The sequence below is a fragment of the Pelomicrobium sp. G1 genome, assembly GCF_051905455.1.
Taxonomy (GTDB): Bacteria; Pseudomonadota; Gammaproteobacteria; order Burkholderiales; family UBA6910; genus Pelomicrobium.
In genome coordinates this window covers 114,315-169,015 of the sequence record NZ_JBQACR010000007.1, presented here as the reverse complement: position 1 = coordinate 169,015, position 54,701 = coordinate 114,315, and the positions used below count along the sequence as shown (strand labels likewise).

Genomic DNA, 54,701 nt, shown 5'->3' with positions numbered 1-54,701 from the left:
CCCAGCAACGCCCCTCGGGTCAAAAAGGAGGCAGTGGCGGCCTACGGGGGCCGGATCGTGTTTTGCGAACCCACCCTGGCCGCCCGGGAGAAGACCTGTGCCCAGGTCGTGGCAGAAACGGGAGCCCGGCTCGTGCACCCTTACAACGATTACCGGGTGGTGGCCGGGCAGGGTACGGCAGCGCTGGAATTTCTCGAGGAAGTGAAGGATCTAGAACTCCTGATCACCCCGGTGGGGGGCGGCGGGCTGCTGTCGGGCAGCGCCATCGCCGCCAAGGCTCGGGAGCCCCGTATCCGGGTGATCGGGGCGGAGCCAGCGGGGGCGGACGACGCTTACCGCTCGTTCGTGACCGGGGAGCTGCAGCCCATGCCCGACCCGGTCACGGTGGCCGACGGGCTGCGCACGAGCCTCGGCACCCTTACCTTTCCCCTCATCCGGGCCCACGTGGACGAGATCGTCACCACGTCGGAAGCGGCCATCGTGGAGGCCATGCGCAAGACCTGGGAGCTCATGAAGATCGTGATCGAGCCTTCCAGCGCTGTGCCCCTGGCGGCGATCCTGGAAGGGCGGCTGCAGGCGGCCGGCCGCCGAGTGGGCATCGTCGTCTCCGGCGGCAACGTGGACCTGGACCGGCTGCCCTGGCAGCGGTGAAATACCGACCAAGACGGGCCCCTAGAGGTAGAGGATGGCGGGAATGACGGTGGCGGCGATCACCCACACCAGCCATTCCAGGTTATGGCGGGCGAGAAACCCGGTGTAATGGGCGACGATCACGGCGATCGCTAGGATGTAGTACAAGATGAACAGCATGGACGCCTCCCCTTCCCGCTCCCCACGAGGGCGCGCTCTGCTTAGTTATCGGCAAGTGCGTTTTTACTGCAGCCCCATTCTAACCAACGCAGTGCAAATTTTGTGCCGCCCGCAGGGTGCGGGGGTCATGCGAACAGGTGCAGGATGCCGTCCAGCCCCACGTGGTTGATCACGTAGGTGGCTTCCTTGCGCACCACAGGCTTGGCCCGGTAGGCGACGCTTACTCCCGCCTCTCGCAACATCTTGAGGTCGTTCGCCCCGTCCCCCACCGCGATCGCCTGGGTACGGGAGAGCCCCAGGGCGTCCCGGGTGCGGCGGAGCTGGCTTGCCTTGCCCTCCGCGTCCACAATCTCCCCCAGGACCCGGCCGGTCAAGCGCCCGCCGGCGATCTCCAGCGCGTTGGCCGCCGCGTAGTCGAAGCCGAGCCGGGCCTTCAGCCGCTCGGTGAAAAAAGTGAAGCCACCCGAAACCAGCATGGTCTTGAGCCCCGCCCGCTTGACTTCCCGCAGCAGCCGCTCAGCGCCCGGGTTGAGCTTGAGCCGCTCGGCGTAGACCCGTTCCAGGGCGCTGGCGGGAAGCCCCGCGAGGAGCGCCACCCGGCGGCGCAGGCTCTCCGCGTAGTCCAGCTCCCCGCCCATGGCGGCGGCGGTGATCCGGGCCACCTCGCCCTTCACCCCGGCGATGTCCGCCAGCTCGTCGATGCACTCGATGGCGATCAGGGTGGAGTCCATGTCCACCGCGAGAAGGCCGAAGCCGGCGAGCCGCTGCCCCTCGGGCACGTAGCCCCAGTCGAGCCGGGCCGCGTCGCAATAGGCGCCCACCTCCTCCACCCGCCGGGCACGGCGCAACCGGAATACCTGGGGCGCCACCTGCTCGATGGCGGCGGCGCCGGTCATCTTCGCCAGCGCCTTGAGGGCGCGGGTTTCCACGTCCTCGCCCTGGACGATCAGGTGTTCCGTCACGCCAGCTCCTTGAGCAGGGCCTCCACCCGGCCCGCCCGGGCGGCCAGGTCGGGGAGCTTCGCCTCCACCTTGAGGGTCTGGGGGCCGCTCAGGCGGTACTCGCGCCGCGCCTGAACGAGCCGGATGATGCGCGCCCCGTCCACGGGGGGATTGGGCACGAAGTGGAGCTTCACGCCGTCGGCCGCGGCGTCGATACGCGCCACGCCCAAGGGGCGGGCGAGGACGCGCAGCCGGTGGGTGAGGAGCAGCGCCCGCGCCGCCTCCGGCAAGGGGCCGAAGCGGTCCACCAGCTCGGCCTGCATGTCCGCGATCTCCTCCAGCGTCTCGCAGTGGGCGAGCCGCTTGTAGAGCACCAGCCGCTCGTGCACGTCATTGCAATAGATCTCGGGCAGCAGGGCCGGCGCGTGCAAATTGATCTCGGTGGCGACGGAGAGGGGTTCCTCCAGGTCGGGCTCGCGCCCCGCCTTGAGGGAGCGCACCGCCTGCTCCAGCATCCGAGTGTAGAGGGAAAAGCCCACCTCCTGCATCTCGCCGCTCTGGGCTTCGCCCAGCACCTCCCCGGCGCCGCGGATCTCCAGGTCGTGCATGGCCAGATAGAAGCCGGCGCCCAGGTGCTCCATCATCTGGATCGCTTCCAGACGCTTGCGGGCATTGCCCTTGAGGGCGGCCTCGTCCGGCACCAGCAGGTAGGCGTAGGCCTGGTGATGGGAGCGGCCCACCCGGCCCCGCAACTGGTGCAACTGGGCGAGGCCGAAGCGCTCCGCGTGGTTGATGAGGATGGTATTGGCCGAGGGCACGTCGATGCCGCTCTCGATGATGGTGGTGCACAGGAGCAGGTTGAAGCGCTGCTGGTAGAAGTCCCGCATCACCCGCTCCAGCTCCCGCTCCCGCATCTGGCCGTGGGCCACGCGGATGCGCGCCTCCGGCAGGAGTCGGGCCAGGCGCTCGTGCATGGCCTCGATGGTCTCGATCTGGTTGTGCAGGAAATACACCTGGCCGCCGCGCTTCATTTCTCGCAGCACCGCCTCCCGCACGATCCCGTCTTCGATCCGGGCGACGAAGGTCTTGATGGCGAGCCGCCGCTCCGGGGCGGTGGCGATCACCGAGAAGTCCCGCAGGCCCTCTAGGGCCATGGCCAGGGTGCGGGGGATCGGGGTGGCGGTGAGGGTCAGCACGTCCACCTCGGCCCGCAACTGCTTGAGCCGCTCCTTCTGGCGCACGCCGAAACGGTGTTCCTCGTCGATGATGACGAGGCCCAGGTTCTTGAACTTCACGTCCTTCTGCAGCAGCCGGTGGGTGCCGATCACGATATCCACGCGGCCCTCGGCGATTCCCTGCAGTACCTCGGCTTGCTCCTTTTCCGAGCGGAAGCGGGTGAGCTCCGCCACCTTCACCGGCCATTCCCCGAAGCGGTCGGAGAAGTTGTGGTAGTGCTGCTCGGCCAGCAGGGTGGTGGGGACCAGAACGGCCACCTGTCTTCCGTCCATGACCGCCACGAACGCCGCCCGCAGGGCCACTTCCGTCTTGCCGAAGCCCACGTCGCCGCATACCAGGCGGTCCATGGGCCGTCCGCGGGTGAGGTCGTCGATAACCTCGCGGATGGCCCGAGCCTGGTCGGGGGTTTCCTCGAAGCCGAAGGCGTCGGCGAAGGCCTCGTAGTCGTGGGGCCGCAGCCCAAAGGCGTGGCCGACCCGCGCGGCCCGCCGGGCGTACAAGTCGAGCAGCTCCGCCGCGGTGTCGCGCACTTTCTGCATCGCCTTGCGCTTGGCCTTGTCCCACTGGCCGCTGCCCAGCTTGTGCAGGGGCGCCGCCTCGGGCGGGCCGCCGGTATAGCGGGCGATGAGATGGAGGTGGGCCACCGGCACGTAGAGCTTGTCGCCGCCTTCGTATTCGAGGAGCAGGAACTCCGCGGCGCCTTCTCCCAGGTCCAGGGTTACCAGTCCCTGGAAGCGGCCGACGCCGTGGTTCTCGTGCACCACCGGGTCGCCCGCCTTGACCTCCGACAGGTCCCGCAGGACCGCGTCCACCGCCACCTGGTGCCGGGTCTCCCGCTCCCGCGCCCGCACATGGTCGGCGTAGAGATCCGCTTCGGTGAGGAGGGCGAGCCCCGCTTCGGTCAGCACGAACCCCTGGACCAGGGGGCCGACCGCAAGGAGGCAGCGCTCGTCCCGCCGCAGGAAATCGCCGTAGCCGTCGCAGTGAGGAAGCCGCAGCCCGTGCTCCGCGAAGTAGCCGGCGAGCACCTCGCGGCGGCCGGAGGTCTCCGCCAGTACCAGCATGCGGCCCGGGAATTCAGCGAGGAAGCGCTTCAGGCGGTGCAGCGGATCCTGGGCCCGTCGGTCCACCGCCACGTCCGGCAGCGAGGCGGTGGCGCAGGCGGCGAGCCGCTTCTCCGAGACGCCCGTGGCTTCGGCTTCGGAGAAAAGCTCCAGGCGCGGGAAAGGGGCCAAGCCGGTGAAGAACGCCTCCCCGGTGAGGAACAGGGTCTGCGGCGGGAGCAGGGGCCGATCCCGGTCGCCGCGCAATAATCGGTAGCGGGCTTCGGTATCGCGCCAGAAGGCCTCGATCGCCCCGCCCACGTCTCCCCGCAGCACCACCGTGGTGTCCGGGGGGAGGTAGTCGAACAGGGTGGCGACCCGGTCGAAGAATAAGGGCAGGTAATACTCTATCCCGGGCGGCGCGATGCCCTGGCCCACGTCCTTGTAGAGCCGGCTGCGGGAGGGATCGCCCTCGAAGGTCTCCCGGAACCTGGCGCGGAAGCGCAGTTGCGCCTCTTCGGTGAGGGGAAACTCCCGCGCCGGCAACAGCCGCACCTGCCTGACCGGGTAGATGCTGCGCTGGGTGTCCACGTCGAAGGTACGGATCGACTCCAGCTCGTCGTCCAGCAGGTCCAGACGGTAAGGTACGGGGCTGCCCATGGGGAAAAGATCGATCAGCCCCCCGCGGACGCAGTACTCGCCGGGGGAGAGCACCTTGGTCACGTGGGTATAGCCGGCCAGGGTGAGCTGGGCCCGCAGCCGCTCCAGATCCAGACGCTGGCCCTGCTGGAGGAAGAAGGTGTGGGCCGCCACGTACTCCACCGGCGCCAGCCGGTAGAGGGCGGTGGTGACCGGTGCCACCACCACCTCGCACTCCCGCTGGCTCATGTGGTAGAGGGTGGCGAGCCGCTCCGACACCAGGTCCTGGTGGGGGGAGAAGCTGTCGTAGGGCAGGGTTTCCCAGTCGGGCAGCAGGTGAGTGCGCAGCTCGGGACGGAAGAAGGGGATTTCCTCCGTGAGGCGCTGGGCGTCCCGGGCGTCGGCGGTCACCACCAGCAGCAGCCTTCCCGGGGCGGCGAGCTGGGCCAAGGCGAGGGCATCGGCGGAGCCGGCAAGCCCGGTGTAGGCCGGCCGCTGGCCCGGCGCCGGCGCCTTCACCAGGGGCCCGAAAGAAAGCACGGGTTCGGAAGCGAAAGAGACGGCCAAGGGGGTGTCAAGAGCACCTAAGAGGCATGGGAAGCGCGTTATTATACGTCGAGGCGAAGGCCCATTCGTCCCGCTGAAGAGAAGGTTCACGTGTTCAAGGATCGGGCGGAAGCCGCGTGCCTGCTGGCGCGCAAGCTCGCCGCCTACCAGGGCAGGAACCCCCTGGTGCTGGCGGTGCCCCGGGGCGCGGTCCCCATGGGGCGCATGATCGCCGACGCCTTGGGGGGCGAGCTGGACGTGGTGCTGGTGCGCAAGCTCCCTGCGCCGGGCAATCCGGAGTTCGCCATCGGCGCCGTGGACGAGACGGGCTCGGCCTTCGTCGCCGACCAGGCCGCCCGCGTGGGCGCTACCCCCGAGTACATCGAGCGGGAGAAGGCCCGCCAGCTCGCCCTCATCCGGGAGCGCCGGGCCCGGTACACGCCGGTGCGCCCCCCCATCGATCCCCAAGGACGGGTGGTGATCGTGGTGGACGACGGCCTGGCCACCGGCGCTACTATGATCGCCGCCCTCACCGCCTTGCGCCGGCGGGGTCCGGAGCGGCTGGTGTGCGCGGTGCCGGTGGCGCCGCCGGAGACGGTGGAGCGAGTGCGCCCCTATTGCGACGAGCTGGTGTGCCTCGAGCAGCCGTGGAACTTCTACGCGGTGGGCCAGTTCTACGAGCACTTCCCCCAGGTGGACGACCAGGAGGTGATCGAGGCGCTGGCCGGGACGGGGCAGGGTTTTTCTTAGCCGTTACGCCCTCCGGCGTGCCCCAGCGCCCGTGTCGCGAGGCCGCAGCGCCTGGGCGAGGGCGGTGCCCAGCCGTACCATGTGCTCGATGGCGGGCAGGCTGGCGACGGGCACGGAAGCCTCCAGGCGCAAGCCCGTTCCGTCCATCCACACTTCCAGGTGGCGTTCCGGGAGGAAATGCCCGTCCGGGTCAGGGGGCCATTCCAGGAAAAGCCGCTCTAGGGCGTCGTCCAACGGCGAGGGACCGGCGGCCGGGGAAACCACGGCAAAGCGGCGGCTAAAGCGGGGGCTTCCCGCGGCGAGCTCGGCATGGCGGGCGAGAAAGTCCCGTCGGACCCTTAGGGCTGGATTGTCGTCTCCGCTCCCCAACCACCCCAGCATGCGCCCGAAGGCGGCGCAGGAGGTGGAAGCCCGCAGGCGGTAGAGCCGGCGTCCCGCGATGCATAAGGCGGGCGCCTCGGCGCGCACGGCGGTGGTGGACCACCAGGCCCGAGCGCCGGGGCACAGGCCGGCGCCGCCGGCCGTCTCTCCGAGACAGACGAATTCCCACTCGATGCCGTCCCGCTCGCCCCGGATCTTGAAGTCCCCCGGATGGGGGACGTCTTCCTGGTAGAACCATCCGCGGCTGCGCGCCCCCAGCCAGCGGCTGCGGCGCTCCTGTTCGAACCGGGCCTCGGTGTGCCGCGACGCCCACCACAAGGCCAGCACCAGCCCGCCCGCGGCCGCGAGCAGCATGGGGACGGCGTAGCTCATCTCCTACGCCTCGCGGAAGGGGCGGACGGGATGGGGGGGCGTTGTCGGCCCTGTCGGCGAAACGGCACCGGTCCCGCCCCACGGAAGCAGGGCGCGGGGCACCCTAGGCGGAGATGGGCGAGTTTGCAACACAGTTCCATGGCTATTCGTTCCTATGGGGCCTTCCCACGGAACGGATAGCAGGATCGGTGCCAGCGGATGTTTGTTGCGCAGCGGCTACCCGGAACGGGTGGCGGCCCCGTCAGGCGTAGTGGGTCGGGCGAATCGTCACCGGGATGCGCCGCCGGCCGAACTGACCCGCGAACGCTTCGAACCGCCCGGGGATGGCGGTGCCGCACTTGGGACAGGACCCGTTGGGCTTGAGCCTGTAGGCGAGGATGCGGTGCCAGTCCCGCACGATGAGGGCCGAGCCGCAGCCCGGACAGTAGGTGGTGCCGCCTTCCACATCGAATACGTTGCCGGTGTAGACGTAATGCAGCCCCTCGTCCATGGCGATCCGGCGGGCGCGGGCGAGCGTCTCGGGCGGCGTGGGCGGCACGTCCATCATCTTGAAGTCGGGATGGAAGGCGGTGAAGTGCAGCGGCACGTCCGGTCCCAGCTCTTTCATTACCCAAGCCGAGAGCGCCCGCACCTCTTCGTCGGAGTCGTTCTTGCCCGGGATAAGGAGGGTGGTGATCTCGAACCAGACGCTGGTTTCGTGCCTGAGATAAACCAGCGTGTCCAGCACCGGCTGCAGGTGCCCCCCGCACAGGGTGAAGTAGAAGTTCTCCGTGAATCCCTTCAGGTCCACGTTGGCGGCGTCCATCTTGGCGTAGAACTCTCGCCGTGGCGCGTCGTGCATGTAGCCCGCGGTCACCGCCACCGTCTTGATACCCCGGGCGTGGCAGGCGTCCGCTACGTCCATAGCGTACTCGGCGAAGATCACCGGGTCGTTGTAGGTGAAGGCCACGCTCTTCGCCCCCACCCGCTCGGCGGCCCGGGCGATGTCCTCCGGGGAAGCCTGGTCCATCAGCCGGTCCATGTCCCGGGACTTGCTGATGTCCCAGTTCTGGCAAAACTTGCACGCCAGATTGCAGCCCGCGGTGCCGAAGGAGAGCACCGAGGAGCCGGGGTAGAAATGGTTGAGGGGCTTCTTCTCAATGGGGTCGATGCAGAAGCCGGAGGAGCGGCCGTAGGTGGTGAGGACCATGCGGCCGCCCACGTTCTGCCGCACGAAGCACGCCCCCCGTTGCCCTTCGTGGAGCTTGCAGTCCCGCGGGCACAGGTCGCACTGGATGCGGCCGTCGGGCAAGGCATGCCAGTAACGTCCCGGGTACGAGGTGTCGCTCATAACGCTTGCTCTTCCCTTTCTTTCCATTTGGATACCGTGTAGCGCCAGACGTTCACCCCTTGTGCCCAGAAGCCGAAGGGAAGTCCGGCCTTGCGCTTCAGGTGCTCGAAGAAATCCAGGGGCTCGGGCAGACTCTCCCACACCTGGGGCAGGAAGGTGCTGCGGTGGCGCCCGTACTGGAACACTAGCCCGTCCACGCCGGGGCGCAACAAGGCAAGCAGCTCGTCCTGGGAGGCGGCGGCGAGGGGTTCCAGGGGCGAGAGCAGGGAGACCTCCATCCGGGTGTTGTGGAATTCCTCCCGCGCCAGAGGAGGGAAGCGGGGATCGCGGAACGCCGCCCCCAGGGCGTTTTCTCGCACGTCCTCGAACAGGGGCCGCAGCGGCTCCAGGCTGCCCACGCAGCCCCGCAGGCTGCCCTCCCGTAGGAGGGTCACGAAGGTGGCACCCGGCTCGGCCAAGGCATCCACCCTTCCCGGAAGCTCGACGGGAAACCCCAGGCGCTCGGCGATGGCGCCCCGGGCGAGCTTGAGGAGCAGCGCTCCCAGCTCACTGGGCATGTTGGGGTTCGGTGAAAGCGAAAGCGCCATACCCCACCACCCGTGCCCGGTCTCCCGCCGTGTCCCCCGAGTTGCGCAAGTCCAGGAGCCGGGCTTTGAGGCCCCGCCGCCTGGCGGCCAGGAGCAGGCCGTCCACCGGGGTCGCTCCGCAGGCCTGTTCGTGGTCGATGTCGTGCCGCAAGGCCAGGATGGCCCGGGCGGTGGCCGAATCCACCTGGCGGGCTACCTCGTAGGGCAAGTAGTGGGAAAGGTCCGAACTTACCACGATCAGGGTCTCCGGTCCGCCCCAGATCGCCTCCAACACTTCCGCCACCTCCTCGGCGGAAGCCGCACCCACCGCCAGGGGCACCAGGGTGAAGGCGCCGAACACGGTCTGGAGGAACGGGAGCTGCACCTCCAGGGAATGTTCCGAGGCGTGGGCTTCGGGGCTCTCCACCACCTGAGGAAAGCGCTGCAAAAGCGTTCGGGCCGCCGCGTCCACTTCCACCGTCCCCAACGGGGTGGCGAAACGTTCCGCCCCGGGGAGGGCAAGTCCCCGCACCGGCACCCGGTGGCAGGGACCCAGCAGGACGACCCGTTTCACCCGGTCGCGGCCTTCCCGCAGCCGGGCGTAAGCGGAAGCGGCCACCGGCCCGGAATAGATGTAACCCGCATGGGGAACGATCAGCGCCTTGGGGAACGGGCCCGATTCCTCCCGCGGGACACGCCGGTCCGCATCCGCCAGCAAGGTGTCCACCGCGCGGGAAAGCGTCGGCGCATCGCTGGGATAGAAGGTGCCCGCCACGGCCGCCGGGCGTACTGGCATCATGAATTTCTCCTTAACGAGCGAGTTAATAGGGTCAAGAGCATCGCCGATCAAGCGGCGGGAATGCGGGGTCAACGGGCGCTCACCCGCTTGGCTTGCCAGCCCTCCTTCGCCGGCTCGGCCAGGAAGCGCACCGGCGCGCCCACCTTCAGCCGGTCGAAGTCCACGTTCACCACGTTCTCCCGATGGAAGTAAAGCTCCCGCCCGTCGTCCGCTTCGATGAACCCGTAGCCGTCGGGAAACAGCCGCGCCACGTGGCCCGAGCCTTCGGGCTCGTGGGCTTTGACCTCGCCCCGGATGCGGCGGGCGTGGGATTCCAGTTGCCGCCGGGCGGCATCGAAAGCGTCCCGCAGCGCCACATAAACGTCCTCGGCCGCATGGCGGGTGACCACCAGCAGGTCCCCCGGCACCTTGAGCTCCAGGCGCACGCTGAACAAGCGCCCCTGGTGGCGGTGCTTGGCGTCCAGCTCCACGTACACCTGGCAGCCCACCAGGTGAGGATGGAACTGCTCCAGCTTCTCGGCCTTGCTCCGAATATGCTCTTCCAGGGCGGTCGACGGGGGCACATCCAGGAACGTGATCTTCAAGGGTCTTTCCATGAAAACCTCCTTGTTCTGAAACGCGTAAGCGTGTCGGGCGGCGGCTTCTCTGCCCAGCTGAGGAAGACGGATCTGGACGGGGATGTTTGGACGCAAGGGGCTTCTCTGGTTCCCTCCCTTCCATCTTAGTCGATGGGTTGAACGGTGGGGGGCGGCGGATGGAGGCGGCCCGCTGCCGTTGGAGGCGGTTCCGGTAGAATGGGGCGATGCCGAAGTTCTTGGCCTTGGTGCCCGCCGCCGGCTCAGGCCTGCGCATGGGGCGGTCAATACCCAAGCAGTATCTCCCCGTCGCGGGCGAGCCCCTGGTCCGCCATGCCCTGCGGGCCCTCAGCGAAGTGAGCTTCCTCGCCGCGATCCACGTGCTGCTGGCGCCCGACGACGCCTTCTGGGACGGCTTCGACTGGAGTGGGTTCGGAGAGCGGCTCCGGGTCCTGCGCTGCGGCGGCGCGACCCGCGCCGAGACGGTGGCCCGAGGGCTCCAGGCGCTCCGAAACGAGCTGGAGGAGACGGACTGGGTGCTGGTCCACGACGCGGCGCGCCCCTGCCTGAAGCCGATGTGGGTGGAACGGCTTGCGCGGGAACTCGAGGAGGATGAGGTGGGGGGACTGCTGGCCATCCCGGTGTCCGATACCCTCAAGCGGGCCGATCCCCAGGGGCGGGTGCTCGCCACCGAGCCCCGGGAAGGGTTATGGCAGGCCCAAACACCCCAGATGTTCCGCTACGGCATTCTTTCCCGGGCCCTCGCGGTGAGCGCGGCATCGGAAGTGACCGACGAGTCCCGGGCGGTGGAAATGCTGGGCCTGAGACCGCGCCTGGTGCCGGGGGATGCGGCCAACCTGAAAGTCACCTTTCCCCAAGACCTGCTGCTGGCGGAGCGGATCATGAACGAAGGGAAAACCCCATGAGGATCGGACACGGTTTCGACGTGCATCCCCTGGTGGCCGGCCGTCCCCTCATCGTCGGCGGCGTGACCATCCCCTTCGAACGGGGCCTGGACGGCCATTCCGACGCCGACGTGCTGCTCCACGCGGTGGCTGACGCCCTCCTCGGGGCCGCGGGCCTGGGGGACATCGGGCGGCTCTATCCGGACAGCGATCCGGCCTACCGGGGCGCCGACAGCCGGGTGTTGTTGCGGGACGTGGCCCGGCGGCTCGCTGCCGCGGGCTTCCGGGTGGTCAACGTGGATGCCACCGTCATCGCCCAGGCCCCTAGGATGGCGCCCTATACGGCGCAGATGGTGGCCAACATCGCCCACGACCTGGGGATCCCGGCGGATTGGGTCAATGTGAAGGCCAAGACCACCGAGGGGCTGGGTTTCACCGGGCGGGGAGAGGGCATCGCCGCCGAGGCGGTGGTCTTGATCGCGCCGGAGCCGTGAGCGGTCCCCCTGAACCGATCCTCCGGGATCGGGTGTTCTTCGCCCTGTGGCCGGACGAGGGACTCCAGCGCCGGCTGGCGCGGCTGGTGGACCAGGTGGTCCTCGCCTGCGGCGGCAGGGGCGTTCAGGCCGGGAAATTGCACCTGACCCTGGTCTTTCTCGGCGACGTGGAGCGGGAGCGGCTGGAGCCCCTACGCGCCCTGGCCGCTTCGGTCAGCGCCCCCCGGGTCGAGCTCACCCTAGACCGGTTGGGCTACTGGCGCCACCACCTCATCGCCTGGGCGGGGGCGAGTACGGTGCCCGAGGCCCTGGCCGGGCTGGTGGCAGGGCTGGAAGAGCGGCTCAGCGCCGCGGGCTACGCCTTCGACCGCCGGCCGTACGTGCCCCACGTGACCCTGGCGCGCAAAGCCCGTTGCCGGGAAAGCTTAACCCTCGAGGAGCCGCTCCTGTGGCGTGCCGATGAATTCGTCCTCGTACGCACGATGCGGGGTAACGGGAGCACCCACTACGAAACCATCGGCCGCTGGCCCCTCGGCGGATGAACCCTTCTGCCGGACTAGAGATAAATGCACTGCTCCAGGTGGCTCGAAAGCTCCCGTTCGGGCACCTTGGTGTAATCCTTCTCGAAGCTATCGGTCACCCGGTCGAGCACGTGGGGATCGAGTTGCCCTTTCAGGAGCCCCAAGAAGGCGGGGGGCGCCACCAGGATCAGCCGCTGGTACTCGTTGCGGCTGCGGCCCAGGTCCAGGAAGCGGGAGAGCTCGAGGGCGAAATGCTGGGCTTCGTGTTGCTTGGGGTCGGTCTGGGGCACGTAGGCGCCGTGTCCGTTGCCGTGGCTTTTGTTGTGTCCGGGGCGGTCGGTCACCAGCCGGGAGGCTTTTTCTCGGCTTGCCGCGTGATCGAACTCTTTGAGTTTCTTCAAGCCTTTTTTCGGTCCGGCGTTTAAGTAGAGCTGGGCTTTGCTGGAATTCGCCACCAGGATCCAGGTATTGGGCATAACGACCTCTTTTCGGCATGGGGGCTGCCATGCCAGTCTAGCGAGATGGCCTTCCCGGGGATAGCTCTCGCCGGGCTGGCGGGCAAGGCTAAAATGAAAGTTTGCTGCCCGCTCCCCACGGGTCCCCGTAGCCAGGGCACTCCGGGAGCGGGATTCGGCGCGAACCTCGGACCAGCGCCCCCTTCAGCCGGCCTGCTGCATGAGGGGCAGGGCTGGCTTGACCCACCGGTACACCCGCATGGGGGGCACGTTCAGCAGCTCCACCTGCACCTGGGGCCGACCGAACAACTCCCGCCCCAGCTCCCCGACCCGATCCCGCACCTGGTAGGCGACAAAGCGGCCGCCCGGGGCCAAGGCGTGGAACACCGCCTGGAGGATTTCCCGGCCGATGCGCCGAGGGATGGTGGAGAAGGGGATGCCGGAGACCACCACTTCCGGTGCCGGAAACCCGTGGGCCCGCAAGTGACGTTCCAAGCCCCGGGCGTCCCCGTGGTGGACGACCAGCCGCGGGTCGCGCATCGCAGAAAGAATGCGCACGAAATCCTGATCCAGCTCGATGCCCAGCAAGCGGGCGTCGGGGGCCATGGCGCGCAACAACGCCCGGGTCGTGCCCCCCGTGCCCGGGCCCAGCTCCACCACCGCCCTGGCTCGGCCCACATCGGCCAGCTCCACCACCCGCCGCTCCAGGAACCGGGAGCTGGGGATGACGGAACCGACCCGGGCGGGGTTCTTGAGGAAACCCTGGAAGAAGGCGAACCGCTCGTCGGGCTGCAGGCGTAAACGATCGAGTCTCAGCACATTTTCCTCCCATGTTATCGAGCCGGGACGGCCGCCTGGGCCTGGGGAAACCTTCCCAGCAGCCCGGAACGCGCCGCCCCGGAGGTGCAAACCCGTTCGTCTGACGAAACAACCCGCGGGCGGGCTGCTTTCGCCGCTTCACATTTTTTTGAATTTACCACAATCCCGCCCATCCCCGCCTCAGGGCCTGGAAAAGGGGATGCGATCGGGGGCGCTCGTGCCGCCGGTCAAGGTAAAGCGCATGGCGTCCTCGAGGGTCCAGTCCGTGGGGGTGAGCCGGTCCACGGGGACGATCTCCACATAACCCGAGGTGGGGTTCGGGGCGGTGGGCACGTACACTACCGCCAGGTCCTGTCCGGTGGCGGTGTCCTTGAGGGTGCGGGTGACGAGCCCCAACGCTTTCAGGGGCGGGTGGGGAAAATCGATCATCACGACCCGCTCCGCACCCGCCGGTTTCTGCTGGATGACCTGGAGGAAGTTCTTGGTGGCGCTGTAGACGGCTTTCACCAGGGGGATGCGGCCCATGAGGGCCTCGAGCCAGGCGAGGATGCGCCGCCCGACCACCCGGCTCGCCGCCCACCCCAGGGCGTAGAGGGCCACCAGGGTGAAGAGGATGGCCACGGCCGACTCGAACCACGGGGCGAACAATTGCTCGGCCACCGCCGGCGAATAGCGGGCGACGAAGGCGGCGAGCCCCTGCACCCAGGGGCGCCCGGCCCGGGAGAGGACGCCGAGCAGGAAGTCGAACACCAGCCACGTGACCCACAGGGGCGCCAGCACCAGAATTCCGGCGACGATATGACGGCCCGCGTGGGCCAGGAAATGGCTATCGGAACTGCGCATCGAGGAGTCCTCCATGGATTGGTTCGCGGGCGAGCCTGGATGGATTTCATGACCGACACGGGGCCGGCCATGGGTCCGTGGGATAATAACCGCTCTCCGTCTCCCGCGAGACCGCCGTGATGCGCGCCTTGAGCACCGCTCCGATGATGGACTGGTCGGACCGGCATTGCCGGTATTTCTTCCGCCAGCTCACCCGGCGCGCCCCCGTGTACACCGAGATGGTGGCGACCGGCGCCCTCCTCCACGGGGACGCGGCGCGGCACCTGGCGTTGCATGGGCTGGAGCATCCGGTGGCGCTGCAGTTGGGCGGCTCCGATCCGCAGGAGCTCGCCCGCTGCGCCCGGCTGGGGGAGCGGTGGGGCTACGACGAAATCAACCTCAACTGCGGCTGTCCCTCGGGGCGGGTGCAGCGGGGCGCCTTCGGCGCCTGCCTCATGGCGGAGCCGGCGCGGGTGGCCGACTGCGTGAAAGCCATGCAGGACGCGGTGGGCGTGCCGGTGACGGTCAAGCACCGCTTGGGCATCGACGCCATCGAGGCCTACGACTTCGTGCGCCGCTTCGTGGAAACCCTCGCTCAAGCGGGCTGCCGCGTCTTCGTCGTCCACGCCCGCAACGCGATCCTCAAGGGCCTGAGCCCCAAGGAGAACCGGGAGGTTCCGCCCCTCAAGTACGACTACGTCTACCGGCTGAAGGGGGAATTTCCCGAGCTCACCATCGTGCTTAACGGGGGCGTGGGCTCATGGGAGGAGATCGAGGCCCATCTCCGGCACGTGGACGGCGTCATGCTGGGGCGCGCCGCCTACCACGACCCCTACCTCCTGGCCGAGGCCGATTGCCGGCTCTATGGCGACCCGCGCCCTCCCAAGACCCGGGAGGAGGTGGTGCGGGCCATGCACGCCTATTGCGTGGAGGAAGTCGAACGGGGCACGCCCTTGCGCGCCATCGTGCGGCACATGCTGGGGTTGTACCACGGCGAGCCCTACGCCCGCGCCTGGCGCCGGCGGCTGTCCGACCCCCGGCGGCTCGCCGCCAACGACCCGGACTTGCTGCTGGAGGCGATGGGCCAAGAGGTATCCTCAGGGCAGCACGTAGCGTTCGCGTAAGTTCTTCTCGGATGCCGTGATCGCGCCGGCCTGGGCGAGAGGCGGGAAGACGCGATTGCGCCCCTGCCCTTTAGCCTGATAGAGCTGCTGATCTGCGGCGCGGATGAGCTCTTGTGCTTCGTTCATCCCCTTGTCCAGGGCGGCTGCGCCGATGCTTGCCGTGACGCGGATCTCCTGAAGCGCACCCTCCATGTCCACGACGGTGAAGCAGCGGGCGGCGATGACGCTGCGCAGCCGTTCGGCGAGGGTCACGACGTCCGAGAGGGGCGTATCGGGCGCGATGATCAGGAATTCTTCCCCGCCATAGCGTCCGACCACGTCCGCCGCTCGCGCGGCGCAGGAAATCTCGCGCGCTAACTGGTCCAGTACCTGATCGCCGGCCGGATGGCCGTAGCGGTCGTTGAGAGCCTTGAAGTGGTCGATGTCCAGCAACAGGATCGAGAGGGGAGTATGGTAGCGGCGCGCCTTTGCGATTTCCACGCCCAGGCGGTGGTCCAGGTAACGGCGGTTGTGGACTTGGGTTAAGGGGTCGGTGATGTTTTCCTTCTCTAGGAGGTTGACCCGCCCGAGGGCTTGGCTCATTTGCCAGATGAGCCGGGTGACCAGCCAGACGAAGCAGGCGCCACCAAAGAACACCCCGGGCGCAATGAGGTCGGCGGTCCGGGCGTTTTCGATGCCGAAGACCAAGGCGTAGCCGAGATAGCCCGCTATGAAGGAGATCACCATGCCAGCCAATAGGTGCCAACGGTGCCGCAGCGCCGCGGTGGGGGAGGTGGCCATCAGGCGCTGTAGCGTCGGCAGGCAGGTGGCGAGAATCAGCGCTCCTGCCAGCACTAACCCGTTCGCCAAGAAAGTTGACATATCCGCTATCCTTGTGCCGTGGGGAGCCCTCTAGACCTACGCGAACCGGGCTTCAGCCAAGTTTTCAAGTCATTGATTTATCGTTCGATTCAATGACGCATCCGCGACACCTGCGCTTTTGGGGGTCCCAGGTCCGTGGGGCTCCCGGGAGATCTAGCGAGACCCGTGCCAGAGTCCCTGGTCCGGCGCATGCCACGGGGGGTTCGGCACTGGGCAGCGAGGCTTGAACCATGGTGCAGCAACGGATCGAAATCGTCCAAGGCGACATCACCCAACAGCCGGTGGACGCCATCGTGAACGCGGCCAACACCACGCTGCTCGGCGGAGGGGGCGTGGACGGCGCCATCCATCGCGCCGCCGGACCGGAGCTTCTGGAGGAATGCCGCGCCCTGGGGGGATGTCCCACCGGGCAGGCCAAGATCACCCAGGGATACCGGCTGCCGGCGAAGTACGTGATCCACGCCGTGGGGCCGGTATGGCACGGGGGCGACCGGGGAGAGGACGAGCTGCTCGCCGGCTGCTACCGCAACGCCCTGCTGCTGGCCGCCCAGCATGGGGTGCGCTCCATCGCCTTTCCCTCCATCAGCACCGGCGCCTACCGCTTTCCCCTGGACCGGGCCGCTCGCATCGCCCTCACCGAGATCAGCCGCTTTCTCGCGTCCCATGCCTTGCCCGAACGGGTGATCTGCGTCTGTTTCGACGAGCGGGTCCTGCAGGCGTACCGGGCGACCTGGGCGGCGTTGCAACAGGGGCGCTGAACGCCCTGCCGGAGGGGCTTCCCCCGCTATAATCCCGGTGCATTGCGGACTCGCCCACGCGCTTTGAACATCCTCGCCCTCGACACTTCCAGCGAGCATTGCTCGGTCGCCCTCTGGCTCGATGGCGAGGTGCGGGATCTGGAGCGCTTCGCCGGCCAGCGTCACACGGAAATGGTGCTGCCCATGGTGGACGAGCTTCTCGCCCAAGCAGGGCTCGAGCTTTCTCGACTTTCGGGTATCGCCTACGGCGCCGGGCCGGGCTCCTTCACCGGGCTGCGCATCGCCTGCGGTCTCGCCCAGGGACTCGCCCTAGGGGCGGGGCTGCCGGTGATCGGGGTGAGCACCCTGGAGGCTCTGGCGGAAGCGTGCGCCGCGCCGCGGGTGATCGCCTGCTTGGACGCCCGCATCGGCGAGATTTATCACGCCGCCTACGAGCGGGACGCCGCCCGCGGGCGGGAGAAGGGCGCCTGGCGGGTGGTGAGCGCCCCCCGGCTGTGCCGGCCCGAGGACGCGCCCGAGGTGCCGGGCGTGGGCTGGTGGGGCTGCGGCAGCGGCTTCGACGTGTATCCGCAGGCCCTGGGAAAGCGTTACGGCGCCCGCCTAGCCCAAGTGTTGCGAGGACGCCACCCCCGGGCCCGGGAGATGGCGATGCTGGCGGCGCTGCGCTTCGCCGCCGGAGAAGGGCGGGATCCGGCCGAGGCCGCGCCCCTTTACCTGCGCGACAAGGTGGCCCTCCCGGAGGGGGAGCGATGAGCGCCGTGGTTAGGGATGAGCCCGTGCTGCGCCCCATGCGCGCGGAGGACGTGGAGCGGGTGGTCCGCATCGAGCAGGAGATCTACGCCTTTCCCTGGACCCGGGGCAACTTCCTCGACTCGATCCGGGCCCGCTACCACTGCTACCTGTACGAGGCGCCGGGCGCCCTGGTGGGCTACGGGGTGATGATAGTGGCGGTGCAGGAGGCGCACCTGCTCAACTTGAGCATCGCCTCGAGCTGGCAGCGGCGCGGCCACGGGCGGGAGCTCCTCGGCCATTTCATGCGCATCGCCCGGGAGCAGGGAGCCCGCACCATGGTGCTGGAAGTGCGGCCGTCCAACGACGCGGCGTCCCACCTATACCGCCGCGCCGGATTCCGCATCGTGGGGGTGCGCCCCAACTACTACCCGGCCGAGGGCGGGCGGGAGGACGCCATCCTGATGGAGCGGCCCCTGTGAGCACGCGGCGGCGGGAGGCGGCGCTCAAGGTGCTGGGCCTGTGGCCGCGCTGGCGGCTCAGGCATCAGAAGTCAGAAGTCAAAGGACGGCCGTCCGGAGAGGAAGCTGCTTCTTTGTCAGTTCAGGTTCCTGTCGCGGAGGCGACGGCGCGGCGCGAGCGGGATTCAAGCCCGCTCCCGCCGCGCCAGCCTGGGGCGTCCGCGGCGCTGGAGGTGGTGTCCCCGGCGGTTTCCCCGCAAGGCGCCGACCGGCGCAGCCGCATCCTGGGCCTGGACTGGGCGGCCCTCAAGGCCTGCGTGGCCCAGTGCACCGACTGCAAGTTGGCCCAGGGACGCACCCGGACCGTGTTCGGCGTGGGGGACGAGAACGCCGACTGGCTGTTCGTGGGTGAAGGCCCTGGCGCCGAGGAAGACGCCCGGGGCGAGCCCTTCGTGGGCCAGGCGGGAAAACTTCTCGACAGCATGCTGGCTGCCATCGGGCTCAAGCGGGGCGAGAACGTCTACATCGCCAACGTGGTGAAATGCCGACCGCCGGGCAACCGCACGCCGGCGCCGGAGGAGATGGAGCGCTGCGAGCCCTACCTGGAGCGGCAGATCGAGCTGATCCGCCCGCGGCTGATCGTGGCCCTGGGGCGCGTGGCGGCCCAGAGCCTGCTCAAGACCGACGCCTCCATCGCCAGCCTGCGCCGCAAGGTGCACCGCTATCGGGGAACGCCCCTCATCGTGACCTATCATCCGGCCTACCTGCTGCGCAACCTCCCCGACAAGGCCAAGGCTTGGGAAGACCTGCTGTTCGCGGTGGAAACGATGAAGAAGTTAAAGGCGGGCTCCCTTGACCCTTGAAGCGCCGCCCCGGCCGCCCCATTTACCGTTTGCCTTGTTTCGACGCGAGGAGGACTCGATGCTCAAGCGCCTGGCCGCGATCGTGGCCGTGTTCGGTTCCCTGGCCCTCGGCGGCTGCGGCTACAACACCCTCCAGGCCCAGGACGAGCAGATCAAGGCTGCCTGGGCGGAGGTCCTGAACCAGTATCAGCGCCGCGCCGACCTGATCCCTAACCTGGTGGAAACGGTCAAGGCTTTCGCCGCCCAGGAGCGGGAAGTCCTGCAAAGCGTAACGGAGGCCCGGGCGCGGGCCACGGCGATCCAGGCGAGCCCGGCGCTGGTCGACGACCCCGAGGCGTTCAACCGCTTCCTCGAGGCCCAGGGGGAGCTTTCCTCCGCCCTGGCCCGGCTGCTGGTGGTGGTGGAAAACTATCCCCAGCTCAAGTCCGACGCCAACTTCCGCGATCTCCAGGCCCAGCTCGAGGGCACCGAGAACCGCATTGCGGTAGCGCGCCAGCGCTACATCCGCGCCGTGCAGGAATACAACACCACGGTGCGCCAGTTCCCGACCAACCTCACCGCCATGCTATTCGGCCACCAGGTCAAGCCCACCTTCACGGTGGAAGAAGAGCGGGCCCTGGCGGCCCCGCCCCGGGTGGACTTCGGCACGCCCGCGCCGGCCGCCCGATGAAGCGGGCGCCGGGTCTCGCTGCCGCGCTGTTCCTCCTCGCCGCGCTGGCGGCGCTCCCGGTCCAGGCGCAAGCGCCGGTTCCCGAGCTCCGGGCTCGGGTGACCGATCTCACCGGCACCCTCTCCGCCGGCGAGCGCCAGGCGCTGGAGCAGCGGCTGGAAGCCTTCGAGAAGAAGAAGGGCAGCCAGATCGCCGTCCTTGTGGTTCCCACCGTGCGCCCGGAAACCATCGAGCAGTACGCCATCCGGGTGGCGGAGCGATGGAAGCTGGGGCGCGAAGGGATCGATGACGGCGTCCTGGTGTTGGTGGCGAAGGAAGACCGGGAGCTGCGCATCGAAGTAGGCTATGGGCTGGAGGGCGTACTGCCCGACGCCATCGCCAAGCGGATCATCGACGAAGTCATCGTGCCGCGGTTTCGCCAGGGGGATTTCTACGGCGGCTTGAGCGCCGGAGTGGAGCGCGTGATCGGGGTGATCGAAGGCGAGCCCCTGCCGCCGCCCCGGGAAGGGAAACCCCGTCGCGCTCCCTCGGCCGCGGCGCTGGAGTTTCTGTTTGTCGCCGGCTTCTTTCTCGTCACCTTCGGCGGCGCGGTGCTGCGGGCCTTGCTCGGCCGGCTGCCGGCGGCGCTGGCGGTGGGCGCCGGCCTCGGCCTGCTCGCGTGGTTCCTCCTCGCCTCCGCCGTGCTCGCCCTCCTGGTGGGGCTGGCGGCTTTCGCCTTGACCCTGGCGGGCGGCGCTCCCCGGCGGGCGGCCCGGGGCACGAGGGGCTGGCCGACGACCGGGGGATTCGGCGGGTGGGGAGGCGGCTTCAGCGGCGGCGGGGGCGGTTTCGGCGGCGGAGGCGCTTCGGGGCGATGGTGATGGACTTCAAACGCCTCCTGCGGCACCTCTCGACCGGGGGCTTCCATCTGCGCAGGCGCTTTCCGCCGACGGCGTTCCAGCGCATCGAGGCGGCGATCCGGGAAGAGGAGGCGACCCATCGGGGCGAGATCTGCTTCGCGCTGGAGGCGGCCTTGCCCCTGGGGGCGCTGCTCGCCGGGGTAAGCGCCCGGGCGCGGGCGATCCAGGTCTTTTCCGAGCTGCGGGTGTGGGACACGGAGGAAAACAACGGCGTGCTGATCTACCTTCTGCTCGCCGACCAGGATGTGGAGATCGTCGCCGACCGGGGGGTCTACCGGGTGGCCGGCGCCGAGGCCTGGGAAGCCATCTGCCACGAAATGGAAGCGGCGTTCCGTGAAGGCCGCTTCGAGGAAGGCGTGATCGCCGGCATCCGCCGCGTCTCCGAGTTGCTGCGCCGGCACTTTCCCGCCGAGGGCGGTCCCCGCAACGAGCTGCCGGACCGGCCGGTGGTGCTGGGCCCGAGGTGAACCCCCGGTCAGTTGCCGAAGAGCCGCTTGAAAAAGTCGGTGGGTCCGCCCGTGGACGAGCCCTCCTTGGGCTTTTCCTGGGTGTCCGCTTTGGATGCGCCGCCGGTGAGGGCCACCTGGCACGGATTGGGAGGCACCGATTCGAGGAGGAGAGCCTGCCCGATGAGGGAGAGTCCGCCGGTCAAGATGGCCGCGCCCACCGTGGCCGCTGCGGTGGCAACGCCCCGGGCGTCGGCTTCCACCCGCGGATCGGCCAGCGTTCCCCCCAGGCGCACCAGGCTTGCCAGTTGCCCCGCGCCGATGCGAAGTCCCGTGACGGCCTTGGGCCGGAAGCCCAGGTCCAGGGTCTCGTCCCGCAGGTTAATGGCGCCGCCGCCGATCACGTGGACCTTGTCGGTCTCCAGGGCGATGCCGTTGTCGATGCGGGCGATGCCCTGCTGGATGGGAAAGCGCACCACGGCGCACTTGAGTTCGGTGTAGGGTTCCCCCTGGCGCGCGGGGTTCAGGGCGTCGAACAGCTCGGTGATGTCGGCCCCCAGGTCCAGGGCCCGGGTCTTGACCCATCCCGGCCCCAGGACCACACGCACCTGCCCGTGCGCGCCGGCCATCAGGCTGCGCAGTGACTCGCCGCTTCCCCGCAGGCTGATCGCCACGTCCGCCTTGGAGCCGGAGACCGCGCCGGGATTTCCCGCCAGGGCCAGCAGGGTACCCATGTCCAGGCCCGAGCCTTCTAGCCGGCCGTTGACCGCGAGGGTTTTCCCAGAGGCGGCGTCCGCGTTGAGATGGAGCCGGAGATCTGACGCCCCCAAGCGGACGCTCACCGGATCGGCGACCATGCGCCCGTTCTGGAAGCGCACCCTTGCCTGGAGCCCTTCCACCGTCTTGCCTTCCCCCAGGGCGAGCCTGGCCACCTCCAGGGTCGCGTCCCCATGGAGCGCCTGGAGGGCCGCCACGGGAAAGGGCGTGGCCGGAAATACGCGCCCGTCCCTCGCCCGGGGTTCCCTGTCGGTCTTGGCGGCGATGGCGCGCCGCGCCCCATGGATCTCGGCGAGATCCAGGAGGGGAGAGCTGAGCTTCACGGAAATCTCCCGCCGCTCGCCGGTGAGGGCGAGCCGCGCCGTCCCCGACAGGGTGCTCTTGCCGATGGCGGCCTGGAAAGGATCCACCGCCACCCGGCCTCCGTTTCCCGTGATGCGGCCTTCGAGGCGCAGGGGTGGAAGCCGTGGCAGCCCGGTGCCGGCGATCCGGGCGATGGGGGTGAGATCCGGTACCTCGGCCTGCACCTTGAGGTCCATGCCGTCCAATTGGGACGAGAGGGGCGCCGTCCCCCAGGCGGTGAGCCTGGCGCTCTCCACGGTGAGAGCCAACTCCAGGGGCGCCAGGGCGCCTTGCTCGCCGAAGGCGAGGGGATTGCCGATCTCGCCCCGCAGGGCGACCGGCACCCCGTTGTAGGTTCCCCGGGCCGAGAGCTGGACCCGCTGGTAGCCGCTCGTGGACTCGAAATCCAGCGCCTCCAGGGCCAGCCGGAGAGTGCGCCGGGTGCGTCCGTCCCGGTAGGCGAGGGTGCCCCGGTCGATGCGCACTTCCCGGATCTCCACAGGCGGGACTTTGGCCTCCTCTCCCGCCGGCGGCCCGGGCGTCTTGACGTCCAGGACCCAGTTGCCCGTCCCTTTGCCGTTGGTTTCCAGGAGGATGTCGGGTTCGATCAGCACCAGGCGGTGGAGCACCACGTCCCCGGTGAGGAGGGGCAGCAACGCGAGGCGCACCTCCAGGCGTTTGACCCGCGCCAGGTCCGGGCGCGACCCCCAGCGGGCGTTCTGGAAGCGCACGCCTTCCACCACCAGGGTAGGGAACAAGGACAGCTTGAATTGGGGCCGGCCTTCGATGGAAAGCTCGCGCCCGGTGGCTTCCTTCACCTTCGCGGTGGCGAGGGCCGCGTAGCGGTCCAGGTCGATGGAGCGCACCGCCACTGCCGCCGCCAGCAGCAGGAGGGCGAGCGCCGCGCCAGCGCCGATCAAGAGCTTTTTCGCGCGCATAGAGCGAGGGCGAGAGGAGGGCCCGGTGCCCGGAGAAGGGAGGCTATCACGGGCGAGCCGGCGGATGAGAAGCGGGCCGATGATCGTCCCGGGTCAGGGGATGAGCGTGGCCAGCCCGGACTTCACGAGGGACTCGGGAGGATAGCGCGGGCCGGATGAGAAATATCCGGGCTAGCCCACCCAGGCGTGCTCCAGCACGTCCAGCCGCAGGTCCTGGCTGAAGCGCTGGCCGTCCCCCTCGCAGGTCAAGGTGACGATGTGCACGCCGGGCTCGGAATAGACGATCTCGTGAGTGAAGGTGCCGGGGAGCGCCACCTCGGCCTCGGCCAGGGTGGCGCCGCCCTCGTCCGTCAGCCGGCAGCGGGCGCGGCCGCGGCCGTCCAGCAGGGCCTGGACATGGAAGGACTGCCCGGGGCAGCGGCGGTAGACCTGGGGATCCCGGTTGGGGTTGTAGGGAAGGCGGTTGAGCTTCACCAGTTTCACGAGGGGCTTCATACGGATTTCCCAAGGCAAGGCAAGATGCGTAAAATGAACATATTAGAGAATGCTAATCCTATCCCATTTTCCGCCGAGCGTGCGTTCCATGTCCGATCCTAGCTCCCTGATTCAGGTGTTCGAGGAAACGGGTGAGGCCCTGGCCGTCCTGGAGGCCCAGGCCCGGGAAGGGCGCCTGCCTCCCGTGGGGGAGACCGTGGAGCGCTGCATTGCCCTCGTCAGGGGGCTCATCGTGGCCTATCTCCGGGACGAGGGGTGCAAGCCCGTGCCTCCCGACGGGGCCGACTTGCTGGAGGTGTGGAAAGTCCTGGTGAAGGGGGAACCCTTCTGGAACACCATCCGGGACAACCTGCGGGAGCTGGTCTACTACCGCAACTGCCTGGCCCTCGGACGGGAGGACGCGCTGCCGGCTGTGCCGGAGAAGATGGCGGTGCGCACCGCCCGCCACCTCTACCTCTTCATCAAGACCCGTTGCATTCGCGAGGGCCGCATAGCAGCATAGCGAGAAGGAGCGGTTCGCTCCCAGGACAAGGGCGGTCAAGCCCGACGGAAGCCATGAAACAATTCGTCAACCGCCTGCGCGGCGTGGAGCGCGACATCCTCCAGGCGCCCGAACGGGGCGCCCCTCCCTACTACGAGCCCCAGGGCAACGAGATCCAGGTGTTCGAAGCGGCCTGGCGCAAGCGCTTGCCAGTGATGCTGAAGGGACCCACCGGCTGCGGCAAGACCCGCTTCCTGGAGTACATGGCGTGGCGCCTGAACCGGCCCCTGGTGACGGTGGCCTGCCACGAAGACCTGACCAGCGCTGACCTGGTGGGCCGCTTCCTGCTGGAGGGGGATGAGACCGTGTGGCAGGACGGGCCCCTCACCCGGGCGGTCAAGGCCGGGGCCATCTGCTACTTGGACGAGATCGTGGAGGCGCGCACCGACACCACGGTGGTGATCCATCCCCTCACCGACCACCGGCGGCGCCTGCCCCTGGAGAAGAAGGGGCAGGAGATCGAGGCCCACGAGGACTTCATGCTGGTGATCTCCTATAACCCGGGCTACCAGACGGTACTCAAGGACCTGAAGCCTTCCACCAAGCAGCGCTTCATCGGCATCCAGTTCGATTTTCCGGACGAGGCCTTGGAGCTGCGCATCCTCGGCAACGAAGTCCCGGAGCTAGACCCCCAGCTCGCCCGCAAGCTGGTGGCGGCGGGCCAGCGGGCGCGCGCGCTCAAGGACCACGGGCTGGAGGAAGCGACCTCCACCCGCGCCCTCGTCTATGCCGCCAGCATGATGGCGGCGGGGCTGGCGCCGGTGGAAGCGTGCCGCGTGGCTATGGTCAATCCGGTCACCGACGACATGGAGCTGGCCGAGGCCCTGATGGAAATCGTGCGGGCCCATTTCGAATAGGGCCGCCGCGGGTCGCAAGCGTTGACGCTCGAATCGTTCATCCGCGACTACGGCTACCTGGCCGTCTTCGTCGGAACCTTTCTCGAAGGCGAGACCATCCTGCTGATGGCCGGCTTCGCCGCCCAGCGGGGTTATCTCTCCCTTCCCGAGGTCATAGCGGTCGCCTTCCTCGGGGGCTTCGCCGGCGACCAGCTTTACTTTCACCTGGGCCGGCGGCACGGAAGCGCCCTGCTCGAGCGGTTTCCCTCCCTGCGGGAGCGCACCGAGGCGGTGCGCCGGCTGCTCTTCCGCTTCCACGCGCTCATCATCCCGGCGTTGCGCTTCGTGTACGGGATGCGGGTGATCGGCCCGATGGCGCTGGGGATGAGCGCGGTGCCGCCGCGTCGCTTCTTGGCGCTCAACCTGGCGGGCGCAGCCCTCTGGGCTGCCCTGATAGCGGGCGCCGGCTACTTTTTCGGCCGGGCGCTGGAGCTCCTGGTGCGGGATCTGGCGCGTTTCGAAGCAGCGGTATTCGGGCTCATGGCGGCCGTGGGCGTGGCGGCGTGGCTCGTACTCCACCGCCGGGGGAAGCACCGGCCGCAATGAGGCGTCGTTTTCCATGTCGGACGACATCGACGGTCTGCTGCACGAGCTGGCCCAGGTGAGCTTCGTCGCCCATCGGGACGCGGTGGACGCCTTGCCCGCGATCCGCCGCCACGGCGAGGCGACGGCCTCGGCCTGGCTCGCGGCTTGCCGGGTGCTCTTCCTCCACGACCGGGAGGCGGGCAAGGCGTTCATCCGTCTGAGCGGAGAGGCCGAGCGCATGTCGGAGTTGGTGCTCCCCTGGACCTCCCAGGCCCTGGCGTTTCTCGACTTCCGGGCCCCGGCCCGGGCGGTGGAGGGCTTCATGGAAAACCTGCCCCAGGCCTTCGCCACCCTGGGGCACGCGGGGGAGGCGCGCTGGGCCGAGATCGGCTTCCTCTGGTGTCGCCGGCACCTGGAAAGCGGCACCCTCTATTTCCGCACGCCGGTGGCGGACCTGGCGGGCCGCCAGGGGATCACGGGGGTGGAGCACATCACCCAGCCGGCGGAGGAGCTCTACGAGACCCGGCGCCTGATGCTGGCCGCTTATCTCCCCGGAGCCATCAAGGTGCGAAACCTCCTGGGGCCCCAAGCCCTGCTGCCCTGGGCCCAACGGGGCGCGGACATCCTGCAGGCGGGCCGGCTGCGGGGCGAGGCCTATTTCCGGCTGGAATCCGAGGAAAGCCTGCAGATCCTGCTGGAGCAGGTGCCGGGCTACCGGGTCGCCGAGCATCAGCGGCTGCTGGAATGCCTGCTCGCCGCCTGGTTCGAGACGCCCCCGCCGGTGCGGGAGAGCGCCTGGTCGCCGGATCAGGGGCGCGCTTTCGTGGAAACCGACGGGCGGGCCGTGTACGTGCCGGTGGCCCTGCCCGAGCGGGAAGAGGCCGTCGTGGGCTTGCTGCACAACGCCGGCCACGTGGCCTGCGGCTCTTTCGAGCGGGCCCAATTGCAGGCCCTGTTCGCCGCCGCCGGCGTGGATCCCGGCCCCCTTTCGCTCCAGCAGCGGGCGAGCCTCGATCCGGTCTTTGCCGCCTTCGGCGAGGATGCGCCCCGCTTCCGGCTCCTCTTCGACCTGTGCGAGGACCTACGGGTGGACGCTCGCCTGCGCCGTCGCATTCCCAACCACCTGCGGCGACTCATGCGACTGGCGGAGCGGCGACCCATGCCTGCAGGCCCGGCCGCGCCCTATTACCGGGCGGCCCTGGACACCTTGCGCCTCGTCCTGGATGAGACCACGGTCGGCCCCGAGCGGCAGGCCGAGCTCCAGTGGGATGAGTACCTTCGCCCCTTGACCGGGGAAGGGGCCACCCTGGTGGACGCGTTCCAGGCGGCGAAGAAGCTGCTCGCGGGCAGCACCTTTCCCCCGCTCCCGACGATGGAGGATTTCCAGCAGGCGTATCTTCCCGGGCGTTCCCCCCACGGAGGGCGGGGGGTTTACCCCCAGGAAACGGAGGACCGATCCCGGGCGGCCCAAGGGGAAGGGGAAAGGGACGCGCCCGCCCGGGAAGGGGCCGTGGGGAAGGGACGGGAGCAGTCCGAGGAGGTCGCGGCCGGCGCCCAGGTGGCCCCCGTAGAGGCGGCGACGGGACAGGCCGCGGCGGGGCTGGGTCGCGACCTAGGCCGGCGGGCCCAGGACGCTTCCGCCGGCGCCGGGCCTCACCGGGCCCAGGAGCGGGGCGTGCCTTACCCGGAGTGGGATTACCGGGAGGGGCGCTATAAGACCCGATGGGCCTGGGTCCAGGAGCGGCGCCTTTCCGAGACCAACCTGGCAGAGGCCGAGCGGCTGATCGCCGCCTATGGGGAAGCGGCCGCCCGCTTGAAGCGAGCGATCCAAGCCCAGAAGCCCACCCGGCTCGCCCCCCGCCGGCGCCAGTGGGAAGGGGAGGAGGTGGACGTGGACGCCGCCGTGACTTTCATCACGGAAAAGCACGCCGGCCGCCTTCCCTTGCCCCGGGTCTACCGGCAGCGGCAGCGGCAGGAGCGGGACATCTCGGTGACGTTGCTGGCCGATCTGTCCACCTCCGTCATGCAGCAGCTCCCGGGGGAGCAGGGGCGCCTCGTGGACCGCATCCGGGCCGGCATCCTGCTCTTCGCCCAGGCGATGGAGGAGGTGGGCGATCCCTACGCCATCGCCGGCTTTTCCTCCAAGTATCGGGACAACGTGAGCTACTACACTATCAAGGACTTCGACGAGCCTTTCACCACCGAGGTGCGGGCGGTGGTGGGCGGGCTTTCGGGACGCCTCGCCACCCGCATGGGGGCGGCCATCCGCCACGCCATCGCCCGTTTCGCCGCGAGCCCTACGCCCCGACGGCTGCTCCTGATCCTCTCCGATGGCCGCCCCGAGGACTACGACGACGGCGGCGACATCCGTTACCTGCACGAGGACACCCGGGTGGCGGTCAAGGAGGCGGTGAACCAGGGGGTGCACCCGTTCTGCATCACGGTGGATCCGGCGGGCAGCGACTACCTGCCCAGGATCTTCGGCCACGGGCACTTCCTGGTGCTGGACCACATCAACTCGCTGCCGTTGCGGCTTCCGGAGATCTACCTGCGGTTGAGGCGATGATGAAATGAGCGCCTTCGATCCCTATCCAATTCCCCGCCACGCCACCCTCATCGCCGCCGACCGGCAGGGCCTGGGCGCCTACGGAAAGAATCATCCCCTCGCCATCCCCCGGGTCTCCCTCACGGTGGCCCTGATCCGGGCCTACGGAGCTCTCGCCGAGGGGGAGCTTCTCGCGCCCCGTAAGGCGGCCGACGTCGAGCTCACCGGGTTCCATACCCCCGATTACGTGGCGGCCTTGAAGCGCAGCGAAGCCCTGGGGCGAGTGACGAGCGCCCACCGGGCGCGCCATCGTCTGGGCACCCTGGAGAACCCCTACTTCGAGCGTTTCTTCTCCATCGCGGCCGCCGCAGCCGGCGGGAGCCTCCAGGCGGCGGAGGCGGTGCTCGCCGGACGGGTCGCCTTCAATCCCGCAGGAGGCATGCACCACGCTCGGCCCGACCATGCCCGGGGCTTCTGCTACTTCAACGATCCGGTGTTGGCGATCTTGCGGCTTAAGGCGGAAGGATGGCGGGTGCTGTATTTGGACCTGGACGCCCACCATGGCGACGGGGTGGAGGAGGCCTTCGCCGACGATCCTGACGTGCTCACCCTGTCCCTGCACATGGACACGGCCTACGCCTATCCCCACCGGGGCGGGCGGCTGGAGGACGTGGGCACCGCCCTAGGGGGTCATACCACTATCAACGTGCCGCTCCCCCCTCGCACCCATGACGGGGAGTATCGGCTCCTCTTCGACGCCGTGTGGGGGCCCGTCCTGGAGCGCTTCGCTCCCGAGGTCATCGTGCTCCAGGCGGGCACGGACCTGCTGGCTGCCGACCCCCTGGGGAAGCTGGCTGTCTCCACCCAATGCTTCCTGGACATCTGCGGCGAGGTGCTGCGCACCGCCCCCCGACACCCAGACGGCACGCCCCGGCTCCTCGCCACCGGTGGAGGCGGCTACCACCCGGCGCTCCTAGCCCGGGCCTGGGCGGGGCTGTGGGGCCTCCTCTCCGGGCGGACGCTGCCCGACGAGATCCCGCTCGAGGGAGCGGAAAGGCTGCGCGCCGCGGCATGCAACCAGGACGAAGATGCGCCCGGCGACCCGCGCCTGTACTGGTCCCGGCTGGACGAGCCGACCGAGGGACCCATACGCCCGGAAGTGGTCGAGCTCGCCCGGCGGCTCGCTGCCCATCCCTTTTTCCGCGGGTGACGATGGGGGTGGAGACGCCCGTTCCCGGTTACGCCACCCGCCGGGGCACCGAAGAATACGCCCTCCGGTTCGGCGCCTGCTGCGGCGCTGGGCACTACAGCGAGTTCCTCAATCTACACCTCAAGCTCTCCTCCCTGGGCCTGGGCACTTTTCCCGGGGCGGCGAGGGACGAGGTGGACGAGGGCTACGCTGCCATCGTGGAGCGGGCGCTGCTTGAGGGTATCAACGTCATCGACACCGCAGCCCATTACCGCTACGGTCGGTCCCTGCGGGCGGTGGGTGAGGGCCTGCGCCGAGCGTTCGCCGCGGGCGTCACTCGGGAACAGGTGTTTCTGATCTCCAAAGGTGGGTTTCTCGCTTTCGAAGGCGGGCCGCCAGAGGATTTTGACGCCTGGTTCGAGTCGGCCATCGCGGGCCGCGGCCTAGGAGATCGGCGCGATCTGTGCGGCGTACACCTCCTAGCCCCCGAGCACATCGCCTGGCAGCTCGATCGCTCCCTGGAGCTGCTCGGCGTGGCGACCCTGGACGCCTTCCTCGTGGACCAGCCCGAGGTTCACCTCCCCGCGATCGGCAAGGCCGAGCTGAACCGCAAGCTGGAGCGGGCCTTCGTCGCGCTGGAGCGGGCGGTGGCAAAGGGCTTGATCCGCTGCTACGGAGTTTCCACCTTCAACGCCTTCCGAGTGGAGACCGATCATCCCCTGTTCCAGTCGCTACCGTCTCTGCTGGGATTGGCGGAGAAAGCCGCCCGCGCAGCCACGGGGGATCCCCAGGCGCGGCACCACTTCCGCGTGATCGAGGTGCCTTTCAATCAGATGATGACGGAGGCATTCACCCGGTTCTCCCATGCCACCGGCCAGGGCAACATCGCCTCCACCCTGCAGGCGGCCCACCAGTTGCGCGTGTACGTGCTGGCGAGCCACACCCTAGGCAAGGGGCGACTCGCGCAGTGTTGCGCCGAGGGCGTGCTTGCCGCCTTGCGCGAGCTTCCCAACCACCCCCAGCGGGCCATGCAGTTCAACCGATCCACCCCCGGCATCGGCACCAGCCTGGTGGGCGTGAGCACCTTGGCGCACCTGGAGGACCTGCTGGCGGTGGCCCGCATGCCGCCCATGTCCAGGGAGGCCTATCTGCGGCTGTACCGGCGGGCGGAGTGAGACCCGGCCGTGGGGCGTCACTCTTCCTCATGGAAGGCCTCCTCTCGCCGCTTGCGCAGGGTGGGCGAAAGCACCACGAACATGGCTGCCACTGCCAGGGCCAGCATCACGGCGCTCAAGGGGCGAGTGACGAAGACGGTGGGATCGCCCCGGGACAGGAGCAGGGCCCGCCGCAGGTATTCCTCCATCATGGGGCCGAGAATAAAGCCGAGCAGCATCGGCGCGGGCTCACAGTCCAGCTTGGCGAACACGTAGCCCAGCAGGGCGAACAGCGCCATCAGGTACACGTCGTACTGGCTGTTGTTGACGCTGAACACGCCGATGGCGCAAAAGACCAGAATCGCGGGATAGAGCAGGTGATACGGCACGCTGATCAACCGCACCCACAAGCCGATCAAGGGAAGGTTGAGGATGACCAGCATGAGGTTGCCGATCCACATGGAGACGATGATTCCCCAGAACAGCACCGGTTGCTCGTTTACCACCGAGGGGCCCGGCTGGATGCCCTGAATGATCATCGCCCCGATCATGAGCGCCATCACCGGGTTGGACGGGATGCCCAGGGTTAGCATGGGGATAAACGAAGTCTGGGCGCCGGCGTTGTTGGCCGACTCGGGCCCGGCGACCCCTTCGATGGCACCCTTGCCGAACTGCTCCGGATTTTTCGAGATCTTCTTTTCCAGGGAGTAGGAGGCGAAAGAAGCGAGCATCGCCCCGCCACCGGGCAGGATTCCCAAGGCGGAACCCAGGGCCGTGCCCCGCAGCACCGGGGCGGCGATGCGCTTCAAGTCCTCCAAGGTCGGCATAAGACCGGTCACGTGCTTGATGGTCACTTCCCGGGTCGCCTCGTGCTCAAGGTTTCGGATGATTTCGCCCAGACCGAACATGCCCATGGCCACCACTACGAAACCGATGCCGTCGGCGAGCCAGGGCTGGTCGAAGGTGTAGCGCTGCAAGCCAGAGTTCACGTCGGTGCCGATGAGACCCAGCAGAAGCCCCAATACGATCATGCCGATGGCATGTAGCAGGGAGCCGTGGGCCAGCACCACTGAGGCCACCAGCCCCAGCACCATGAGGGAGAAGTACTCCGCGGGTCCGAATTTCAACGCCAGCTCCGCCAGCGGCGGCCCGAACAGGGCGAGGACGAAGGTGGCCAGCGTCCCGGCGACGAAGGAGCCGATGGCGGCGGTGGCGAGGGCCTTGCCCGCTCTTCCCTGGCGCGCCATTTGGTAGCCGTCCAGGGCGGTGACCACGGAGGCTGATTCTCCCGGAAGGTTCACCAGGATGGCGGTGGTGGAACCGCCGTACTGGGCGCCGTAATAGATGCCCGCCAGCATGATCAGGGCCGACACCGGTGGCAGTGTAAAAGTGAGGGGCAGCAGCATGGCGATTGTGGCCACCGGCCCCAACCCCGGCAGCACCCCGATCACGGTTCCGAGCAGCACCCCGATGAAGCAGTAGAGCAGGTTTTCCGGCGAGAGGGCGGCGGCAAAGCCGATGCCAAGGCTGGAGAAGAGTTCCATGGCGGCGCTCCGTCAGCCGCCGAGCCAGGGACCGAAGAGCGGCAGGGGGAGGCCCAGTGCCTGCACGAACACCAGGGCGCAGAAGAGGGTCAACCCCGCCGCCAGGGCGATGGAAGGGAACCAGCGGAAGTGGGCGCTGGCGTAGGCGCTTGCCAGCACCAGTACCGCGGTGGCGGGAACCAGGCCCGCGCCCCGCACCAGCACACCGAAGAGCAACGTGGGGACCAGCACGAGGACCACTTTACGCCAGGCCAACGGGGCGATTTTTTCCCCGTGCCGAACCAGGGAACGGATGAGGGCGGCGAGGCCGATGAGGGTGAGCAGCCCTCCCAGAACGGTGGGGAAGTAGGCGGGGCCCATCTTGAGCGCTGTGCCCATGGGATAGTCCCGCGCGATGACGATGGCCGCGAGGCCGATGGTCACGTAAAGGACCCCGGTCCAGAAATCTTTTGGATGCTTGATGAGCGAAGGCACGGTTTGGCCTCCTTCTCCGCCTCAGGCGAAGAACACAAAAGGCGGGCTGCGCCTCACGTGCTGTCCGCCTACAAGATTGTCAATCAGCGTACACTCCTGCCTTCTTAAGGATGGGTCCCCACTTGTCGATCTCCCGCTTCAAATGTTCCCGCAGGGCTTCGGGGGTGGCTCGCTCCAAAGCCACCGGCTCGGTGCCCAGGTCAGCAAAGCGCTGCTTGACGGTGGCGTCCTGGAGCGCCGCTTTGAGCGCGGCGGAAAGCTTGTCCACGACGGGCTTGGGCGTACCCTTGGGCGCATACAGACCATGCCAGACGGTGACCTCAAAGTTGGGCAGGCCTGCTTCGTGCAGCGTAGGCACATCGGGCAGGGAAGGCACCCGGGTCTTGGTGGTGACGCCGTAAACCTTGATCTTCCCGGCCCTTATCTGGCTCGTGGTGTTGGTGGTTTGGTCGCACATGAAGTCCACTTGGCCGCCCAGCAGGTCGTTCATGGCCGGTCCCGTGCCCTTGTAGGGGACCGTGGTAAGGGGGGTTTCGATGGCGCTCATGAACAGGGTGCCGCAGAGGTGGGACGCCGAGCCCAGGCCCGCGTTGGCGTACGTCACCTTGTCCTTGTTGGCCTTGACGTAAGCGAGCAGCTCCTTGAAGTCCTTGGGCGGGAAATCCTTGCGCGCCACTAAGGTCATGGGCACCTCGGTGACCATTCCGATGGGCTCGAAGTCCTTGATGGGGTCATAGGGCAGCTTGCGGTACAGGGCGGGGGCGGTGGACTGCCCGATGTGGTGCAGCAGGATGGTGTAGCCGTCGGGAGCGGCTCGCGCCACGCGGCCGGCACCCAAGGTGCCGCCCGCGCCACCGACGTTCTCGATGATGATCTGCTGCTTGAGCGCGCCGCCCATGGCTTGGGCGAGCAATCGGGCCACCGTGTCGGTGGGCCCGCCCGCGGCAAAGGGGACCACCATGGTGATCACCTTGGACGGGTAGTCCTGGGCGTGGACTAGGGCCGCGGCTCCCAGGGTCAGCAGAAGCGTCAAAAGGCGGGCAATGGCACTGGGCATCGTTTTCCTCCTCGCGGTCGTTGGTGGTTTGGGCTCTACTCCGGGCGGCGCCCGTTCCAGGCCTTCTGGCGGCACATTCGCCTTGCGCCTCGGGACCGGAACGGGCAGCCATTGTAGCCTAAGTCGAATAGGGCAATAGGGTATTGAACGAAACGGGCCCGGACCAGGTGGCCGGCAAGGGGCGGACGGTCTGCGGAGGCGCTCGGACTGGCTATATCCGGCCCTGGTCCTGGTCGTGGCCGTGCTTGCGCCACAGGTAGCTCATGGCCAGGGCCACGAAGGTGCCGAAGATGAGGATCACGGTATAGATCGAGAGCTCGGCTCGGATCATCACGGCGTAGGCCCCCAGCATCACCAGGATGGACAGGTTCTCGTTGAAGTTCTGCACCGCGATGGAGTGGCCGGCCCCCATGAGCAGGTGCCCCCGGTGCTGCAGCAGGGCGTTCATGGGCACGACGAAATACCCGGCCATGGCGCCGATCGCCAGGAGCAGGCCGAAGGCGATGCGCCAGTCGTCGGTCAGGGTCATGGCCATTACCACCGCCCCCATGGCGATGCCCACCGGCAGCACCTTGACCGATCGCTCCAAGTGCACGTACCGGGCCGCCAGCATGGAGCCCACCGCGATGCCCACCGCCACCAGGGCGGTCAACTGGGTGGCCTGCTCCCGGTTGAACCCCAGGGCCACGGCGGCCCAGGTGAGCACGATGAGGCGCAAAGTGGCCCCCGCGCCCCAGAACAGGGTGGTCACGGCCAGCGACACCTGCCCCAGGGGATCCCGCCAAAGGAGCCGGAAGCAGTGCCAGAAATCGTGCAGGATGTAGCCCAGGGTGCGCTTGGGCAGCTTGTGGTCGATGTCCACCCGGGGGATGTAGAGGTTGAAGACGGCGGCGACCAGGTAGATCACCACGATCACCGCCAGCGCGAACTGGGCCGGCGTCTCGATCCCGGGCAGCGCCAGGCGGTTCGTCACCAGCGCCTCCACGCCGGGCCCGATCAGGATTCCCCCCAGGATGGCCCCCAGGATGATGGAGGCCACGGTCAAGCCCTCCATCCAGCCGTTGGCCCAGACGAGCTTGGCCGGAGGCAGGTACTCGGTGAGGATGCCGTACTTGGCAGGGGAGTACATGGCGGCGCCGATGCCCACCAGGCCGTAGGCGTAGAGGGGATTCAATCCCGCCAGCATGGTGAGGCACCCGCCGAACTTGACCGCGTTGCTCAAGAACATGACCCGCCCCTTGGGGAAGGCGTCGGCGAAGGGTCCCACGAACGGTGCCAGCGCGATGTAAGAGAAGACGAAGAACTGCTGCAAGACCGGCGTCTGCCAGGCCGGGGCGGCACGATCCTCCAGGAGGGCGATGGCGGCGAAGAGCAGGGCGTTGTCGGCGAGGGAAGAAAAGAACTGCGCCGCCAGGATCGTGAAAAACCCGAAATTCATCGCATGCGACCGGCCCGGAGAAAGAAGGGGATGGCCCGTTGTACGGCTCGGTGTTTGTTCTTGGGTCTCGGCTTTGTCGTTCTTGTCGCCGGCGTCTTCGAGCGGGCCGCAATCCGGCCGCGGGGAGCCGCCCGAGGGCTGGCCGCCCTTTATACCATAGAACCCCGTTCCCCAGCGGAGGCCGCGGGCGGGGTTCGTCGTTTTTCACTTTTCCCGCTCGCCGGCGGACGGGGAGGGAGGAGGTTCCCGGGATGGGGGCGAGGAAGCTTCCTGGTGGCGGGAGCGCCGGGCGAGGGCCCGAAGGAGCGCCTCCTGTTCGGCGAAGGAACGCGCGCGGCCGTCGGGGGCGAGGGTGAGCTCCGTTTCCCCGAGGGGCGATCCGGCTGCGTCCTCGTCCGGGAAACGGCCGCGGAAGCCCGCCGGCGCCCCGGGCGTCTGCCCCAGGTAGACCTTCATCCGCAAGGCCTTGTTGAGCCTCGCCACTCGGCCTTCGATCCACACGATGTCGTGGGCGGCGAAGCCCGCGAGGAGGGATAGGGCGGCCCAGTCGAAGTAGGGAATCCCGGCCGCGAAGCCGACGGCAGCGGCCAGGCCGAGCCCGCGGAACACCCATGCCCCCCACGGCTCCTCCAGGTAAGTCCGGTGCAGGCCCAGAGGGGCGAGCAGCAGGAGGGCGTAGGCCCGTTGCCTTCGCTTGAGAAGACGCGAAAGCTTAAGGTTGGCCGCCTGCAGCCCGCCGCCTTCCAGATCGAGCCGCTTCCACCCTTCGCTCATGCACTACCCGCAAAAAACGAATTGTGATTCAATCATATCTGGCTGTCCGGCCCACGGCCGGCGGCCGCATGTGCTTCTCGCAAACGATGAGACCCTGAAACCGACGCTCCACGCCCGCACCCATGGCCGACCGCAGACTCCAGGTCTTCTACACCGTCGCCAAGCAGCTCTCCTTCACCAAGGCGGCGGAGCTCCTCTTCATGACCCAGCCGGCGGTCACTTTCCAAGTGAAGCAACTGGAGGAGCACTTCAACACCCGGCTGTTCGAGCGCAGCCACGGCAAGATCAGCCTAACCCCCGCCGGGCAGCTCGTGTTCAACTACGCCGAGCGCATCCTCACCCTCTCTTCCGAGATGGAGACGCGGATGCACGAGATGACCGGCGGCATCGCCGGCCCCCTCTCCATCGGCGCCAGCACCACCATCGCAGAGTTCATGATCCCCCGGATCCTGGGGGAGTTCAAATCCGCCCACCCCCAGGTGCAGCCTCGCCTGGTGGTGGGCAACTCGGAGATGATCGAGAACCTGGTGGCGGACCACATGCTGGACCTGGGCCTCATCGAGTCGCCCCCCCATCTGCCCCAGCTCAAGAACGAACTCCTGTGCGAGGACGAGCTGGTGATGATCTGCGCCCCCCAGCACCCCCTAGCCCAGTCGGCGAGCGTCACGCCGAAGCAACTGGCGGAGCTGCCTTATGTGAGCCGCGAGCCCGGCTCCGGGACCCGGGAGTTCGCCGACCAGTTTTTCGCCAAGCACGGGCTCGCGCCCGAGGAGATGAACATCGTCATGGAGCTGGGGAGCCCCGAGGCGGTCAAAGGGGTGGTGGAAACGGGGCTCGGCTTCGGCGTCCTCTCCCGGGCGACGGTGGAAAAGGAGCTCAAGTTGAAGACCCTGGTGGCGGTGCCCTTCCGGCCCAGGCTCACCCGTATCATGTCCATGGTCCTGCCGAAGGAGAAATTCCGCTCCCGGCTCCTCACCACCTTCGTCGATTTCGCGACGGCGCGGTTCAATGCCCAGGCGAAGGTGAAAGCATGAAACATTTCCTGGTGGTTCAGCATACCTACTCGGAGTTCCTGGGTCTCATCGAAACCCGGCTGGAGCAGCGGGACATCGGTTTTACCTACGTGCGCCCGTTCACTGGCCAAAGCCTGCCGGGCACGGCGCTCCAGCACGACGCCCTGTGGCTGCTGGGCGGGGCGTACCCCGTGACGGACATCGAGCGGCAGCCCTGGATCGACGACGAGCTGAGGCTCATCGCCCTGTTTCAGCGGGCCCACCGCCCGGTGGTGGGGCTGGGCTTCGGCGGCCTCCTGCTCGCCCGGGCGGCGGGCGGCGCGGCCCGCAGCGAGCCCACCCATACCGCCTGCTGGACTCGGGCTCGAGCTACCGAAGGGGGACGCGGCGATCCCCTGGCCCAGGCGGTGGACGGGCGCCGGGTGCTGGTCATGTACAACGGCGCGGTGGATCTGCCCGAGGGCGTCCTTCCCCTGGTGGTGGACGAGCAGGGCCGCTGGATCGCCGCCCGCATGGGCGAGACCGCCTACGCGCTCCTCTTCCGCCCAGAGCTCAAGCCCGGGATGCTGGAGGACATGATCATGGAGGAAGGGCGCCCAACCCCGGAGAATATAGGCGACCTCCTGGCTGAGGCGAGGAGGGAGTGGCCCGAGACGCAGGAAACCGCCGACCGGGTCCTGGTGGCCTTGGTGTCCGCCCTGGACCTCATGCAGGAGCGGCGCAAGGCGCCGGTGTTCAGCCTCAACGTGGTGGCGAAATGAGTCCCCGGGAAAAGGCCTTGCTCGAGCGCTACCGGGCCCTTTCCCTGGAGGACCGGCGCATGCTGGAGGCGTTCGCCGAGTTTCTCGCCGCCCGCTCCCCGGAGACCCCGCGCCGGGAAGCGGAAACCGAGCCCCTCCCCATTCCCAGGCCGGAGAAGGAAACCGTGGTGCGGGCCATCCAGCGGCTGCGGGCCACCTACCCGATGCTGGATCCGCGGGTCCTGTTCCAGGAGACCTCCGTCTGTCTCTCCCGGCACGTGCTCCACGGCCAACCGGCCGAGGCGGTCATCGACGAGCTGGAAGAGGTGTTCTTCCGCCACTATCAGCGCATGAAGGCGGGAGGCTGAGCCGTGCTGGGCGCTGGACTCCTCCTACCGCCGGACCGCTCTTCGCCTTCCTGATCGCAGCTCACCCATGCGCCCGCTGCGCGCCGTCTTCGATTGGAGCGCCCTTGCTGCCAATTATGCCCTGGCCCGGCGCGTCGCCCGGGGCGCCCGGGCCCTGGCCGTCATCAAGGCGGATGCCTACGGCCACGGGTATCTCAAGGCGGCGCAAGCCCTTCGGGACGCGGATGGTTTCGCCCTCCTGGAGATCGACCGGGCGGCGGAGCTGCGGGACCGGGGGTTTCGCCAGCCGATCCTCCTGCTGGAGGGGTTCTTTTCCCCGGACGAGCTGGCGATGGCCGAGGCGTACCGGCTCTCGGTGGTGGTGCACAGCCTCGAGCAGCTCCGGATGCTCGCCGCGGCGCGCCGCTCCCGCCCGCTGGAAGTGTTCCTGAAGCTCAACACCGGCATGAATCGGCTGGGCCTGCAGGCTAGCGAGCTCGCTGCCGCTAGGGCGCTGCTCAAGGCCGCCCGGGGGGTCGAGGGCGTGGTCCTCATGACCCACTTCGCCACCGCGGACGAGCCGGCGGAAGGGGTGGAGGCCCAGCTCGAGCGGTTCAACGCCATGACGGCGGGTTTGTCGCTCGCCCGGTCCCTGGCCAACTCGGCGGCCCTGCTGCGCTACCCGCAAACCCATGGGGACTGGGTCCGCCCGGGCATCATGCTCTACGGGTCTTCGCCTTTCGCCGACCAGGATGCGGAGGCGTTGGGATTGAGGCCGGTGATGACGTTGGAGAGCCGGGTGATCGCGGTCCAGTCCCTCCAGGCCGGCGACCGGGTGGGTTACGGAGGGACCTTCACCGCCCCCCATCCCATGCGCATCGGCATCGTGGCCTGCGGCTACGCCGACGGCTATCCGCGCCACGCGGGCACCGGCACCCCCGTCCTGGTGAACGGGGTGCGCACCCGGACGGTGGGGCGCGTCTCCATGGACATGTTGAGCGTGGACCTGACCCCGGTGCCCGAAGCGGGTCTAGGAGCCCAGGTGACCCTGTGGGGAGAAGGGTTGTCGGTGGACGAGGTGGCCCGCGCGGCGGGCACCATCGGCTACGAGCTGCTGTGCCGCCTCACTTCCCGGGTGCCGCGGGAGGATCGCTGAAGCCTGTCAGTCGGTATTTTTGGGCGGCGACCACTCCCGCGGTTCGACCCCCAGGGGCCGCTCGAAAGTGTAGCGGAGCTGTTTGCCCACCAGGGCTTCCCCCGCCTCGTCGGTGCTTCGGCTGGGCAGGGTGAAGGGCAGACTCACCACCCACAGGGCGGCGCCGAGCACCGTCCCCACCACCCCGATGGGCCGGGCGAACAAGACGTCGGCGGCCATGGCAGCGCCCGGGTCGCCCGTTTCCGGATCGTAGCCGGCTGCCGACAGGGAGGCGGAGGCGCCCGTGAGGGCCAGGGCAAGGCCTGCGGCGGTCAACCGCTTGACGAGCGGGGTTTTCATGGACTCGGCTCCTTAGGTTGCAAGGCTTGAGCCCCCAGTATAGGGAACACCTCCTCAGAGATCAAGAAAGCCGTTTAAGAATATCTCATAACACATTGCCTTACATGAAGGAGTTTGTCGAGCTTTGCGGATTTAAGCAGCCGCGGCCTGGCTTGCCCATCCGCCCGGGGTGCTTCCCTGCCCCGCCAAGACGTGGCCTGTCGGCGGGAAGGGCCGTCCCTTGATTCCCTGGACGATGTCGGTTAGCGTGTCTAGCTCCTCTGGTCTCCTCTACACCTAAGCCCCGACGGGACCCTGAACCCCCGCGACCCGCCCCCATGGCGAAACCCAAGACCGTCTTTGCGTGTACCGAATGCGGCGGCCAGGTGCTCCAGTGGCAGGGACAGTGCCCCCACTGCCAGGCCTGGAACACCCTGGTGGAGACGGTGGCGGAAAAGGCGGCGCCCCGCTTCGCCCCCCTCTCCGAGGCGGGGGAGCTGCAGCTGCTCGCCGAGGTGGAAGCGGCGGAGCAGCCGCGGATCTCCACCGGCATTTCGGAGTTCGACCGGGTGCTCGGCGGGGGACTGGTGCCGGGGGGCGTGGCCCTCCTCGGAGGCGATCCCGGCATCGGCAAGTCCACCCTGCTCCTGCAGGCGCTCGCGCATCTCGCGCGAGAGCACCCGGTGTTGTACGTGAGCGGGGAGGAGTCGCCCCAGCAGGTGGCCCTGCGGGCGCGGCGGCTCGGCCTGCATGGGGAGCGCCTTCCCCTGCTGGCCGAGATCCGGCTCGAGCGCATCCAGGAAGCCCTCGCCCGCAGCCGCCCCAAGGTGGCGGTGATCGACTCCATTCAGACCCTCTATTCCGGCGCCCTCCAGTCCGCCCCTGGCTCCGTAGCCCAGGTTCGCGAGTGCGCCGCCCAGCTTACGCGGCTCGCCAAGGCGAACGCCGCCGCCTTGGTGCTGGTGGGCCACGTGACCAAGGAGGGGGCCCTGGCCGGCCCGCGGGTGCTGGAGCACATGGTGGACACGGTGCTTTATTTCGAAGGGGACACCCATTCCAGCTTCCGCCTGATCCGGGCCTTCAAGAACCGCTTCGGGGCGGTGAACGAGCTGGGGGTGTTCGCCATGACCGAGCGGGGTCTGCGCCCGGTATCCAACCCTTCGGCGCTGTTTCTCTCCCACCATGAGCGGGAAGTGGCCGGCTCCTGCATCATGGTGACCCAGGAAGGCACCCGCCCCCTGCTGGTGGAAATCCAGGCGCTTGTCGACACCGCCCACGCCCCCAACCCCCGGCGACTCACCGTGGGGCTGGAACAGAACCGCCTGGCCATGCTGCTGGCGGTGCTGCACCGGCACGTGGGCGTCGCCTGCTACGACCAGGACGTGTTCGTGAACGCCGTGGGGGGCGTCAAGATCGACGAGCCGGGGGCGGATCTGCCGGTGTGCCTGGCGATCGCCTCCTCCTTAAGCGGCCGTCCGCTGCCGTCCAAGCTGGTGGCTTTCGGAGAGGTGGGGCTCGCCGGGGAAGTGCGGCCGGTGCAGCGGGGCCAGGAGCGGCTCAAGGAGGCGGCCAAGCTCGGCTTCCATCGGGCGGTGGTGCCCAAGGCGAACGCGCCCAAGCATTCCCCCGCGGGAATCGAGGTGATGGCCGTGGAGCGCATCGAGCAGGCGATCGTCCTGCTGCGCGAAAGCGGCAACGGGCGCCCCTAGCACGCTGGACGATCCGTGGCCGCCGACGTTTCCTTGCCCGACGCCGCCGCCGCGATCCACGAGCAGGCGGTGCGCTCCCTGTTCCAGATGTTCGAGAGCATCTGCGAGGGGGCGGTGATCGTGGACCGGGAGGCCCGCATCGTCTGGATCAGCGACAAGTACCTGGCCCTGCTCGGGCTGGCAGGCGCCCATCAAGCCTTGGGCAAGCCGGTGGAGCAAGTAATCCCCGCGAGCCTCATGCGCCGGGTGGTGGAGACGGGGGAGCCGATTCTGCTGGACATCATGGAGTTCGGCCAGCAGTCCTTCGTGGTGACCCGCCTGCCCCTGCGCGGAGAAGACGGGCAGGTCACGGGGGCGGTGGGTTTCGTGCTCTACGACCGGCCCCAGTATTTGAAACCCCTGGTGTCCAAGTTCACCCGCCTACAGCGCGACCTGGCGCGGGCCCAGCGGGAACTGGCCCAGCGCCGGCGCCCCAAGTACAGCTTTTCCAGTTTCGTCGGCACGAGCGCCGCGTCCCTGGAAGTGAAGCGCCAGGCGCGACGCGCGGCGCAGCTCGACACCACGGTGCTGATCCAGGGGGAGACCGGCACCGGCAAGGAACTCCTGGCCCACGCCATCCATGCCGCCTCGGCGCGTTCGGACGGCCCCTTCGTGAGCCTCAACCCGGCGGGGGTTCCCGAACAGGTCTTGGAACAGGAGCTGTTCGGCGTGGCGCCCGGCGGCGACGGCGCGGCGCGGCGCGTCCGGGAAGGCAAGCTCAAGCTGGCCCATGGGGGCACCCTGTTTCTGGACGAGGTGGGGGACATTCCGCCGGCGCTGCAACCCAAGCTCCTGCGGATGCTGCAGGAGCAGGAGTTCGAGCTTCCCGGCTCCCACAAGATCGTCCAGGTGGACGTGCGGGTGATCGCCGCCACGAGCCGGGATCTCAGGCGCCTGGTCCAGGAAGGGCGGCTGCGCGCCGACCTCTACTACCGGTTGAACGTGTTGCGCATCGACGTGCCCCCCTTGCGGGAGCGGCTGGAGGACCTGGAAGCCCTGTGCGAAGTGTTGCTCGAGCGCATCGCCGAGCGCACCGGGCTTCCCCAGCGGGAGCTGGCCCGGGACGCCTTGGCCCTGCTACGGGCCTATTCCTGGCCGGGCAACGTGCGGGAGCTGGGCAACGTGCTGGAACAGGTCACCATGCTGGCGGAAGGCCGGCGCTTGGGGGCCGAGGACTTCGCCCACGCCCTGCCCGCCGCCCCCTTCGCCTATGGCCGGTGCGGTGGGGGCGGGGACCCGGCCCTTCCCCGGCGCCTGGCGGAGGCGGTGGCCGAGTCTCAGCGGGAGGCCATTCGGGAAGCCCTCATCGCGGCCAAGGGCAACAAGGTAACGGCGGCCCGACTCCTGGGTATTTCCCGCGCCACCCTGTACGAGAAAATGGCGGCCCTGGGCCTCGCGTCTCGGCCGGCCGCCGTAGATGTCAAGTTTTTCAGACATCGAAACGCCTGAGGGATCAATCCGCTCCCTTGATCCTGGGCTATCATGTCTGTCAAACCAGTCAAACCGGCGCCCAACGAGCCTCAGGTAAAAAAGAAAGCATCCCCTGCTGGGACCGGACGATTTCGATTGAGCCTTCGGTCTCATGGTGACGGACCATGGACCGCTGTCCCGAGCGCCGTCATACACCTTAAAGGGACGCTCGGTAACGATGCCCTTCAGCGCATCGAAGGAGGAGGGATGACCCGCGTGAATCCTTACAACGTGGCGCTGGACCGCAATCCGGCGAACTACACGCCCCTTTCCCCTTTAAGCTTCCTGGAGTGGGCGGCCTACGTCTATCCGAAGCGGCCGTCGGTGATCCACGGCGAGCGCAGGATGACCTGGGCCGAGACCTACGCCCGCTGCCGGCGCCTCGCCTCGGCGCTGCAGCGCCGCGGCGTGGGGGAAGGGGACACGGTGGCCGTCATGGCCCCCAACATCCCCGCCATGGTGGAGGCCCACTTCGGCCCCGCCATGATCGGCGCCGTGCTCAATACCCTCAACACGCGCCTCGACGCCGAGGCCATCGCCTTCATGCTCCAGCACGGCGAAGCCAAGGTGCTGATCACCGACCGGGAGTTCTCCCCCACGATCGCCAAGGCCCTGGCCAGGCTGGAGAAGCGCCCCCTGGTGATCGACATCGACGACCCGGAGTACCAGGGGCCCGGCGAGCGCCTGGGGGAGAAGGAGTACGAGGCGTTCATGGAGGAGGGCGATCCCGAGTTCCGCTGGTCGCTGCCCTCCGACGAGTGGAACGCCATCGCCCTCAATTACACTTCGGGCACCACGGGAAATCCCAAGGGCGTGGTCTATCACCACCGGGGCGCCTATCTCAACGCCATCAGCAACATCCTGGTGTGGGGCATGCCCCATCACGCCGTGTACCTGTGGACGCTGCCCATGTTCCACTGCAACGGCTGGTGCTTCCCCTGGACTATGGCCGCCAACGTGGGCGTGAACGTGTGCCTGCGCAGGGTGGAGATCGGGCGCATGCTGGAGCTGATCCGCCGGCACCGGGTGACCCATTATTGCGGCGCTCCCATCGTGCACGCCATGTTCATCAACGCCCCCGACGAGCTGCGCCGCGGCATCGACCACACGGTCTACGGCATGATCGCGGGCGCCGCGCCCCCGGCGGCGGTGATCGAGGGCATGGAGCGCATCGGCTTTAACATCACCCACGTCTACGGGCTCACCGAGACCTACGGCCCGGCGGCGGTGTGCGCCAAGCACCCCGAGTGGGAATCCCTTTCGCTGGCCGAGCGCACCCGCATGAACGGTCGCCAGGGTGTGCGCTATCCCACCCAGCAGGGCATGACAGTGATGGACCCCCGCACCATGGAGGAGGTGCCGCGCGACGGCGAAACCATGGGGGAGATCATGTTCCGCGGCAACATCACCATGAAGGGCTACCTCAAGAACCCCAAGGCCACCGCGGAAGCGTTCGCCGGCGGCTGGTTCCACACCGGGGATCTCGCGGTGATGGAGCCGGACGGCTACGTGAGGATCAAGGACCGCTCCAAGGACATCATCATTTCCGGGGGCGAGAACATCTCCTCCATCGAGGTCGAGGATACCCTTTACCGCCATCCAGCGGTGCTGGCCGCGGCGGTGGTGGCCAAGCCCGACGAGAAATGGGGCGAAACCCCGTGCGCCTTCGTCGAGCTCAAGCCTGGGGCCAGCGTCACGGAGCACGAGCTGATCGAGTTCTGCCGCCAGAACCTGGCCCATTTCAAGTGCCCGAGGACGGTGGTGTTCGGGCCGCTGCCCAAGACCTCTACGGGAAAGATCCAGAAATTCATGCTCCGGGAGCGGGCGAAGGCGCTGTGACCCGCGGGGAAGACAAGCCATGGCGGTGAACGGGGAGATCATTCTCGAAACGCGGGGCCTCACCAAGGAGTTCAAGGGCTTCGTCGCCGTGGACGGCGTGAACCTCAAGGTCCGGCGCGGCACCATCCACGCCCTGATCGGGCCCAACGGGGCGGGCAAGACCACGGTCTTCAACCTGCTCACCAAGTTCCTCGAGCCCACCAGGGGGACCATCCTGTACAACGGGGAGGACATCACCCGGGAGAAGCCGGCCCAGATCGCCCGCCGGGGGATCGTGCGCTCCTTCCAGATCTCGGCGGTGTTCCCCCACCTCACGGTGCTGGAGAACGTGCGGGTGGCGCTGCAGCGCAGGCTCGGCACCTCCTTCCATTTCTGGCGCTCGGAGAAAAGCCTGGAGGTCTTGGACGACCGGGCGCTGGAGCTGCTCGCCGCCGTGGACCTACAGGACTACGCCCACACCGTCACCGTGGAGCTGCCCTACGGGCGCAAGCGGGCCCTGGAGCTCGCCACCACCCTGGCGTTGGAACCGGACCTGATGCTGCTGGACGAGCCGACCCAGGGCATGGGCCACGAGGACGTGGGACGCGTGGCGGAGCTGATCAAGCGGGTCTCCGCCAACCGCACCGTCCTCATGGTGGAGCACAACCTGAACGTGGTGGCCCAGCTCTCCGACACCATCACCGTGCTGAACCGGGGACAAGTGCTGGCCGAGGGGAGCTACGAGGAGGTCTCCAACGACCCGAAGGTCCTGGAAGCCTACGTGGGGACGGCCCAATGACCAGCGCGTTCAAACCCGACGTGGAGATGCTGCGGGTCTCCGACCTGCACGCCTTCTACGGCGAATCCCACATCCTGCACGGGATCGACTTCGTGGTGAACCGGGGCGAGCTGGTGACGCTTCTCGGCCGCAACGGCGCCGGCCGCACCACCACCCTCAAGGCGATCCTGGGTCTTGTGGACCGGCGCACGGGCTCGGTCATGATCAACGGCCGGGAAGCGATCAGCCTTCCGCCCCACCGGATCGCCCACCTGGGCGTCGGCTACTGCCCCGAAGAGCGGGGCATCTACGCCAGCCTCACCTGCGAGGAGAACCTGCTGCTGCCGCCGATGGTGTCGAGCGGCGGCATGAGCCTCGAGGAGATCTACGAGATGTTCCCCAACTTGAAGGAGCGCCGCCACAGCATGGGCGGGCGGCTCTCCGGCGGGGAACGGCAGATGCTGGCCATGGCCCGGATCCTGCGCACGGGAGCGCGGCTCCTGCTCCTGGACGAGATCACCGAGGGCCTGGCCCCGGTCATCGTGCAGACCCTGGGACGGGTGCTGCGCCAGCTCAAGGACAAAGGATTCACCATCGTGCTGGTGGAGCAGAACTTCCGCTTCGCCGCGCCGCTGGCCGATCGCCATTACGTGATCGAGCACGGGCGTATCCTGGACATGGTGAGTAAGGAGGAGCTGGAAGCGAAGATGGATCTGTTGCACGACTATTTGGGTGTCTGACAACCCTGACTGGGAGAGGAGAAAGCGATGAAACGGAAGCTGATGAGCGTGCTGGTGGCGGCGGGGCTGCTGGCGGTCAACCCCGCGGCGCTGGCCCAGCAGAAGATCTCCGACGGCGTGGTGAAGATCGGCGTCCTCACGGACATGTCCGGAACCTACTCGGACTTGGCCGGGCCGGGGTCGCTCCTGGCGGTGGAGATGGCGGTCAAGGACTTCGTCGAGAAGGAAAAACCTAACTTCAAGATCGAGATCGTCTCCGCCGACCACCAGAACAAGGGGGACATCTCCGCCAACAAGGCGCGGGAGTGGTTCGACCGGGACAAGGTGGACGTGATCGTGGACCTGGTCACCACGTCCACCGCTCTCGCGGTGATGAAAGTCGCCAAGGAGAAGAACAAGATCACCCTGGTCTCGGGGGCCGCCTCTACGCCCATCACCAACGAGCAGTGCACCGACACCAACGTGCACTGGACCTATGACACCTACGCCCTGGCCGTGGGCACCGGCCGCGCGGTGGTGGAGCAAGGGGGCAAGAGCTGGTTCTTCTTGACCGCCGACTACGCCTTCGGCCACTCCCTGGAGCGGGACACCGCGGCCATCGTGGAGAAGATGGGGGGCAAGGTGCTGGGCAGCGTGCGCCATCCGTTCCCGGCCCAGGACTTCTCCTCCTTCCTGCTCAGAGCCCAGGCTTCTGGAGCCCAGGTCATCGGCCTAGCCAATGCCGGAAACGACACGATCAACGCCATCAAGCAGGCGGCCGAGTTCGGCATCACCCCCAAGCAGACGTTGGCGGGGCTTTTGATGTTCATCTCCGACGTCCATACCCTCGGGCTCAAGGCGACCCAGGGCATGTATCTGACGACCGGTTTCTATTGGGACTACAACGACGAGACCCGGGCCTGGTCGAAGCGCTTCTTCGAGGCCCGCAAGCGCATGCCCACCATGGTGCAGGCGGGGGACTACTCGGCTGTGTACCACTACCTGAAGGCGGTCAAGGCCGCGGGCACCGACGACACCATGACCGTCATGGCCAAGATGAAGGCGACCCCGGTCAACGACTTCTTCGCCAAGAACGGCAAGATCCGGTACGACGGGCGCATGGTGCACGACATGTACCTGGCTCAAGTAAAGAAGCCCGAGGAGTCCAAGTATCCCTGGGACTACTACCACATCCGCCAGGTGATCCCGGGCGACCAGGCGTTCATGCCGCTCTCCGAAAGCAAGTGCCCGCTGGTCAAGAAGTAGGCGAAGACGGCGGGGTGAAACCGGGGCGCAGCCAGGGGACCGGGAGCGGCTTCCCGCCCCGGTTTTCGCCGTCCCATTGAGCGGAGCGAAGCTATGGAGATCTTCGGCGTTCCCCTACAGGGTTTGATGGCCCAGCTCCTGATCGGGCTGATCAACGGCTCGTTCTACGCCATCCTGAGCCTGGGGCTCGCCATCATTTTCGGGATGCTCAACATCATCAACTTCGCCCACGGCGCCCAGTACATGATGGGGGCGTTCTGCGCCTGGATCGGCCTCACCTATTTCGGCATCAACTACTGGTGGGCGCTGCTGCTCTCCCCCCTGGTGGTGGGACTGACCGGCATCCTCGTCGAGCGGGCGTTTCTGCAATGGCTGTACAAGCTGGACCACCTCTACGGGCTGCTTCTCACCTTCGGCCTGGCGCTCGTCATCGAGGGCCTGTTCCGCTACCGCTTCGGCATCTCGGGCGAGCGCTATCCCGTGCCGGAGCTGCTCGCCGGCGGGATCGACCTGGGCTTTATGTTCCTGCCCGTCTACCGGGCCTGGGTGGTGGTGGCCTCCCTGGCGGTGTGCCTTCTCACCTGGTACATGATCGAGCGCACCAAGCTGGGGGCGTATCTGCGCGCCGGCACGGAAAATCCCAAGCTGCTTCAGGCGTTCGGCGTCAACGTGCCCCTGATGATCACCCTGACCTACGGCTTCGGGGTGGCGCTGGCCGCTTTCGCCGGGGTGCTGGCGGCGCCGATCTTCAACGTCAACCCGGTGATGGGCTCCAACCTGATCATCGTGGTGTTCGCCGTGGTGGTGATCGGCGGCATGGGGTCCATCCTGGGCTCCATCGTGACCGGGCTGGGACTGGGGCTGATCGAGGGCCTCACCAAGGTGTACTATCCAGAGGCCTCCGCCGTGGTGGTGTTCGTGATCATGGCCATCGTGTTGCTCATGCGCCCGGCGGGCCTGTTCGGCAAGGAGCGATAGCATGGAAGGAAGAGTCGGCAACGGCCGGGTGGCGGAAGGCGTGGCGGCTCCGGCGGCCGGTTCTAGGACGATCCGGCTTAAGGGGATCAACCGGGCCCACGCCGCCGGCTGGGGGCTGCTGGTGCTGGCCGGCCTTATCGCCCCCTTCCTGGTGTACCCGGTGTTCGTCATGAAGGTGCTGTGCTTCGCCCTCTTCGCCTCCGCCTTCAACCTGTTGCTGGGCTATACCGGGCTGCTTTCTTTCGGCCACGCCGCCTTTCTCGGCTGGGCCGGCTACATCACCGGGCACACGGTGAAGGTCATGGGGTTCCCGCCGGAGCTGGGGATCCTGGCTGGCACCGCTTTCGCGGGGCTGTTGGGCTACATCTTCGGCAGCCTGGCCATCCGGCGCTCGGGCATTTACTTCGCCATGATCACCCTGGCTCTCGCCCAGATGATGTACTTTCTGGCGCTGCAGTTTCCGTTCACCGGAGGCGAGGACGGGCTGCAAGGCGTGCCCCGGGGCACTCTGTTGGGGATCGTGGACCTGAGCCGGATGATGAACATGTATTTCTTCGTGCTCGCCGTGTTCCTGTTCGGCTTCTGGGTGATCTACCGCACCATTCATTCGCCGTTCGGACAAGTGTTGAAGGCGATCCGGGAGAACGAGCCCCGGGCCGTCTCCCTGGGTTACGACGTGGACAAGTTCAAGCTGATGGCCTTCGTGCTCTCCGCCGCCCTCTCGGGCCTGGCGGGCTCCACCAAGACCCTGGTATTCCAGCTCGCCTCCTTGACCGACGTGCACTGGCATATGTCCGGGGAGGTGGTGCTGATGACCCTGGTGGGCGGCATGGGCACGGTGTTTGGCCCGGTGGTGGGCGCCACCGTCCTAGTGACCCTGCAGAATTACGGCGCCGAGCTGGGCGAGTGGGTGACGGTCCTTACGGGGACGATTTTCGTGATCTGCGTGCTCGCGTTCCGGCGCGGGATCGTGGGTGAGCTCACGGCCATCTACCGCCGCTCGGGCATTTCCGTACGGTGAAGGCGATGAAGATCCTGGTTCCGGTCAAGCGGGTGGTGGACTACAACGTGAAGGTCCGGGTCAAGGCGGACGGCACGGGGGTGGAAACGGCCAACGTCAAGATGTCCATGAACCCCTTCGACGAAATCGCCATGGAGGAGGCGGTACGGATCAAGGAAGCGGGCAAGGCGGCCGAGATCGTGGCCGTTTCCCTGGGGGTCGCCCAGTGCCAGGAAACCCTGCGCACGGCGCTCGCCATGGGGGCGGACCGGGCCCTCCTGGTGGAGACTTCCGCCGAGCTGCAGCCCCTGGCGGTGGCCAAGCTCTTGAAGGCGATCGTGGAACGGGAGCAGCCCGGCCTGGTGATCCTGGGCAAACAGGCGATCGACGACGACGCCAACCAGACCGGGCAGATGCTGGCGGCCCTCCTCGGCTGGCCCCAGGGCACCTTCGCCTCCAAGGTGGAGCTGGGGGAGGGGCGGGTCCGGGTCACGCGGGAGATCGACGGGGGCCTGGAGACGGTGGAGTTACAGCTCCCGGCGGTGGTGACCACCGACCTGCGGTTGAACGAACCCCGTTACGTCACGCTGCCCAACATCATGAAGGCGAAGAAAAAGCCTCTGGAGGCCTTCACCCCCGAAGCCCTGGGTGTGGACGTCACGCCGCGGCTCAAGGTCCTCAAGGTGCAGGAGCCGCCCAAGCGCAAAGGGGGCGTGCGGGTGGCCGACGCGAAGGAGCTGGTGCACCGGCTCAAGCACGAAGCGAAGGTGGTCTGAATGGCGGTCCTGGTCATTGCCGAGCACGACGGTGCCGCCCTCAAGCCGGCGACCCTCAACACCCTCACCGCGGCGGCTTGCCTCGATCCGCAAGTTCACGTCCTGGTGGCCGGGTCGGCGTGCCGCCCGGTCGCCGAGGCCGCGGCGAAAGTGGAGGGGGTGGCCAAGGTGCTCCTCGCCGATGCCCCTCAGCTCAAGGACCTGCTGGCGGAGAACCTGGCCCCCCTGATCGCCCGGCTCGCCCCGGGCTACAGCCACGTCCTGGCGCCCGCCACCACCTTCGGCAAGAACGTGATGCCCCGGGCGGCGGCCCTGCTGGACGTGGCCCAGGTGTCCGATATCGTGGCGATCGAGTCCCCTGACACCTTCGTGCGGCCCATTTATGCCGGTAACGCGCTCGCCACGGTGCAGGCGACCGATCCCGTCAAGGTAATCACGGTGCGCACCACCGCCTTCGAGGCTGCGCCCCGGGAGGGTGGGGCCGCCACCATCGAGGCGGTGGAAGCGCCTCCGGACGCGGGCCTTTCCCGGCTGCTGGGGCAGGAGCTCACCCGCTCGGCCCGCCCCGAGCTCACCGCCGCCCGGGTGGTCGTCGCCGGTGGCCGGGCTCTCGGGAGCGCGGAGAACTTCATGAAGCTGCTCGAGCCCCTGGCGGATAAGCTCAACGCCGCCATCGGCGCCTCCCGCGCCGCCGTGGACGCGGGCTTCGTACCCAACGACTACCAGGTGGGGCAGACCGGCAAGGTGGTGGCCCCGGAGCTCTACATCGCGGTGGGCATCTCGGGGGCGATCCAGCACCTGGCGGGGATGAAGGACTCCAAGGTGATCGTGGCCATCAACAAGGACGCGGACGCCCCCATTTTCCAGGTGGCCGACTACGGGCTGGTGGCCGATATTTTCCAGGCGGTGCCCGAGCTGGTGAAGGAGCTGGAGGCCGCTGCAGGCCAAACGTAGTGGCGCGCAGGCGCAGGCGAGCCTTTTTGTGGGAGTTGCATGATGAGCACGTACATCGCGCCTCTCCAGGACATGCGCTTCGTGCTGGAGGAGCTGGCGGGGCTGCCTGAGGTGGCGGCGCTGCCGGGCTACGAGGAGGTCACCCCGGACCTGGTGGGCGCCATCCTCCAGGAGGCGGCCCGGTTCGCGGCCGAAGTGCTCGCCCCCCTGAACGCCGTGGGGGACCGGCACGGCAGCCGCCTCGAAGGCGGCCGGGTGGTCACCCCGCCGGGCTTTCGCGATGCCTACCGGCGCTTCGTGGCGGCCGGCTGGAACGGGCTGGACGCCGATCCCCGCTTCGGCGGCCAGGGCCTGCCGCAACTGGTGGCGAAGCCCGTGCACGAGATGTGGAAGTCGGCCAACCTGGCCTTTTCCCTCTGCCCCATGCTCACCGCGGCGGCGGCCAAGGCGATCCAGGCCCACGGCTCGGAAGCCCAGCAGGAGACCTTCCTGCCCAAACTGGTCTCGGGGGAATGGACCGGCACCATGAACTTGACGGAGCCCCAGGCGGGCTCCGACCTCTCGGCGGTGCGCACCCGGGCGATTCCCCAGGGGGATCACTACCGCATCCGGGGGACCAAGATCTTCATCACCTGGGGCGAGCACGACCTGGCGGAGAACATCGTCCACATGGTGCTTGCAAGACTCCCCGACGCCCCCGAAGGGGTGAAGGGGATCTCCCTCTTCATCGTGCCCAAGTTCCTGGTGAACCGGGACGGCAGCCTGGGGCCGCGCAACGACGTGCAGGCGGTGTCCCTGGAGCACAAGATGGGCATCCACGCAAGCCCCACCGCGGTGATGGCTTACGGGGAGAACGAGGGCGCCGTCGGCTACCTGGTGGGCGAGCCCCACCGGGGGCTCGAATACATGTTCACCATGATGAACAACGCCCGCCTGGCGGTGGGTCTCGAAGGGGTGGCCATTTCCGAGCGGGCGTACCAGCAGGCCGCGGCCTACGCCAAGGAGCGGGTGCAGGGCCGCCCAGCGGGACGCGAGAGCGAGGAGCGGGTGCCCATCATCCATCACCCGGACGTGCGGCGCATGTTGATGAGCATGAGGGCCCAGGTGGAGGCGATGCGCTCGCTCGCCTACTTCGCCTCCGGGCTCCTCGACCGGGCGGAGCGCCATCCGGATCCCGCGGCCCGGCGGGAGGCCCAGGCCCTGGTGGATCTCCTCACTCCGGTGGTGAAGGGCTGGTGCACCGAGCAGTCGGTGGAGGTCGCATCCACCGGCATCCAGGTGCACGGGGGCATGGGCTACATCGAGGAGACCGGCGCCTGCCAGCACCTGCGGGACGCCCGCATCACCCCCATTTACGAGGGCACGACCGGCATCCAGGCGAACGATCTCATGGGGCGCAAGCTCGTGCGCGACGGAGGCGCCACCGCCACCGCCTTCATCCGGCGCATGCGCGCCGACGCGGAGGCCCTGGCGCGGGCGGGCGACGCGGAGCTCGCGCCTGTGGCCCAGGGGCTGGCCCGAGGCCTCGAGGCCCTGGAGGAGGCGAGCCGTTGGCTGCTCCGGGTGCATCCCGAGCGGCCCGCCGCCGCGGCCGCCGGCTCGGTTCCCTACCTCAAGCTTTTCGGCTGGGTGGCCGGGGGCTGGCTGCTGGCGAGGGCGGCCAAGGTGGCGGGGGAGCGCCTGCAGGACCCGCAAGCCGACGAGGCCTGGTGCCGGGCCAAGCGGGTGACGGCCCGCTTCTACGCCGAGCATTGCCTGCCCCAGGCCCAGGCCCTGGCCCTCGCCATCACCCGGGGGGCCGACAGCGTGCTGGCGCTGGACGCCTCGGCGTTCTAGCCCGCCGGCCGCTTCCCCGGCTTAGCGGAAAAATCTAAATCTCCTTGACGCCGTCGCACCGTTGCGCCATAATTCAAACGTTCGTTTGAAGCGAACGTTCGACCATGCCCTCCAGAACTCCCCTGCCTTGCGACGATGCCCCGGATGCGGCCTCACCGGAGCGGGCCGCCGACGCCAACACCAAGGACCGGATCCTGGACGCCGCCGAGGCGCTATTCATGGAACGGGGGTTCGTCGCCACTTCCTTGCGCATGATCACCGCCCGGGCGGGGGTGAACCTGGCGGCGGTGAACTATCACTTCGGTTCCAAGGAAGAATTGATCAAGGCCGTGTTCAGCCGGCGCCTCGGCCCCCTAAACCAGGAGCGAGTGGCGATCCTGGATCAGCTGGAACGGGAGGCCGAAGGCAAGCCCTTGCCGCCGGAAAAGATCCTGGAGGCGTTCCTGTGCGCCTCTCTGCGCCTTTCGCGGGACCCCCTGCGGGGCGGCGCGGTGTTTCTGCGATTGCTAGGGCAGGCCTTCGCCGAGCCGGCCGAGTACATGCGCAACTTCCTTCCCGAGCAGTACCGGGAGGTGGTGACTCGCTACAAGGCGGCCTTCGCCCGGGCGCTGCCCCAGATCCCCGAGGAGGAGCTGGTGTGGCGGCTACACTTCCTGTTCGGCGCCATCGCCTACAGCATGGCGGGCCACGACGCCCTGCGCTTAATCTGCAGCTACTCCCTGGAGGGCAGCGACCGGCCCGAGACCATCATCCGGCACCTGATCCCCTTCGCCGTGGGGGGGCTCACGGCCCCGCTGCCCCGGCCCCGGGTGGTGGAGCAGGCGAAAGGGAAGCGCAAGCGGGCTTGACGCGCCGGCGCGGGATGAGCCCGCAGAAGGGAGTCGTCGGGCTGGGTTGAAACACCATCGGAGGAAGACATGGCAACCGTTGCTTGGATCGTGGTTCTCGTCGCCCTGGGGGCGGGGCTGGCGATGCGCCGGGCCTCCGGGCTCGCCTGGGCCGGGGCGGTCCTCGCCGCGTTCGTCTTCGTGGCCCTAGGGGGAGGGGCTGCATGGCTCGTGTGGCTCCTGGCGCTGCTGGCCCTGGCGGCCGTGGCCCTCAACGTGACGCCACTGCGCCGGGCGCTCGCGAGCGACCGGCTATTCGACGGCTTCAAGAAGGCCTTGCCCCAGGTGTCCTCCACCGAGCAGGAAGCCCTGGAGGCGGGCACCGTGTGGTGGGACGGGGAGCTCTTCAGCGGCCGGCCCGACTGGAAAAAGCTCCTGGCCGTCCCCAAGCCTCGGCTCTCCGAGGAGGAAGATGCCTTCCTGGAGGGCCCGGTGGAGGAGCTGTGCGCCCTGGTGGACGAATGGCGCGTCACCCACGAGTGGTACGACCTTCCGCCCTCGGTGTGGCAGTTCATCAAGGATAAGGGCTTCCTGGGGATGATCATCCCCAAGGAGTACGGCGGTCTCGGGTTCTCGGCCCTCGCCCATTCCGAAATCATCGCCAAGCTTTCGAGCCGCAGCGGCACCGCCGCCGTCACGGTGATGGTGCCCAACTCCCTGGGCCCGGCGGAGTTGCTCCTCCACTACGGTACTGAGGAACAGAAGGCCTATTACCTGCCGCGCCTGGCCCGGGGCGAAGAGATTCCCTGCTTCGCCCTCACGGGCCCCGAGGCCGGCTCCGACGCCAGCTCCATCCCCGACTTCGGCATCGTGGGCCACGGGGAGCACGAGGGGCGCGAAGTCCTGGGCATCCGGCTCACCTGGGAGAAGCGCTACATCACCCTGGGTCCCGTGGCGACCCTGCTGGGCCTCGCTTTCCGCCTGTACGATCCGGACCGGCTGCTCGGGGACAAGGAGGATATCGGCATCACCCTGGCCCTGGTGCCCACCCGGCACCCGGGCGTCCACATCGGGCGCCGGCATCTGCCCTTGAACGCCGCCTTCCAGAACGGCCCCACCTGGGGCAAGGACGTGTTCATCCCCCTGGACTGGGTGATCGGCGGCCGCGACCGGGTGGGTCAGGGCTGGCGCATGCTGATGGAATGCCTGGCGGCCGGCCGCTCCATTTCCCTGCCGGCTTCCGCCACGGGCGGCGCCAAGCTCGCCGCCCGGGTGAGCGGCGCCTACGCCCGGGTCAGGGTGCAGTTCAAAACCCCCATCGGGCGCTTCGAGGGGGTGGAGGAGGCCCTCGCCCGCATCGCTGGCCACACCTACGTGATGGACGCGGCACGCCGGATGACCGCGGGCGCAGTGGACCTGGGGGAGAAGCCGTCGGTGGTCTCGGCCATCTGCA

General features: G+C 68.2%; 55 protein-coding genes and 1 pseudogene (2 of these 56 cut by a window edge). 36 read left to right on the top strand and 20 right to left on the bottom strand.

Annotation, left to right across the window (positions count from 1 at the left end):
- Positions 1-651, top strand: the 3' portion of a protein-coding gene (locus ACTFO6_RS08985; protein ID WP_439934113.1) for a pyridoxal-phosphate dependent enzyme. Its footprint begins 303 nt before the window's first position; 651 of the gene's 954 nt are visible here — the last part of the coding sequence; its start codon lies off the left edge, out of view; it ends in the stop codon at positions 649-651.
- 21 nt (positions 652-672) lie between these two features.
- Here the strand turns inward: ACTFO6_RS08985 and ACTFO6_RS08980 are convergent, their stop codons facing one another.
- The 3 genes from ACTFO6_RS08980 to mfd all read right to left on the bottom strand — a co-directional run bounded on the left by ACTFO6_RS08980 (position 673) and on the right by mfd (position 5,209).
- Positions 673-810: a hypothetical protein gene (locus ACTFO6_RS08980; protein ID WP_439934112.1), complete on the bottom strand. Its 138-nt coding sequence runs from the start codon at positions 808-810 to the stop codon at positions 673-675.
- Between the two features lie 125 nt (positions 811-935).
- Positions 936-1,772 carry a phosphoserine phosphatase SerB gene (gene serB, locus ACTFO6_RS08975; protein WP_439934111.1) on the bottom strand — a complete coding sequence of 279 codons (837 nt, stop codon included), beginning with the start codon at positions 1,770-1,772 and terminating at the stop codon, positions 936-938.
- Positions 1,769-5,209, bottom strand: coding sequence for a transcription-repair coupling factor (gene mfd / locus ACTFO6_RS08970; protein ID WP_439934110.1), 3,441 nt, complete (start codon positions 5,207-5,209; stop codon positions 1,769-1,771). The genes serB and mfd overlap by 4 nt, the downstream gene beginning before the upstream one ends.
- A gap of 117 nt (positions 5,210-5,326) precedes the next feature.
- Here mfd and ACTFO6_RS08965 point away from each other — a divergent pair, with 117 nt between their 5' ends.
- Complete coding sequence (locus tag ACTFO6_RS08965) at positions 5,327-5,965, top strand: phosphoribosyltransferase (protein ID WP_439934109.1); 639 nt, start codon at positions 5,327-5,329, stop codon at positions 5,963-5,965.
- 3 nt (positions 5,966-5,968) lie between these two features.
- Here the strand turns inward: ACTFO6_RS08965 and ACTFO6_RS08960 are convergent, their stop codons facing one another.
- The 5 genes from ACTFO6_RS08960 to ACTFO6_RS08940 form a co-directional block, all read right to left on the bottom strand.
- Positions 5,969-6,718: a hypothetical protein gene (locus tag ACTFO6_RS08960; protein WP_439934108.1), complete on the bottom strand. Its 750-nt coding sequence runs from the start codon at positions 6,716-6,718 to the stop codon at positions 5,969-5,971.
- Between the two features lie 241 nt (positions 6,719-6,959).
- The gene (amrS, locus tag ACTFO6_RS08955; RefSeq protein ID WP_439934107.1) at positions 6,960-8,048 is read right to left on the bottom strand and encodes an AmmeMemoRadiSam system radical SAM enzyme; all 1,089 of its coding nucleotides are present in this window, start codon (positions 8,046-8,048) and stop codon (positions 6,960-6,962) included.
- Positions 8,045-8,605 (bottom strand): AmmeMemoRadiSam system protein A, encoded by a 561-nt coding sequence (amrA, locus tag ACTFO6_RS08950; protein ID WP_439934106.1) that lies wholly within the window; start codon positions 8,603-8,605, stop codon positions 8,045-8,047. The genes amrS and amrA overlap by 4 nt, the downstream gene beginning before the upstream one ends.
- Positions 8,595-9,413, bottom strand: a complete 819-nt coding sequence (gene amrB / locus ACTFO6_RS08945; protein WP_439934105.1) for an AmmeMemoRadiSam system protein B — start codon at positions 9,411-9,413, stop codon at positions 8,595-8,597. Before amrB ends, amrA begins: the two co-directional genes overlap by 11 nt.
- Positions 9,414-9,481: 68 nt before the next feature.
- The gene (locus tag ACTFO6_RS08940) at positions 9,482-10,009 is read right to left on the bottom strand and encodes an HPF/RaiA family ribosome-associated protein (protein WP_439934104.1); all 528 of its coding nucleotides are present in this window, start codon (positions 10,007-10,009) and stop codon (positions 9,482-9,484) included.
- Between the two features lie 206 nt (positions 10,010-10,215).
- Between ACTFO6_RS08940 and ispD the strand changes: the two genes are divergently transcribed.
- From ispD to thpR, 3 genes are read left to right on the top strand one after another with little or no spacing between them, the layout of a single operon-like run.
- Positions 10,216-10,914 (top strand): 2-C-methyl-D-erythritol 4-phosphate cytidylyltransferase, encoded by a 699-nt coding sequence (ispD, locus tag ACTFO6_RS08935; protein ID WP_439934103.1) that lies wholly within the window; start codon positions 10,216-10,218, stop codon positions 10,912-10,914.
- Entirely contained in the window at positions 10,911-11,387 is a 477-nt protein-coding gene (gene ispF, locus ACTFO6_RS08930) for a 2-C-methyl-D-erythritol 2,4-cyclodiphosphate synthase (RefSeq protein WP_439934102.1), read from the top strand. Before ispD ends, ispF begins: the two co-directional genes overlap by 4 nt.
- Entirely contained in the window at positions 11,384-11,929 is a 546-nt protein-coding gene (gene thpR / locus ACTFO6_RS08925; RefSeq protein ID WP_439934101.1) for an RNA 2',3'-cyclic phosphodiesterase, read from the top strand. The genes ispF and thpR overlap by 4 nt, the downstream gene beginning before the upstream one ends.
- Positions 11,930-11,943: 14 nt before the next feature.
- On the opposite strand, the gene ACTFO6_RS08920 is transcribed toward thpR, so the two are convergent.
- The 3 genes from ACTFO6_RS08920 to ACTFO6_RS08910 form a co-directional block, all read right to left on the bottom strand.
- Positions 11,944-12,384: a host attachment protein gene (locus tag ACTFO6_RS08920; protein WP_439934100.1), complete on the bottom strand. Its 441-nt coding sequence runs from the start codon at positions 12,382-12,384 to the stop codon at positions 11,944-11,946.
- A 183-nt stretch (positions 12,385-12,567) separates the two neighbouring features.
- Entirely contained in the window at positions 12,568-13,182 is a 615-nt protein-coding gene (locus tag ACTFO6_RS08915) for a class I SAM-dependent methyltransferase (RefSeq protein ID WP_439934099.1), read from the bottom strand.
- Positions 13,183-13,362: 180 nt separating this feature from the next.
- Positions 13,363-14,025: a DUF502 domain-containing protein gene (locus ACTFO6_RS08910; RefSeq protein WP_439934098.1), complete on the bottom strand. Its 663-nt coding sequence runs from the start codon at positions 14,023-14,025 to the stop codon at positions 13,363-13,365.
- Positions 14,026-14,144: 119 nt separating this feature from the next.
- On the opposite strand from ACTFO6_RS08910, the gene dusA reads away from it, so the two are divergent.
- Positions 14,145-15,128 (top strand): tRNA dihydrouridine(20/20a) synthase DusA, encoded by a 984-nt coding sequence (gene dusA / locus ACTFO6_RS08905; RefSeq protein ID WP_439934125.1) that lies wholly within the window; start codon positions 14,145-14,147, stop codon positions 15,126-15,128.
- Here the strand turns inward: dusA and ACTFO6_RS08900 are convergent.
- A complete protein-coding gene (locus ACTFO6_RS08900) occupies positions 15,102-15,989 on the bottom strand; it encodes a GGDEF domain-containing protein (RefSeq protein WP_439934097.1) in 888 nt (295 codons plus the stop codon). The two genes, dusA and ACTFO6_RS08900, sit on opposite strands and share 27 nt — an antisense overlap.
- Positions 15,990-16,219: 230 nt before the next feature.
- On the opposite strand from ACTFO6_RS08900, the gene ACTFO6_RS08895 reads away from it, so the two are divergent.
- The 7 genes and pseudogenes from ACTFO6_RS08895 to ACTFO6_RS08865 all read left to right on the top strand — a co-directional run bounded on the left by ACTFO6_RS08895 (position 16,220) and on the right by ACTFO6_RS08865 (position 20,836).
- Complete coding sequence (locus ACTFO6_RS08895; RefSeq protein WP_439934096.1) at positions 16,220-16,747, top strand: O-acetyl-ADP-ribose deacetylase; 528 nt, start codon at positions 16,220-16,222, stop codon at positions 16,745-16,747.
- Between the two features lie 63 nt (positions 16,748-16,810).
- Positions 16,811-17,500 (top strand): tRNA (adenosine(37)-N6)-threonylcarbamoyltransferase complex dimerization subunit type 1 TsaB, encoded by a 690-nt coding sequence (gene tsaB, locus ACTFO6_RS08890; protein WP_439934095.1) that lies wholly within the window; start codon positions 16,811-16,813, stop codon positions 17,498-17,500.
- The gene (rimI, locus tag ACTFO6_RS08885) at positions 17,497-17,958 is read left to right on the top strand and encodes a ribosomal protein S18-alanine N-acetyltransferase (protein WP_439934094.1); all 462 of its coding nucleotides are present in this window, start codon (positions 17,497-17,499) and stop codon (positions 17,956-17,958) included. Before tsaB ends, rimI begins: the two co-directional genes overlap by 4 nt.
- Positions 17,959-18,167: 209 nt before the next feature.
- A pseudogene (locus tag ACTFO6_RS08880) lies at positions 18,168-18,800 on the top strand (uracil-DNA glycosylase); the annotation flags it as partial.
- Between the two features lie 58 nt (positions 18,801-18,858).
- Positions 18,859-19,470, top strand: coding sequence for a LemA family protein (locus ACTFO6_RS08875; protein WP_439934093.1), 612 nt, complete (start codon positions 18,859-18,861; stop codon positions 19,468-19,470).
- Positions 19,467-20,330, top strand: coding sequence for a TPM domain-containing protein (locus tag ACTFO6_RS08870; protein WP_439934092.1), 864 nt, complete (start codon positions 19,467-19,469; stop codon positions 20,328-20,330). Before ACTFO6_RS08875 ends, ACTFO6_RS08870 begins: the two co-directional genes overlap by 4 nt.
- On the top strand, positions 20,330-20,836 hold the full coding sequence (locus ACTFO6_RS08865) for a TPM domain-containing protein (protein ID WP_439934091.1): 507 nt from the start codon (positions 20,330-20,332) through the stop codon (positions 20,834-20,836). The genes ACTFO6_RS08870 and ACTFO6_RS08865 overlap by 1 nt, the downstream gene beginning before the upstream one ends.
- An 8-nt stretch (positions 20,837-20,844) precedes the next feature.
- Here the strand turns inward: ACTFO6_RS08865 and ACTFO6_RS08860 are convergent, their stop codons facing one another.
- Positions 20,845-22,854, bottom strand: coding sequence for an AsmA family protein (locus tag ACTFO6_RS08860; RefSeq protein ID WP_439934090.1), 2,010 nt, complete (start codon positions 22,852-22,854; stop codon positions 20,845-20,847).
- 189 nt (positions 22,855-23,043) lie between these two features.
- Entirely contained in the window at positions 23,044-23,367 is a 324-nt protein-coding gene (locus ACTFO6_RS08855) for a hypothetical protein (protein ID WP_439934089.1), read from the bottom strand.
- A gap of 88 nt (positions 23,368-23,455) precedes the next feature.
- Here ACTFO6_RS08855 and ACTFO6_RS08850 point away from each other — a divergent pair, with 88 nt between their 5' ends.
- The 6 genes from ACTFO6_RS08850 to ACTFO6_RS08825 are packed head-to-tail and all read left to right on the top strand — an operon-like array spanning position 23,456 to position 30,238.
- On the top strand, positions 23,456-23,869 hold the full coding sequence (locus tag ACTFO6_RS08850; RefSeq protein ID WP_439934088.1) for a hypothetical protein: 414 nt from the start codon (positions 23,456-23,458) through the stop codon (positions 23,867-23,869).
- A gap of 53 nt (positions 23,870-23,922) precedes the next feature.
- Positions 23,923-24,765: a CbbQ/NirQ/NorQ/GpvN family protein gene (locus ACTFO6_RS08845; protein WP_439934087.1), complete on the top strand. Its 843-nt coding sequence runs from the start codon at positions 23,923-23,925 to the stop codon at positions 24,763-24,765.
- A 21-nt stretch (positions 24,766-24,786) separates the two neighbouring features.
- Positions 24,787-25,350 carry a DedA family protein gene (locus ACTFO6_RS08840; RefSeq protein WP_439934086.1) on the top strand — a complete coding sequence of 188 codons (564 nt, stop codon included), beginning with the start codon at positions 24,787-24,789 and terminating at the stop codon, positions 25,348-25,350.
- 13 nt (positions 25,351-25,363) lie between these two features.
- Positions 25,364-27,895, top strand: coding sequence for a nitric oxide reductase activation protein NorD (locus ACTFO6_RS08835; RefSeq protein WP_439934085.1), 2,532 nt, complete (start codon positions 25,364-25,366; stop codon positions 27,893-27,895).
- A 4-nt stretch (positions 27,896-27,899) separates the two neighbouring features.
- Positions 27,900-29,084, top strand: coding sequence for an acetoin utilization protein AcuC (locus tag ACTFO6_RS08830; protein ID WP_439934084.1), 1,185 nt, complete (start codon positions 27,900-27,902; stop codon positions 29,082-29,084).
- An 8-nt stretch (positions 29,085-29,092) separates the two neighbouring features.
- Positions 29,093-30,238 (top strand): aldo/keto reductase, encoded by a 1,146-nt coding sequence (locus ACTFO6_RS08825; protein ID WP_439934083.1) that lies wholly within the window; start codon positions 29,093-29,095, stop codon positions 30,236-30,238.
- 17 nt (positions 30,239-30,255) lie between these two features.
- Here the strand turns inward: ACTFO6_RS08825 and ACTFO6_RS08820 are convergent, their stop codons facing one another.
- The 5 genes from ACTFO6_RS08820 to ACTFO6_RS08800 all read right to left on the bottom strand — a co-directional run bounded on the left by ACTFO6_RS08820 (position 30,256) and on the right by ACTFO6_RS08800 (position 35,504).
- Complete coding sequence (locus ACTFO6_RS08820; RefSeq protein WP_439934082.1) at positions 30,256-31,761, bottom strand: tripartite tricarboxylate transporter permease; 1,506 nt, start codon at positions 31,759-31,761, stop codon at positions 30,256-30,258.
- Between the two features lie 12 nt (positions 31,762-31,773).
- Complete coding sequence (locus tag ACTFO6_RS08815; RefSeq protein WP_439934081.1) at positions 31,774-32,235, bottom strand: tripartite tricarboxylate transporter TctB family protein; 462 nt, start codon at positions 32,233-32,235, stop codon at positions 31,774-31,776.
- Between the two features lie 79 nt (positions 32,236-32,314).
- Positions 32,315-33,292: a tripartite tricarboxylate transporter substrate binding protein BugD gene (locus ACTFO6_RS08810; protein WP_439934080.1), complete on the bottom strand. Its 978-nt coding sequence runs from the start codon at positions 33,290-33,292 to the stop codon at positions 32,315-32,317.
- Between the two features lie 211 nt (positions 33,293-33,503).
- Positions 33,504-34,730 carry a lysophospholipid transporter LplT gene (gene lplT / locus ACTFO6_RS08805; protein WP_439934079.1) on the bottom strand — a complete coding sequence of 409 codons (1,227 nt, stop codon included), beginning with the start codon at positions 34,728-34,730 and terminating at the stop codon, positions 33,504-33,506.
- 204 nt (positions 34,731-34,934) lie between these two features.
- Positions 34,935-35,504 (bottom strand): TM2 domain-containing protein, encoded by a 570-nt coding sequence (locus ACTFO6_RS08800; protein ID WP_439934078.1) that lies wholly within the window; start codon positions 35,502-35,504, stop codon positions 34,935-34,937.
- 122 nt (positions 35,505-35,626) lie between these two features.
- On the opposite strand from ACTFO6_RS08800, the gene ACTFO6_RS08795 reads away from it, so the two are divergent.
- The 4 genes from ACTFO6_RS08795 (at position 35,627) to alr (ending at position 38,760) form a co-directional block, all read left to right on the top strand.
- Positions 35,627-36,538, top strand: a complete 912-nt coding sequence (locus ACTFO6_RS08795) for a LysR family transcriptional regulator (protein WP_439934077.1) — start codon at positions 35,627-35,629, stop codon at positions 36,536-36,538.
- Entirely contained in the window at positions 36,535-37,278 is a 744-nt protein-coding gene (locus ACTFO6_RS08790; RefSeq protein WP_439934076.1) for a GMP synthase, read from the top strand. The genes ACTFO6_RS08795 and ACTFO6_RS08790 overlap by 4 nt, the downstream gene beginning before the upstream one ends.
- A complete protein-coding gene (locus ACTFO6_RS08785; RefSeq protein WP_439934075.1) occupies positions 37,275-37,625 on the top strand; it encodes a Crp/Fnr family transcriptional regulator in 351 nt (116 codons plus the stop codon). Before ACTFO6_RS08790 ends, ACTFO6_RS08785 begins: the two co-directional genes overlap by 4 nt.
- Before the next feature lie 67 nt (positions 37,626-37,692).
- Complete coding sequence (gene alr, locus ACTFO6_RS08780) at positions 37,693-38,760, top strand: alanine racemase (RefSeq protein WP_439934074.1); 1,068 nt, start codon at positions 37,693-37,695, stop codon at positions 38,758-38,760.
- Between the two features lie 6 nt (positions 38,761-38,766).
- Here alr and ACTFO6_RS08775 read toward each other — a convergent pair whose 3' ends face one another.
- Positions 38,767-39,099: a hypothetical protein gene (locus tag ACTFO6_RS08775; RefSeq protein WP_439934073.1), complete on the bottom strand. Its 333-nt coding sequence runs from the start codon at positions 39,097-39,099 to the stop codon at positions 38,767-38,769.
- A gap of 317 nt (positions 39,100-39,416) precedes the next feature.
- Between ACTFO6_RS08775 and radA the strand changes: the two genes are divergently transcribed.
- The 13 genes from radA to ACTFO6_RS08710 form a co-directional block, all read left to right on the top strand.
- Positions 39,417-40,787 carry a DNA repair protein RadA gene (gene radA, locus ACTFO6_RS08770; RefSeq protein WP_439934072.1) on the top strand — a complete coding sequence of 457 codons (1,371 nt, stop codon included), beginning with the start codon at positions 39,417-39,419 and terminating at the stop codon, positions 40,785-40,787.
- Between the two features lie 15 nt (positions 40,788-40,802).
- On the top strand, positions 40,803-42,275 hold the full coding sequence (locus ACTFO6_RS08765) for a sigma-54 interaction domain-containing protein (protein WP_439934071.1): 1,473 nt from the start codon (positions 40,803-40,805) through the stop codon (positions 42,273-42,275).
- A 228-nt stretch (positions 42,276-42,503) separates the two neighbouring features.
- Positions 42,504-44,135 (top strand): acyl-CoA synthetase, encoded by a 1,632-nt coding sequence (locus tag ACTFO6_RS08760; protein ID WP_439934070.1) that lies wholly within the window; start codon positions 42,504-42,506, stop codon positions 44,133-44,135.
- 25 nt (positions 44,136-44,160) lie between these two features.
- A complete protein-coding gene (locus tag ACTFO6_RS08755; RefSeq protein WP_439934124.1) occupies positions 44,161-44,913 on the top strand; it encodes an ABC transporter ATP-binding protein in 753 nt (250 codons plus the stop codon).
- Positions 44,910-45,632, top strand: a complete 723-nt coding sequence (locus ACTFO6_RS08750) for an ABC transporter ATP-binding protein (RefSeq protein WP_439934069.1) — start codon at positions 44,910-44,912, stop codon at positions 45,630-45,632. Before ACTFO6_RS08755 ends, ACTFO6_RS08750 begins: the two co-directional genes overlap by 4 nt.
- A gap of 27 nt (positions 45,633-45,659) precedes the next feature.
- Positions 45,660-46,877 carry an ABC transporter substrate-binding protein gene (locus ACTFO6_RS08745; RefSeq protein ID WP_439934068.1) on the top strand — a complete coding sequence of 406 codons (1,218 nt, stop codon included), beginning with the start codon at positions 45,660-45,662 and terminating at the stop codon, positions 46,875-46,877.
- Between the two features lie 93 nt (positions 46,878-46,970).
- Positions 46,971-47,855: a branched-chain amino acid ABC transporter permease gene (locus ACTFO6_RS08740; protein ID WP_439934067.1), complete on the top strand. Its 885-nt coding sequence runs from the start codon at positions 46,971-46,973 to the stop codon at positions 47,853-47,855.
- A gap of 1 nt (position 47,856) precedes the next feature.
- On the top strand, positions 47,857-48,876 hold the full coding sequence (locus ACTFO6_RS08735) for a branched-chain amino acid ABC transporter permease (protein ID WP_439934066.1): 1,020 nt from the start codon (positions 47,857-47,859) through the stop codon (positions 48,874-48,876).
- Between the two features lie 5 nt (positions 48,877-48,881).
- Positions 48,882-49,631: an electron transfer flavoprotein subunit beta/FixA family protein gene (locus ACTFO6_RS08730; RefSeq protein WP_439934065.1), complete on the top strand. Its 750-nt coding sequence runs from the start codon at positions 48,882-48,884 to the stop codon at positions 49,629-49,631.
- Entirely contained in the window at positions 49,632-50,585 is a 954-nt protein-coding gene (locus tag ACTFO6_RS08725) for an electron transfer flavoprotein subunit alpha/FixB family protein (protein ID WP_439934064.1), read from the top strand.
- A gap of 42 nt (positions 50,586-50,627) precedes the next feature.
- A complete protein-coding gene (locus ACTFO6_RS08720; protein WP_439934123.1) occupies positions 50,628-52,421 on the top strand; it encodes an acyl-CoA dehydrogenase in 1,794 nt (597 codons plus the stop codon).
- A 104-nt stretch (positions 52,422-52,525) separates the two neighbouring features.
- Positions 52,526-53,269 (top strand): TetR/AcrR family transcriptional regulator, encoded by a 744-nt coding sequence (locus ACTFO6_RS08715; protein WP_439934063.1) that lies wholly within the window; start codon positions 52,526-52,528, stop codon positions 53,267-53,269.
- Positions 53,270-53,338: 69 nt separating this feature from the next.
- Positions 53,339-54,701, top strand: the 5' portion of a protein-coding gene (locus ACTFO6_RS08710) for an acyl-CoA dehydrogenase (protein ID WP_439934062.1). The gene runs 1,109 nt beyond the window's last position; only the first 1,363 of its 2,472 coding nucleotides appear in the window; it begins with the start codon at positions 53,339-53,341; the stop codon falls past the right edge of the window.

Excerpts from the sequence above, each read along its gene's own strand:
- ACTFO6_RS08980 (WP_439934112.1), bottom strand. The coding sequence starts at position 810 with ATGCTGTTCATCTTGTACTACATCCTAGCGATCGCCGTGATCGTCGCC.
- ACTFO6_RS08960 (WP_439934108.1), bottom strand. The coding sequence starts at position 6,718 with ATGAGCTACGCCGTCCCCATGCTGCTCGCGGCCGCGGGCGGGCTGGTG.
- amrS (WP_439934107.1), bottom strand. The coding sequence starts at position 8,048 with ATGAGCGACACCTCGTACCCGGGACGTTACTGGCATGCCTTGCCCGAC.
- amrA (WP_439934106.1), bottom strand. The coding sequence starts at position 8,605 with ATGCCCAGTGAGCTGGGAGCGCTGCTCCTCAAGCTCGCCCGGGGCGCC.
- amrB (WP_439934105.1), bottom strand. The coding sequence starts at position 9,413 with ATGATGCCAGTACGCCCGGCGGCCGTGGCGGGCACCTTCTATCCCAGC.
- ACTFO6_RS08940 (WP_439934104.1), bottom strand. The coding sequence starts at position 10,009 with ATGGAAAGACCCTTGAAGATCACGTTCCTGGATGTGCCCCCGTCGACC.
- ispD (WP_439934103.1), top strand. The coding sequence starts at position 10,216 with ATGCCGAAGTTCTTGGCCTTGGTGCCCGCCGCCGGCTCAGGCCTGCGC.
- ispF (WP_439934102.1), top strand. The coding sequence starts at position 10,911 with ATGAGGATCGGACACGGTTTCGACGTGCATCCCCTGGTGGCCGGCCGT.
- ACTFO6_RS08920 (WP_439934100.1), bottom strand. The coding sequence starts at position 12,384 with ATGCCCAATACCTGGATCCTGGTGGCGAATTCCAGCAAAGCCCAGCTC.
- ACTFO6_RS08910 (WP_439934098.1), bottom strand. The coding sequence starts at position 14,025 with ATGCGCAGTTCCGATAGCCATTTCCTGGCCCACGCGGGCCGTCATATC.
- dusA (WP_439934125.1), top strand. The coding sequence starts at position 14,145 with ATGCGCGCCTTGAGCACCGCTCCGATGATGGACTGGTCGGACCGGCAT.
- ACTFO6_RS08900 (WP_439934097.1), bottom strand. The coding sequence starts at position 15,989 with ATGTCAACTTTCTTGGCGAACGGGTTAGTGCTGGCAGGAGCGCTGATT.
- ACTFO6_RS08895 (WP_439934096.1), top strand. The coding sequence starts at position 16,220 with ATGGTGCAGCAACGGATCGAAATCGTCCAAGGCGACATCACCCAACAG.
- rimI (WP_439934094.1), top strand. The coding sequence starts at position 17,497 with ATGAGCGCCGTGGTTAGGGATGAGCCCGTGCTGCGCCCCATGCGCGCG.
- ACTFO6_RS08875 (WP_439934093.1), top strand. The coding sequence starts at position 18,859 with ATGCTCAAGCGCCTGGCCGCGATCGTGGCCGTGTTCGGTTCCCTGGCC.
- ACTFO6_RS08870 (WP_439934092.1), top strand. The coding sequence starts at position 19,467 with ATGAAGCGGGCGCCGGGTCTCGCTGCCGCGCTGTTCCTCCTCGCCGCG.
- ACTFO6_RS08865 (WP_439934091.1), top strand. The coding sequence starts at position 20,330 with ATGGACTTCAAACGCCTCCTGCGGCACCTCTCGACCGGGGGCTTCCAT.
- ACTFO6_RS08855 (WP_439934089.1), bottom strand. The coding sequence starts at position 23,367 with ATGAAGCCCCTCGTGAAACTGGTGAAGCTCAACCGCCTTCCCTACAAC.
- ACTFO6_RS08850 (WP_439934088.1), top strand. The coding sequence starts at position 23,456 with ATGTCCGATCCTAGCTCCCTGATTCAGGTGTTCGAGGAAACGGGTGAG.
- ACTFO6_RS08845 (WP_439934087.1), top strand. The coding sequence starts at position 23,923 with ATGAAACAATTCGTCAACCGCCTGCGCGGCGTGGAGCGCGACATCCTC.
- ACTFO6_RS08835 (WP_439934085.1), top strand. The coding sequence starts at position 25,364 with ATGTCGGACGACATCGACGGTCTGCTGCACGAGCTGGCCCAGGTGAGC.
- ACTFO6_RS08830 (WP_439934084.1), top strand. The coding sequence starts at position 27,900 with ATGAGCGCCTTCGATCCCTATCCAATTCCCCGCCACGCCACCCTCATC.
- ACTFO6_RS08820 (WP_439934082.1), bottom strand. The coding sequence starts at position 31,761 with ATGGAACTCTTCTCCAGCCTTGGCATCGGCTTTGCCGCCGCCCTCTCG.
- ACTFO6_RS08810 (WP_439934080.1), bottom strand. The coding sequence starts at position 33,292 with ATGCCCAGTGCCATTGCCCGCCTTTTGACGCTTCTGCTGACCCTGGGA.
- lplT (WP_439934079.1), bottom strand. The coding sequence starts at position 34,730 with ATGAATTTCGGGTTTTTCACGATCCTGGCGGCGCAGTTCTTTTCTTCC.
- ACTFO6_RS08800 (WP_439934078.1), bottom strand. The coding sequence starts at position 35,504 with ATGAGCGAAGGGTGGAAGCGGCTCGATCTGGAAGGCGGCGGGCTGCAG.
- ACTFO6_RS08795 (WP_439934077.1), top strand. The coding sequence starts at position 35,627 with ATGGCCGACCGCAGACTCCAGGTCTTCTACACCGTCGCCAAGCAGCTC.
- ACTFO6_RS08790 (WP_439934076.1), top strand. The coding sequence starts at position 36,535 with ATGAAACATTTCCTGGTGGTTCAGCATACCTACTCGGAGTTCCTGGGT.
- ACTFO6_RS08785 (WP_439934075.1), top strand. The coding sequence starts at position 37,275 with ATGAGTCCCCGGGAAAAGGCCTTGCTCGAGCGCTACCGGGCCCTTTCC.
- alr (WP_439934074.1), top strand. The coding sequence starts at position 37,693 with ATGCGCCCGCTGCGCGCCGTCTTCGATTGGAGCGCCCTTGCTGCCAAT.
- ACTFO6_RS08775 (WP_439934073.1), bottom strand. The coding sequence starts at position 39,099 with ATGAAAACCCCGCTCGTCAAGCGGTTGACCGCCGCAGGCCTTGCCCTG.
- radA (WP_439934072.1), top strand. The coding sequence starts at position 39,417 with ATGGCGAAACCCAAGACCGTCTTTGCGTGTACCGAATGCGGCGGCCAG.
- ACTFO6_RS08760 (WP_439934070.1), top strand. The coding sequence starts at position 42,504 with ATGACCCGCGTGAATCCTTACAACGTGGCGCTGGACCGCAATCCGGCG.
- ACTFO6_RS08750 (WP_439934069.1), top strand. The coding sequence starts at position 44,910 with ATGACCAGCGCGTTCAAACCCGACGTGGAGATGCTGCGGGTCTCCGAC.
- ACTFO6_RS08745 (WP_439934068.1), top strand. The coding sequence starts at position 45,660 with ATGAAACGGAAGCTGATGAGCGTGCTGGTGGCGGCGGGGCTGCTGGCG.
- ACTFO6_RS08740 (WP_439934067.1), top strand. The coding sequence starts at position 46,971 with ATGGAGATCTTCGGCGTTCCCCTACAGGGTTTGATGGCCCAGCTCCTG.
- ACTFO6_RS08735 (WP_439934066.1), top strand. The coding sequence starts at position 47,857 with ATGGAAGGAAGAGTCGGCAACGGCCGGGTGGCGGAAGGCGTGGCGGCT.
- ACTFO6_RS08730 (WP_439934065.1), top strand. The coding sequence starts at position 48,882 with ATGAAGATCCTGGTTCCGGTCAAGCGGGTGGTGGACTACAACGTGAAG.
- ACTFO6_RS08725 (WP_439934064.1), top strand. The coding sequence starts at position 49,632 with ATGGCGGTCCTGGTCATTGCCGAGCACGACGGTGCCGCCCTCAAGCCG.
- ACTFO6_RS08720 (WP_439934123.1), top strand. The coding sequence starts at position 50,628 with ATGAGCACGTACATCGCGCCTCTCCAGGACATGCGCTTCGTGCTGGAG.
- ACTFO6_RS08715 (WP_439934063.1), top strand. The coding sequence starts at position 52,526 with ATGCCCTCCAGAACTCCCCTGCCTTGCGACGATGCCCCGGATGCGGCC.